Source organism: Actinophytocola sediminis, assembly GCF_054779715.1.
The window spans coordinates 112,616-153,859 of record NZ_BAAGXS010000024.1 but is presented as its reverse complement, the minus strand read 5'-3'; the positions used below and the strand labels follow the sequence as shown (position 1 = coordinate 153,859).

The following is a 41,244-nucleotide window of genomic DNA, read 5'->3' as shown; positions in this document are numbered from 1 at the left end:
GCCGTGGCGCGGGCGAGCCGGTCGGGTGACCGGAACAGCGGCCCGGCCAGCCCGGCCTGCCGGCGGTCGAGCACGGCGGTCGACCCGCCACTGCCGACAAGCACCGGGACGGCGCCGCCAGCGGCGCGCACGGTGGCCGCGAGGTCGAGGGCGTCCGGCTCGTCGAGCGCGTAGACGGCGAGCGCGTCGATCTCCTGGTCGGCCGCGATCGCGGCCGCGACGTCGGCGAAGGTCTCGCCCGGCCTGCCGGTGTCGACCGGGTTGTCCTGGTAGGTCAGCGGGGGCAACAGGGTGCCGACGCGCGCGCGGGTGGCCGCCGACAGCGCCGGCACCCGCACCCCGGCGGCGGCCAGCGTGTCGGCGATGATCAGGCCCGGCCCCGCCTGCCCGGTCAGCACGCCGACCCCGGGCCGCTCGGTGGCGGGCAGGCGGCCGGCGGCGAGCGCGCGCAGCGCGTCGATCAGCTCCGTGGGGTCCTCGACCACGACCGCGCCGGCCTGCGTGAGCGCCGCCCTGGTCAGGGCGTAGGGCCCGGTGATGGCGCCGGTGTGCGAACGGGCGAAGTCGCCGACGTCGGTCCGGCCGACCTTGAGCGCGACCACCGGTTTGCGCGCCGCGGCCCCGGCCACCGCGTCGACCAGCGCCCGCCCGTCGGCGACACCTTCGACGTGCAGGCCGATCACCGAGGTCGCGTCGTCGGCGGCGAGGTGGTCGAGCACGTCGGCGAAGCCGACGTCGACCGCGTTGCCAAGGCCGATCCCGATGCGCACGCCGAGCCCCTCGGCCGCGGCCAGGAAGCACAGCGCGAGGTTGACCCCGCCGCTCTGCGCGACGATCGCGGCCGGTCCCGGCGGCACCTCGGCGACGCCGGGCACGAAGGTCGCGAAGACCCCGTCCGCCGGGTTCAGGTACCCGGAGGTGTTGGGGCCGAGCAGCCGGATGCCGTGTTCCCGCGCGACGGCGGCGACCGCGTCCTGCAGCGCCGCGCCGGCCGCACCCGCCTCGGCGAACCCGCCGGCGCACACAATGACGGCCGGCACCCCGGCCTTGCCACAGTCGGCGAGCACCCCGGGCACGACGTGGGGCGGGACGGCGAGCACGGCGAGGTCGACCGGCGCGCCGATGGCGGTGACCGTCGGGAAGGCCGGTCTGCCCGCGATCGTGCCGCCCGCCGGGTTGACCGGGTACAGGGGGCCGGCGAAGCCGTCGAGGGTGCGCGTCAGCGCGTACCCGGCCTTGCCCGGCGAGTCGCTCGCGCCGACGACGGCGATGCCGCGCGGGTGCAGGAGAGGACCGAGGTTCACCCGATAAGTATTGCTATTACCAGAACACTCGTCAAGACGACTGTCATGCTTTGCGGGAGGCAACGGCCACTGAAATACGAAGATGGTGGCGGTTTGTCCGGACCCTTGCCCACAACCTGAGGATCGCGTCACAGAACATCAGGCGTTCGTATGGTCGGGCGAACGACAAACTGTACTGTAATCCCATGACCGCCGCCCCCCAGGACCCGACTGCGCGGGCCGAGCTCGACCTGCCGAGGATGCAGTCCGGCGGCAGCCCTCAGCACCTGCTGCTGACCCTGCTCGGCGACTACTGGTACGGCCAGCGGGCGCCGCTGCCCTCCGCGGCCCTCGTCGCGCTGCTCGGCGAGTTCGGCATCACCGAGATCAGCGCCAGAGCGGCGTTGAGCAGACTGTCCCGCCGAGGTCTCCTGGAGCTGTCGCGCACCGGGCGGCACACGGCCTACGCGCTGAGCGAGCACGCGGCGACCGTGCTGGCCGAGGGCCTGCGGCACATCACCTCGTTCGGCGCGGCCGAGGAACCGTGGTCGGGACAGTGGACGGTCGCGGTGTTCTCCGTCCCGGAGGACCAGCGCGACCTGCGGCACACGCTGCGCACCCGGTTGAGCTGGCTCGGCTTCGCCTCGCTGTTCGACGGTGTCTGGGTCTCCCCGCACGAGCGGGTCGCCGAGATCACCGCCGTGCTGGCGGAGCTGACCATCGACACCGCGACCGTGCTGCGGTCCGAAGTGGTCGATGGCAGCCCCGACGGCGGCCACCCGATCACCGCGTGGGGCCTGGACGCGTTGGGCGACCGCTACCGCGCGCTGATCGAGGAGTACGAGTCGGTGCGTACGCGGCTGCGGGCCGGACGGATCGGCACGGCCGAGGCGCTGGTGGTGCGCACCGCGCTGATGGACGCCTGGCGCCGCTTCCCCGGCCTGGACCCGGAACTGCCCGCCGCGCTGCTGCCCCGGCCGTGGCCACGGGCCAGGGCGCGGGCGTTGTTCACCGAGCTGTACGACGAGTTGGCCTGGCTCGCCGAGCAGCGGGTGCGGCAGGTGGTCGGCCGGTTCGACGAGGAGCTGGCGGCGCTGGTGAGCGGGCACGGCAGCGACTTCGCCGGCTGACCGCTCAGTCCACGCGGCCGACACCGGGAAACACGATCTCGTCGCCGTCCCAGGCGAACGCGGTGTCCAGGCCCGCGGCCACCCCGATCCTGGCGACGTAGTCGGCGACCGCTTCACCGTCCACTCGCGACAGCGGGGTCGGCCGGCCGGCGTCGTCGATCCAGCACGGCACGAACCCGGCGGAGACGATTCCATTGGCGCCGAACCGGCACACCGCGATGACCGTGTTCCTGCTCTCCGGGTGAAACGGGTAGTACGGCATCGCCGGATCAGGGGCGAAGCCGTACAGCTCGACCCGCTTGCGCGCCCACGCGGCCCGCTCCGCGCTGTCGTTGCCGGTCGGGGTGAGCGCGTGCGTGACGGTGACGAAGTTGCCGAGGCCGTGGAAGATCGGCCGGCCGCGGTAGACCTCGACACCGCGCATGATGTGCGCGTGGTGGCCGAACACCACGTGCGCGCCCGCGTCGACCGCCGCGTGCGCGACCGGCCGCTCGTACATCGCGAGCACCGCGGGCGTGTGCCCGACCCCCTTGTGCATCGACACCGCCACGATGTCCACGCGCTCGGCGAGCGCGGCGATGTCCTCGGCCATCGCGGACAGGCTCGCCGGGTCGGCGAAGGTGTAGACGCTGGGCGGGCCGCCGGGCGTCGCGTGGTCCAGCTCGTAGTGGGTGAGCACGCGGACATACGCGCACCCCGCCTTGCGGGAGGTCGCCCAGGACTCGCGCGGGCCGACGCAGTTGTAGCTCAGCACCCCGATCCGCAGCCCGGCGCGCTCCAGCACGGCCGGTTCCCTGGCGGCGTCGAGGTTCTGGCCCGCGCCCGCCGTCACGAGCCCGGCCGCGCGCGCGTGCGCGATCGTGTCGGCGACGCCGACCTCGCCCACGTCGTAGACGTGGTTCCCGGCGAGGGTCACGGCGTGGAAACCGGCCTGCGCGAGGGCGTGCAGGGCGGCCGGGTCGGCCGGTGGCGCCGGGATGTCGGTGCTGATCTGGATGTCCGCGGTGCTGTGCGGGACCTCGACGTGCCCGAGCACCACGTCACCGCAGGCCAGCGCCGGGCGGGCCGGGGCGAGGAACGACGCCGGGTCCGGCTCGTCGAGCACCAGGTCGCCGACCGCCAGCATGGTCACCGGTTCAGGCATGCTGTTCGGTCCCTCCTGGCGTGGCGGCGAGCTGCTGGGTGTAGCGGGAAAGGAACGCGCGCAGCCGGTCCGATGTGGACTCACCGAGCACCCCGGCGACCGGGCCCTGCTCGACGATCCGGCCGCGGTCCATGAACACGAAGCGGTCGGCGACCTCGCGGGCGAAGGCGATCTCGTGGGTGACGATCACCATCGTCATGCCGGCGGCGGCCAGGTCGCGCACGACGGTGAGCACCTCGTCCACCAGTTCCGGATCCAGCGCGCTGGTCGGCTCGTCGAGCAGCATGATCCGCGGCCGGGTGGCCAGTGCCCGCGCGATCGCGACCCGCTGCTGCTGGCCGCCGGAGAGCTGCCGGGGGTGGGCGTCGGCCTTCTCGGTCAGCCCGACCTTGCCCAGCAGCTCCATCGCCCGGTCCCGCGCCTGTTCGCGGCTGCGGCCGTGCACCCGCACCTGTGCCTCGGTGATGTTGCGCAGCACCGTCCAATGGGGAAAGAGCTGGAACTGCTGGAACACCATGCCCATCCGGCGCCGCTGCGCGGCGACCTGCCGGGGCCGCAGCGGGCGCAGCGCAGCGCCGTCGCGCGCGAACCCGAGCAGCTCGCCGTCGAGGTACATGGCGCCGCTGTCGATCGGCTCCAGCTGGTGCACACATCGGACCAGCGTGGACTTCCCGGACCCGGACGGGCCGATGACCGCGACCACCTCGCCCTCGGCCACATCCAGGCTCACCCCGTCGAGCGCGGCGTGCGCACCGAAGCTGCGCCGGACGTCGCGCATGCTCAGCACCGGGTCATCACTCACAGGAGCCCCCTGCCCACCGCGGTGCCCCGGCCGAAGCGCCGCTCGAGGCGCTGCTGGCCGAAGGACAGCGCGGTGACCACGACGAGATACCAGAAACATGCCACGATCAGCAGCGGCACGATCTGGTAGGTCTGGTTGTACACCGACTGCACCGCGTGCAGCAGGTCGGTCATGGCGATCACGCTCACCAGCGACGTGCCCTTGAGCAGGCTGATGAACTGGCTGCCGCTCGGCGGGATGATCACCCGCATCGCCTGCGGCAGCACGACCCGGAAGAACGCCTGGTCGCCGGTGAAGCCCATCGCCATGGCCGCGTCGCGCTGCCCGCCGTCCACCGACAGGATGCCGGCCCTGATGATCTCGGCCATGTACGCGGACTCGTGCAGCGTCAGCCCGATGAGCGCCGCGGTGAGCGGGGTGATCACGTCGTTGGTCGGCCACGAGCCGAACTCCGGCCCGAACGGGATGCCGACCGACAGCTTGGGCAGCAGGTAGGCGAGGTTGAACCAGAACAGCAGCTGCACCAGCGGCGGGATGCCGCGGAACAGTCCGACGTAGAGCGCGCAGACCCAGCGCACCGGCGCGAAGCCGGCGGACTGCCCCATGGCCAGCAGCACCCCGAGCACCGAGCCGCCGGCCATCGCGACGACCGTCAGCAGCACCGAGGTGCCGAGCCCGGCCAGCACGTTGGCGTCGAACAGGTAGTCGGCCACGACCGACCACTCCAGCTGGTCGTTGTGCGTCAGGAACCACCCGACCTGCGCGGCGAGCAGGACCAGCACGGCGCCGCCCAACCAGCGCAGCGGGCGGGGGCGGTGCCGGGCCGTGGCGACGTCTACCTCGGCCGGGCGGTCGAGGACCGTGGTCACCGCTCACCCGCCGTATTGAGCTTCGGCTCGTCCACCGCGACCTTCTCCAGGCCGTACTTCTTCATGATCTTGTCGTACTCGCCGTTGGCGAAAATCTCCTGGAACGCCTCGAGCATGACCGGGCCGAGGCCGTCCTTCTTCGGCACCAGCATCGCCAGCTGGTCCACCCCCGCGCCCTGCTCGTCGGTCTGGGTCACGTAGGTGAACTCGTCCTTGGCGGCGGCCATCGCGTCGAGGGCGGCGCTCTCGGTCATGCCGACCACGTCCGCGCGGCCGGACTTCGCGGCGAGGATGGTCCCGTTGGTGTCGGCGAGGCCGATGAACTCCACGGCCTCCTTGCCCTGGTCAGCGCACCAGTCCGACAGGCGCACCGCCTGGTCGGCCACGATGCTGCCCTCCACCCCGGCGACCCGCTTGCCACACAGGTCGGCACTGGACTCGATGTCGGCGGACCCCGACTTCGGGATGAGGTAGGCGGTCCTGGTGACCATCCAGACGATCGCGTCGAACTTCTCCTCGCGCTCGGCGGTGTCCTTCACCGGCCCGTTGAACCCGTCGTAGCGGCCGGACAGCATGCCCGAGAGCGCCGCGGGGAGGCCGGGGACGATGGTGATCTCGGTGCGGACGCCGAGGGCGGCCCCGAGTGCCTGCTGCACCTCGTGGTCGATCCCGGTGACGGTCTTGCCGTCCGCGCCGACGATCCGGTAGGGCGGGTGCGAGTCGCCGGCGAACCGGATCACCCCGGAGTCCTTGAACTGCTGGGGAAGCTTGGCGTGCAGCGGACTGCTCGCCGGGTCGGGCGCGGGTGCGGGTGCGTCGGTGCCGGCCGAGCCGCCGCACGCGGTCATCGTCAACGTCACGGCGGCGAGCGACGCGAGGAGGGTTACCCGGGACTTGAGCATCGATGCTCCTGCGGTTGATAGACGGACGTTTTAGTTACGGCCGCGAGGAATAGTGTCTAACGTTAGTCGCGGGGTGTGTCAAGGGCCACTGATCGGCCACGTCAGTCGCTCAGCGGGCCGGGTACGGGCGGTTGAAGCGGGGCGGGACGTAGCCGAGGTAGCGGCCGTCACCGGCGGCCACGTTCATGGCGCGCGGCGAGACGTCGGGCCAGTGCCCGGTCGCCAGCCGGTCGGCCAGCTTCCCGATGGCCGCGACCTGCTCCCCCACGGTGAACGTGCAGTGCCCCGCGGTGCGCACGTAGGTCTGGCGCAACAGCGCGCCGGCACCGGGCAGCCGTCCGTAGGCGGACTGCTGGGCCACCGTGGAGATCTGGTCGCCGATCGCGTTGACCGTGAGCACCGGGACGCGCAGGCGGCCGGTGAACACGATCCCCTCGGCCAGGTAGGACACCGCGGCCGGGTCGGCCGCGACCCGCGGCGCGGCGGCCAGACGGCGCAGGTCCGCGCCCAGGTCGAGCCCGGCGCTCGCGTAGAGCCGCCGGACCGCGGCGCGCTGGTGCGGGTCGGCCTGCGTGAGCTGGCGCGCGTAGTCGACGCCGGTGTTCCACGACGGGTTGCCGCCCGCGAGCTGCTCGATGGCCCGCCTGCTGCTCATCGCCTGCCCGATGTAGGGCAGCGGCCCGCCGGCCAGCGCGTTGAACATGCCGTGCTCGATCCCCTCGGCGTCGTGGTCGGCCGGCGGCGGCGGGGTGGTCCCGTCCCCGGCCACACCCCAGCTCGGCAGCTGGCCGATGGCCGAGGCCAGCGCGATCCGCGCGCGCCCGGCCGGGGTGGCCTGGGCGCCGGACAACGCGTCGATCCACTGCCGCTGGGCACCCGGGACGTCGGCCGGGATCCCGGTGACCGGCAGCGCGGAGTCGGCGAACAGCAGGGTCCTCAGTGTGAAGACCGTGTCGAGCTTCTGGTTCCACTGGCCGACCGAGCCGCCCAGCCCGCCGCACATCGGCGCCGCGGCGTCGAACCGGTCGGGGTACACCTGCGCGGTGCCGGCGGCGACGAACCCGCCCATCGACCGGCCCTGCGCGATCGCCCACCGCGCCCGGCCGTAGGCGGCCTCGAAGCGCGCGAGCGCGGCGGCCTGGTTGTCGATCGCGGCCGTGATGTGCCAGCCGGTGACCGTCCTGGTGGTGCCGCCGACGGCGTAGCCGCGCTCGAGCAGGCTCGCGGTCAGCGGGGAGGTCAGCCCGCCCGCGGCGAAGTCCAGCTCGACCAGCACCGTGCCGTTCCACCGGCTGGGCGTGGCGAACTGGTAGGGCGTGCCGTCCGGCAGCTGGCCCGCCACGCAGGTCGGCCGCGCGGGCGAGCTCTCCAGGCACGGCGTGGTGTCCCGGCCCGCCGCGGCGACCACGGGGGTGGTGACCGTGAGGGTCGCCAGCACCGCCAGCACGACGCCGGCCCATCTTCCCGGTCCACGCTTGCCCATGTCCGCCTCCGAAATCCGTGGCACGGGGACATGATGTGTGTTTCACACAGCGCTCGTCAAGACAAATGTCATATAAGGGGGTGACCGCTACGGGGTGGTGAGGTCGAAGCGGCGCACGGTCACCGCGCCACCGAGGGACTGCGTCGCGTGGTTGAAGATCCCGAAGCGGTAGCCCATGAAGAACTGCCAGGCGTTGTTCAGCGTCAGCGCGTTGCCCAGCGAGGTGAAGGTGGTGCCGTCGGTGCTGTAGGAGAACCTCGCCTGCCGGCCGGAGCCCGGCCGGATGTCGGCGTTGACCCGCAGCCAGATCCGGCTGCCGGTGATCGCCGCGCTGGCCACCTCGGCGCCGGTGCTCGTGGTGTTCCAGTTGCCGTCCATGGTGAGCCCGTTGGTCATGACCACCCGGGTGACCCCGTTGTCCCGTTTGACGCCGACCCACGCCGAGGACTGGCGCAGCATCGCCAGCCCGGACCGGTCGCCGTCACGCATCGCGCCGTGCTCCAGCTCGATGGTCGCGGTGGAGGTGGGGCCCTGGATGCGGTGGGTGAGCGTGTTGCGGGCCGCGTACAGGTCGCCGGTGACCGTCGCCGTCTGCAGGGTCAGGCCGTTGTTCACCGAGAACCTGCTGGTGTCGGGGTCGTGGTTCCACTCGTACTGCGGGCCGAGCGTGGTGCCGGCGAAGGTGTCGGTACCGGTGAGTGGTTTCACCGGCACGGTCGGCAGCGGCGTCGGGTAGTTCACGCCCCACCGGCCGTTGACCGTCTGCAACACCGGCCAGCCGTCGGAGGTCCAGGTGATCGGCGCGAGCGCGGGCACCCGGCCGCCGGGGTAGGCGTCGACGAAGGCCATGTAGTACCAGGAGCCGTTGGGCAGCTGGACGAGCCCACCCTGGTGCGGCACGCCACCGCCGCTGATCGGGCCGGGCAGGTCGAGCAGGACCTGGCGCACGGTGTACGGGCCGAACGGGCCGTTGTCCGACTTGAGCACGTACTGGCCGTTAGCCGGGCGGGTCAGCCAGATGTAGTAGCTGCCGTTGCGCTTGTAGAACCGGGCGCCCTCAAGGGTCCCGATGTTCGACGGGGTCTGGAAGACCTGCTGCGCACGGACCTGGCTGCGGCCGTCCGCGGACAGCTGGGCCACGCTGATCGTGGTGTTGCCGTAGGCGACGTACATGGTGTCGTTGTCGTCGATCAGCATGCCCGCGTCGTAGTAGCAGTTGTCGATCTGGGCGTGCCGGTTCCACGGACCCTCCACACCGGACGCGGTGTAGATGAACGTGTCGTTGAACTCGATGCAGCCCGCCCAGTAGTAGGTGCTGTTGCTCGGCCGGTAGGCGAGCGTCGACGCCCAGATCCCCTTGACGTACGCGCGCTGCCCGTTGCTGAGGTCGTACTTCGTGCCGAAGTCCAGCGACGGCACCGAATGGCCGGCGAACTCCCAGTTGACCAGGTCGTAGGACCGCAGGATCGGCGCGCCAGGCGAGTAGTGCATGGTCGACGCGGTCATGTAGTAGGTCTCCCCGACCCTGATCACCTCGACGTCGGCGAAGTCCTGCCACACCACCGGGTTGGTGAACTGGTCGTCCGGCTGCTGGCCGCCGTCCACCCGGACGAGCTGCCACTGCTGGTTCGTGCCACCCCAGTCGCTGTACTGCACGATGTTCGCACCGTCCGAAGTGGACGCGTTCTGCACCTCGACGACCTTGCCGCTGTTGCGGTTGACCAGCCGGACGTGGTCGCTGTCGGAGTCGGCCAGCCGGAACTGCTGGTTGGTCCCGTTTCCGTCGGCCCACTGCACGATCGCACCGCCGTCGGCGGTGGAGAAGTTGTGCACGTCGAGCACCTTGCCCGAGTGGCGGGACTTCAGCCGGTAGTAGCCGTCGCCGGAGTCGACGAACTGCCACTGTTGGTTCGCGCCGTCGTTGCGGGCCCACTGCGTGATCCGCGCGCCGTCGGTCGTGGCGAGGTCGTAGACGTCCAGCGCCTTGCCACTGTTGCGGTTCACCAGTACGTACCACGCGCTGGTGTCCACGGTGGCCGCCGCGCTCGGCGTCGGGTTCACCGCCATCATCACGGTGCTCACCAGGAGCGCCACCAGCAGCGTCGCCATGCCGGTCAGCCGACCGGACCTGCTTGTCCGCAAGACCATGTCCAGCGCGCTCCTCAGTTCGAATCGACGAGAGGTGTTAGCGCAAACACGAACCACTGGCGCCGCTTGGCGGCGCTGTCAGCCGAGTGAACCGTAGCTCAGACCGCTAACTCGCAGTTCACATGAAAGCACCGAGCGCATCCCCCGGTCAACGGTAGGGAGCAAGAATGTTAACGCTAACTCGGCGCAGGCCTCAGCCGAACAGGCGGCGTTGGATCTCCTGCCGGTAGTCCTCGAGGGTGTTGTCCAGGTGCGTACCGGCGGCCGCGGCCGCCTCGTCGGGGTTCCCGTCGCGGATCGCCCGGTGGATGGCCGCGTGCTCCTCGACCGCCCCCGCCACGTGCCCACCGACCGTGCCGTGCAGGCCGATGGTGCTGGACTGGCGCTGCAGCCGGCGCGCCTCGCGCACCGACGCGACCAGGAACTGGTTGTGCGACGCGATGGCGACCGCGAGGTGGAACTCGTCGTCGCCGCGCTCGAACAACGCCGGTGATCCCGTCTCGTAGCCCTGCCGGCACACCTCGACCGCCGCCTCGACCGCCCGCAGTTCGACCGGGGTCGCGTTGGTCGCGGCGAGCCTGCTCGCGGCGGTTTCCTGGACCCGGCGGAACTCGAACAGCATGTAGACGTGGTCGAGGTCGGCCGGCAGGAAGAACCCGCCCCACCGCGCGGAACCCAGCATCCCGTCGTCGTCGGCGACGTACAGGCCACGGCCCTTGTGCGCCCGGACCCGGCCGATCGCCGACAGGATCTTGACCGCCTCGCGGACCATGCCCCGGCTGGTCTCCAGGCGCGCGGCGAGCTCCTTCTCGGTCGGCATCCGGTCCCCCGGCCGGAGCCCGGACTCGGCGATGAGCTCCAGGATCCGCTCGGCGACCACCTCGTATCCCGGCCGGTACGGCGAATCGGGCGTGACCTCCACGGGAAAAGGTTACCGGAGCACATGATCAACACGGATGAGTCGGACTCATCCCTGGCCGGCCCTTGACGACCAGGGACGCCAGACCGCTATGGTGTGATGCGGGCAACACCCGCTGTCCCCGCTGAGTCCGAAACATCTCGGTCCGTCGGACGGTCACGACCCCTTCCCCGAAAACCGGCCGACGACCTCGCGCAGTGGCCTGGGAGCGCTCCCAATGGAGGTGAGCGAGCAGACCTGAACCGGTTCCCCCGTGACCGTCGCCTCTCCCTCGCCTCCGGAGGCCCATCGTGCGACAAGCACTCGGCAAGCTCCTGGCCGCATTCGCCTGCGCCCTGCTGGTGATCACCCTGACCGCGTCCACCACCCCCGCCGCCCCGGCAGCTGGCGAGAAGGTACTGCTGTTCACCAAGACCGTGGGCTATCGGCACGACTCCATCCCGGCCGGCGTGGCGATGTTCCAGCAACTGGCCGCCGACAACGGCTGGCAGCTCACGCACACCGAGGACTCGGCGGTGTTCAACGACGCCACACTGTCCACTTTCGACGTCGTGGTGATGTTCCAGACCTCCGGCATGGTGTGGACGAGCGCGGCGCAGCGCACGGCCTTCCAGAACTACCTGCGCGGTGGCGGCGGCATCGTCGCGATGCACAACGCGACGGACATGAACATCGAGAACGAGTTCCCGTGGTGGGACCAGGTGCTCGGGATGACCATGACCCAGCACTCGGCCACCGTCGCCGGCACGGCGAAGGTCGCCGACCACACCCACCCGTCCGGACAGGGCCTGCCGGACCGGTGGAACCGCACCGAGGAGTGGTACAACTTCAACCGCAACGCCCGCGGCGACGTACACGTGCTGGTCACCGCAGACGAGACGACCTACGACCCCGGCTCGTCCGGCATGGGGGCCGATCACCCGATCTCCTGGTGCCGCAACGTCGATGGCGGCCGGCTGTGGGCCACCGCGATGGGACACGAGTCCGCCGCGTACTCCGAGTCGCTGTTCCGCACACACGTCCTCGGCGGAGTGCGCTCCGCGGCGGGCACCGCGCCGGCCGACTGCGGCCCGACCGTGTGGACGAGCTACGACCGGATCGAGTTGGACGCCAACACCGTGGCGCCCGGCACGCTGGACATCGCGCCGGACGGCCGGGTCTTCTACACCCAGTACGGCGGCGCGCTGAAGCTGTACAAGCCGAGCACCAGGACCACCGTCACCGCCGGCACGCTCAACGTGTACACCGGCGGCGAGGACGGCCTGGCCGGGGTGGCGCTCGACCCGGACTTCGCCACCAACGGCTGGCTCTACCTGTACTACTCACCCGCCGGATCGCAGGAGGTCAACCGGGTCTCCCGGTTCACGGTCAGCGGCGACTCGCTGGTGTCGAACAGCGAGCAGGTCCTGCTGACCATCCCCGCCGCGCGCCAGTCCGAGCCGGGGCACACCGGCGGCTACCTCACGTTCGGGCCGGGCGGGAACCTCTACGTCGGCGTCGGCGACGACATCAACCCGCACGAGTCCAGCGGCTACGCGCCGATCGACGAGCGGTCCGGGCGCGCCCTGTTCGACGCGCAGAAGACCTCGGCCAACACCAACGACCTGCGCGGCAAGATCCTGCGGATCCACCCGGAGTCCAACGGCACCTACTCGGTGCCCAGCGGCAACATGTTCGCCCCCGGCACCGCGCTGACCCGGCCGGAGATCTACGCGATGGGGTTCCGCAACCCGTTCCGGTTCACTGTGGACACCGACGGCACGATCTACCTCGCCGACTACGGCCCGGACGCCGGCGCGGACAACGCGAGCCGGGGCCCGGGCGGGCTCGTCGAGTGGAACGTGATCAAGTCCCCCGGCTACTACGGCTGGCCATACTGCGTGGCCAACAACATCCCGTTCACCGACTACAACTTCGCCTCCGGCGCGTCCGGCTCCCGGTTCAACTGCTCGGCCCCGGTCAACACCTCCCCCAACAACACCGGGCTCACCACGCTGCCATCGGCGCGACCGGCCACCGTCTGGTACGGCAACGGCAGCAACGGCAACGCGTTCCCGGAGATGGGCGGCGGCGGCGAGGCGCCGATGGCCTTCCCCCTGTACCACTACGACGAGGACAACCCGTCGGCCACCAAGTTCCCCGAGTACTTCGACGGGACGCCGTTCTTCGGCGAGTGGGCCCGCAACACCATGCACGAGTTCCGGCTCGACAGCTCGGGAAACCTGTTGAAAATCAACAGGTTCCTGGCCAACCTGACCTTCAGGTCGCCCATGGACGCCAAGTTCGGGCCGGACGGCTCGCTGTACCTGCTGGAATGGGGCAGCGGGTTCGGCCGGGACAACCCCGACTCCGCGTTGTCCCGCATCGACTACATCTCCGGTGACCGCGCGCCGGTCGCCCGCGCGACGGGCACGCCCTCCTCCGGCCAGGCACCGCTCGCGGTGAGCTTCTCCAGCGCGGGCTCCACCGACCCGGAAGGCGGCGCGCTCACCTACCGGTGGACCTTCGGTGACGGCGCCTCCGCCACGACGGCCAACCCGTCGCACACCTACACCACGCGCGGCCAGTTCAACGCGCAGCTCACCATCACCGACCCGAACGGGCGGACCGGGGTGGCCAACGTGCCGGTCACGGTGGGCAACACCGCGCCGACCGTCCAGTTCACCTCACCCCCGCACGGCGGCATGTTCGACTTCGGCGACGAGGTGCCCTACGCGGTGACGGTCACCGACCCCGAGGACGGCACGATCGACTGCGCCAGGGTGACCACCACACCGGCGCTGGGACACGACGAGCACGCCCACCCGCTCGACCCGATCCCGGGCTGCGCCGGGACGATCCCCACCCACGGCGACGGCGGGCACAGCGCGGACTCCGACCTGTTCTACGTCGCCGACGCGGTCTACACCGACAACGGCGCGTCGGGGGTGCCCGCGCTCACCGGCCGGGCGCAGGTCCTGCTGCAACCCAAGCACCGGCAGGCCGAGCACTTCACCAACTCGTCGGGCATCCGGGTCGTGTCCCAGTCCGGCGCGGAGGCGGGCGGCCGGATCGGGGACATCGACAACGGCGACTGGATCTCGTTCAACCCGATGAACCTGACGGGCATCGACCAGGTCTCGTTCCGGGTGTCCTCCCCCGGGCCTGGCGGCACGATCGAGCTGCGGGCGGGATCCCCGTCCGGGCAACTGGTCGCGACCGCGACCGTCGGCAGCACCGGCGGCTGGGACAACTACGCGAACCTCGCGCCGGTCAGCGTCAGCAGGCCGTCCGGGACCGTCGAGCTGTTCGTGGTGTTCCGGTCCAGCTCCTCGGCGCCCTACGACCTGGACGCGCTGACGTTCGTCGGCGACGGCGTCGGCACCCCGGGCAGCGGCGACGGTGGCGGACCGATCACCGGCGCGAACGGCTCGTGTGTCGACGTCGACGGCGGCGGCACCGCCGACGGCACCAAGGTCCAGCTGTGGAGCTGCACCGGGGCGGACAGCCAGCGATGGACGCGCAGCGGGTCGACGCTGCGGGCGCTCGGCAAGTGCCTCGACGTGAACGGGGCGGGCACCGCGGACGGCACGATCGTGCAGCTGTGGACCTGCACCGGCGGCGTGGCGCAGAACTGGACGCCGCAGTCCAACGGTTCGCTGCTGAACCCGAACTCCGGCAAGTGTCTCGACGCCAACGGCGGGTCGACCGCCAACGGCACCCAACTGATCGTCTGGACCTGTCACGGCGGCACGAACCAGCGCTGGACGGTCCCCGCCGCACGCTCCCACCACTGAAACCGGTGTCCACATGAGACTGAGACTGACCATGGCGGCCGCGCTGGTCGCGGCGAGCGTCGTCCTCCCCGCGGTCACCTCGGCGGCACCCGCGGCCGCGCACCCGGTGAACCCGGACGACTTCAAGCAGATCGAGCTGGCGCGCGGCGTCGGCGAGGTCGGCGAGCCGATGTCGATGGCCGTACTGCCGGACCGCTCGGTGGTGCACACCGCGCGCAACGGCGTGCTGCGCAGGACCACCTCGGCCGGCGTGACCAGCGTGATCGGCACCCTGTCGGTCTACACCCACGACGAGGAGGGGCTGCAGGGCGTCGGGGTGGACCCCGGCTTCGCCAGCAACCGGTTCATCTACCTGTACTACGCGCCACCACTGTCCACTCCGGGCGGTGACGCGCCGGCGTCCGGCTCGGACTTCTCGGCGTGGAACGGGGTGAACCGGTTGTCCCGGTTCACCCTCAACTCCGACTACACGCTGAACACCGCGAGCCAGGTGACCGTGCTCGACGTGCCGACCAGCCGGGGCATGTGCTGCCACGTCGGCGGCGACATCGACTTCGACGCGGCCGGCAACCTGTACCTGTCCACCGGCGACGACACCAACCCGTTCGACTCCGCCGGCTACACCCCGATCGACGAGCGCTCCGGGCGCAACCCGGCCTACGACGCGCAGCGCAGCGCGGGCAACACCAACGACCTGCGCGGCAAGGTGTTGCGGATCAAGGTGAACGCCAACGGCTCTTACTCGATCCCGTCGGGCAACCTGTTCGCGCAGGGCACCTCCGGCACCCGGCCGGAGATCTACGCGATGGGCCTGCGCAACCCGTTCCGGTTCGGCGTCGACAAGGCCACCGGGGTGCTCTACCTCGGCGACTACGGGCCGGACGCGGGCAGCGCGAACAACAGCAGGGGACCAGGCGGGCAGGTGGAGTTCAACCGGATCACCTCGGCCGGCAACTACGGCTGGCCGTACTGCACCGGCAAGAACACCACCGCCGAGACCTATGTGGACTACACGTTCCCGTCCGGGCCGTCCGGCAACCGGTTCAACTGCGCCGCCCCGAACAACAACTCCCCCAACAACAGCGGGCAGAGCACGCTGCCGGCCGCCCGCGCGGCGTGGATCAACTACGACAACTGCTCGTTCTCGGCGTTCGGCTGCGGCTCGGAGTCGCCGATGGGCGGTGTGGTCTACCGCTACGACGCGGCCAACCCCTCGACGGTCAAGTTCCCCGCCGCGCTGGACGGGCACGTCTTCCTGTCCGAGTTCGGCAGGCGCTGGCTGAAGGTCGTCGACGTGAACTCCGACGGCTCGCCGGGGCAGATCAACGACTTCCCGTGGCGCGGCACCCAGGTCATGGACACCGCGTTCGGTCCGGACGGCGCACTGTACGTCTTGGACTACGGTACCGGTTGGGGCAGCGGCAACTCCGAGTCCGCGCTCTATCGCATCGAGTACAACCCGTCGGGCAACCAGGCGCCGACCGCGCGGGCGAGCGCCGACAAGACATCCGGGACCGCGCCGCTGACGGTGAACTTCTCCTCGGCGGGCTCCACCGACCCGGAGAGCGGCACGCTGTCCTACCAGTGGAACTTCGGCGACGGCAGCACGTCGACCTCGGCGAACCCGACGAAGACCTACTCCAGCAACGGCCAGCGCACCGCGTCGCTCACGGTGACCGACCCGCAGGGGCTCACCGCGACCGCGAACGTGACCATCACGGTCGGCAACACCGCGCCGACGGTCACGCTGACCACCCCCGCCGACGGCACCCTGTTCTCCTTCGGCGACACCGTGCCGTACACGATCACCGCGACCGACCCCGAGGACAGCGCGATCGACTGCTCGCGGGTGAAACTGTCCTATCTGCTCGGTCACGACGACCACGGCCACCTGATCACCACGGCCACCGGATGTGCCGGCAGCATAAGGATCCCGGTCGACGGCGAGCACGACACGGCCGCGAACCTGTTCGCGGTGTTCGACGCCGAGTACACCGACGGCGGCGCGAACGGCCAGCCGGCGCTGACCACCCACACCCAGCACACGTTGCAGCTGCGGCACCGCCAGGCCGAGCACCACACCAGCCAGTCGGGCACCGTGCAGTACGACAAGTCGGCCGCCGAGGGCGGCCGGACGGTCGGCGACATCCACAACGGCGACTGGATCGCGTTCCGGCCCTACGCGCTCGGCGGCGAGACCCGGTTCGCCGCCCGGGTCTCCTCCGGCGCCTCCGGCGGCACGCTGTCGGTGCGGACCGGGTCGTCGACCGGCACCGTCCTCGGCTCGGTGACCGTGCCGAGCACCGGCGGCTGGGACAGCTTCACCGAGGTGACCACCACCCTGTCGAACGTGCCGGCCGGCACGTCGACGGTGTACCTCACGTTCACCGGCGGCAGCGGCTTCCTGTTCGATGTGGACGCCTTCACCTTCGGCGCGTCCTCCGGCGGCGCCGCCGGCAGGATCACCGGCCTCGACGGCAAGTGCGTCGACGTCGACGGCGGCAGCACCACCGACGGCGCCCCGGTCCAGCTGTGGACCTGCAACGGTGGCACCAACCAGCAGTGGACCCGGGACGGGAACACCCTGCGAGCGTTGGGAAAGTGCCTGACCACGGCCGGCACCGCGGACGGCGCCGTGGTGCAACTGTCCACCTGCACCGGCGCCACGGCCCAGAACTGGACCGCGCAGTCCGACGGCACCATCCGCACCGCGGGCGGCAAGTGCCTCGACGCGTACGGCGCCACCTCGGCCGACGGCACCCAACTGATCATCTGGACCTGCAACGGCGGCGCCAACCAACGATGGACGTTGTCCTAGATGTCGTCCTTGATGTCGTCCCAGGAGGCGATGAGATGACCCGATCCCGCACCCGGCGCGCGCTCGCCGCGACCGCCGCCGCGCTCGCCGCGCTCACGGTCGGCGTGAGCCCGTCGGCGAGTGCCGCCGACGAACCCTACGACGTGCTGGTGTTCTCCAAGACCGCCGGCTTCCGGCACGACGCGATCCCCACCGGCATCCAGCTGATCCGGGATCTTGGCGCGGCCAACAACTTCACGGTGACCGCGACCGAGGACTCGTCCCGGTTCACCACCTCGACCCTCGCCCAGTTCGAGACGGTGGTGTTCCTCAACACCACCGGCGACGTGCTCAACGACTCCCAGCAGAGCGCGTTCGAGTCCTACATCCGGGGCGGCGGCGGATATGTCGGCATCCACTCGGCCGCCGACACCGAGTACGGCTGGTCGTTCTACGGGCAGCTGGTCGGCGCGTACTTCTCCGCCCACCCCGCCATCCAGCAGGCGACCGTGCGGGTGGAGAACCGGGCACACCAGGCCACCCAGCACCTCGGCACGTCCTGGGTGCGCACCGACGAGTGGTACGACTTCCGCAGCAACGCCCGGTCCAGCGCCAGGGTGCTCGCCACCCTCGACGAGTCCACCTACTCCGGCGGCACGATGGGCGCCGACCACCCGCACACCTGGTGCCAGGTAGTCCAAGGTGGACGGTCGTTCTACACCGGCGGGGGCCACACCCAGGCGAGCTACTCCGAGTCCGCGTTCCGGTCGCTCGTGCTGGGCGGCATCCGCTACGCGGCGAGCAGGACGAACGCGGACTGCCGGCCGGAGACCGGCTACACCACCCTCTACAACGGCGCCACCACCGGCTGGTCCCAGGCCGGGCCAGGCGGGTTCACCAACAGCGACGCCACGCTCAGCTCGTCCGGCGGGCTGGGCACGTTCTGGTACAGCACCAAGGAGTTCGGCGCCTACTCGCTGAAGCTGGACTGGCGGCTGGCCGGCGACGACAACTCCGGTGTGCTGCTCGGCTTCCCGGCCAGCTCCGACCCGAACACGTCCCTGAACGAGGGCCACGAGGTCCAGATCGACGCCACCGACTCGGCGGACCGCACCACCGGCGCGGTCTACGGTTTCCAGGCGCCGGACACCGCCGCCAGGGACGCCGCGCTCAACCCACCCGGCGAGTGGAACACCTTCGAGGCACTGGTGGAGGGCGAGCGCCTGCAGGTGTACCTCAACGGCGTCAAGGTCAACGACTTCACCAACACCGACCCGGCCCGCTCGCTGACCTCCGGGCACATCGGCATCCAGAACCACGGCACCGGCGACGACGTCTCCTTCCGCAACATCCGGATCAAGGAGCTCGGTGGCGGCACGCCGACCGGCGGCCAGATCACCGGTGCGGGCGGCACCTGCGTCGACGTCTCCGGCGGCAGCGCCGCGGACGGCACCCGGGTCCAGCTGTGGAGCTGCAACGGTGGCACCAACCAGCAGTGGACCCGCACCGGGAACACCCTGCGCTCGCTGGGAAAGTGCCTGACCGCCGCCGGCACCGGAGACGGCGCCGCGGTGCAGCTGTCCACCTGCACCGGCGCCGGGAGCCAGAACTGGGCCCAGCAGGCGAACGGCTCGCTGGTCAACAGCGGCTCCGGCAAGTGCCTGGACGCCAACGGCGGGTCGTCGGCCAACGGCACCCAGCTGATCATCTGGAGCTGCCACGGCGGCGCCAACCAGCGCTGGACATTCTCCTGACCCCGAAGGTGAAAGGGACGACATGGCACGTGTGCTGATCCTGACCGGCGACGCCGCCGAGGAACTGGACTCGATGTACCCGGTGTTCCGCCTGCGCGAAGGCGGACACGAGGCGGTCGTCGCCGCGCTGACGACCCGGCCGGTGAAGCTGGTGGTGCACGACTTCGAGCCGGACTGTGACGCCTACACCGAGAAACCCGGTCACCTGCTGCCCGTGGACCTGGCGTTCGCCGACGTGGACCCGAAGGACTACGACGGGCTGGTCATCCCGGGCGGGCGCGCGCCGGAGTACATCCGTACCGATCCCGACGTGGCGCGGATCGTCCGGCACTTCTTCAGCCACGGGCTCCCGGTCGGCACGATCTGCCACGGTCCGCAGGTGCCCGCCGCGCTGGGACTCCTGCGCGGCCGCACCACCGCGGCCTTCCCGCCACTGAGGACCGACGTGGAACAGGCGGGCGCCACCTTCGTCGACGGGCCGGACGTCGTGGACGCCAACATGGTCTCCTGCCGGGGATGGCCGGACCTGCCGGAGTGGTCCCGCGCGTTCATGGCGTTACTGGACAAGGCGGTGCCGGCATGACAGCGGGCACACCGCTGTCGCGCCGGGCGTTCCTCGGCACGCTGGGCGCGGCGGCGGTCGCGCTCACCGCGTGCGGCGGCGACGACGAGGACGGCGATGCCATCAGCTGGTGGCACATCCAGAACGTCAACCCGATGCTGCCCATCTGGCAGGACCTCGCGGACCGGTACCAGCGCGACCACGCCGGTGTCGAGTTCGACATCCAGCCGATCGAGAACGAGGCGTTCAAGGCGCGGCTGACGACGGTGACCCAGTCCGGTGAGGCGCCGGACATCTTCCAGACGTGGGGCGGCGGGGTGCTGCGCCAGCAGATCGAGGCCGGGCTGGTCAGGGACATCACCGCCGACATCGCGCCGTGGCACGACACGCTGGTGCCGACCGCGCTCGAGCCGTACCAACTCGACGGGAAGACCTACGCCGTGCCCTACGACATGGGCATGGTCGGCTTCTGGTACAACGAGTCCCTCTTCGAGCAGGCGGACATCGCCGCCCCGCCGGCCACCTGGGACGAGTTGCTCGACACGGTGCGGACACTCAAGTCGGCGGGCATCACGCCGATCGCGCTCGCCGGCGGCGCCAAGTGGCCCGGCCACTACTACTGGACCTACCTCGCGATGCGCGTCGCGGGCGTCGACGGGCTCAGGCAGGCCGAGGCGGACAAGGACTTCAGCGGCGAGGCGTTCGTCCGCGCCGGGAGTCTGCTCAAGGAACTGGTCGACCTGCAACCGTTCCAGCACGGTTTCCTCGGCGCCGCCTACGACGGACCGGACGGGCAGGCGGCGACCATGGGCAACGGCCAGGCCGCCATGGAGCTCATGGGCCAGTGGGCGCCGACCCAGCAACGTGAGCAGTCGGGCAAGGGCCTCGGGGACGGCGTCGCGTTCTTCCCGTTCCCCTCGGTCGATGGCGGCCGGGGCGCGACGACCGACATCATGGGCGGGGGCGGCGGGTTCGCGGTGGGCCGGGACGCGCCGGACGAGGCGGTCGACTTCCTGAGGTTCCTGCTGTCGGCCGACAACCATCGCGAGACGGTGTCCACGGGCGGGGTCCTGCCTGTGGTCGTGGGCACCGACGACGCGATCAGCGACGCGAACCAGCGCGTGGTCGCGGAGACGGTGGCCGGGGCAACGGGATTCCAGCTGTACCTTGACCAGGCCTACCCCCCGACCGTCGGGCAGACCGTGAACGACAGTGTCGCCGCACTGATCGCCGGGGAGATGACCCCCGCGGACGTCGCCGGTGCAGTCACCGAGTCCGCACGGAATGCCTGACGCCCAACCGGTCCGGCCCGTGCGCCGACGGGTCGGACCGGTTGTGGACAGGCGAGCCACGGCCAGGAGTCGGCTGTGGACGATCGTGCTCTTCCTGCTGCCGGCGGTGGTGCTGTTCGGCCTGCTGGTGCTCGCGCCGATCGTGATCGCCGGGTACACCAGCACGTTCCGCTGGAACGGTCTCGGCGGCCCGCCGAGCGAGTTCATCGGCCTGGACAACTTCACCCGGCTGTTCGACGACCCGGTGTTCCTCGGTGACCTGCGCCGCGGCCTGGTGCTGATCGTGCTGACGCTCGGCCTCCAGCTGCCGCTCGCGCTCGGCATCGCGTTGCTGCTCCACCAGCGCTTCCGCGGCCGGTCGGTGTTCCGGGTCCTGTTCTTCGCGCCGTTCGTGCTGTCCGAGGTGATCGCGGGCGTGCTGTTCACCATGGTCTTCTCGCCCAACCGCGGGCTGGCCAACCACCTGCTCGGCCTGGTCGGGCTCGAGGAGCTCGGCGGCATGTGGCTCGCCGACCCGGACACCGTGCTGTACTCGCTGTTCTTCGTGATGACGTGGAAGTACTTCGGCTTCCACATGATCCTCTACCTGGCCGGCCGGCAGGCCATCCCGGCTGAGCTGCTCGAGGCGGCCACTGTGGACGGTGCGTCGCCGTGGCAGGTCTTCCGGCACGTCACCCTGCCCCTGCTCGGGCCGACCATCCGGATCAGCGTGTTCCTGTCGGTCATCGGCACCATCCAGCTGTTCGACCTGGTGTGGGTGCTCACCAGGGGCGGGCCGGTCCACGGCTCGGAGACGATGGCGGTCACCATGTTCGACTACGGCTACGCCCGTTCCGAGGTCGGCTACGGCACCGCCATCAGCGTCGTGATGTTCCTGATCAGCATGGTCTTCGCGCTGGCCTACCAGCGACTGGTCATGCGCCGTGACATCGAGGGAGCCGTGACCACCATGCGGGAGCGCCGATGAGGCCCAAGCCAGCCACCACCCGCGCGGCGCCCCTGCTCTCGGTGGTGCGCTACCTGCTGGTGACCGTGATCGGGCTGTTCGTGCTGGTGCCGATCGCGTTCGGGGTCATCGGCGGGTTCAAGGACAACGGGCAGCTGTCCACCAGCCCGTTCGGCCTGCCCTCGCCCTGGGTGGTGGAGAACTACACCGGCATCCTCACCTCGCCGGAGTTCTGGCGTCCACTGTGGAACAGCACCTACATCGCGCTCGCCGGCACGGTCGTCGTGGTCGGCGTCGCGGCCATGGCCGCCTACGTGTTCGCCCGCTTCGCCTTCCGCGGCCGGGAGCTGCTGGCGACCATGTTCGCGATCGGCCTGATGTTCCCGTTCGCCGTGGCGATCCTGCCGCTCTACGTGCTGCTGCGCGAGCTGGACCTGCTGGACAACCCGCTCGGCGTGATCCTCCCCCAGGCCGCGTTCGGGCTACCGGTGACGATCATCATCCTGCGAGCGTTCTTCCGCGCGATCCCGGCCGAGCTGGAGGAGTCGGCGACGCTCGACGGCTGCGGCCCCTTCGGCTTCTTCTGGCGCATCCTGCTGCCCATGGCCCGTCCGGCCCTCGCCACCGTGTCCGTGCTCGCGATCGTGGCCAGCTGGAACAACTTCATGCTGCCGCTCATCGTGTTCAACGACCCGGACTCCTGGACCATCCCGGTCGGCGTCACCCAGTTCCACGGACAGTACGGAGTGGACACCGCGCGCGTGCTCGCGTACGTGTCGCTCGCGATGGTGCCCGCGCTGGCGTTCTACGCGGTCGCCGAACGCCAGCTCGTCGGGGGGCTGGCGTCCGGCGCCATCAAGGGCTGACCGTCCTCACGCGACCGCGCAGGACGAGCCGTTCAGCGCGAAGGTGGTCGGCGCGCCGGCGTTGCCGGTGTGACTGGCCTGGAAGCCGATGCTGACCGACGCGCCCGGGGCGATACCCGGGTTGTGGGCCGCGTTCCTGGCCGTCACCTGTCCGGACGTCGGCGAGAAGCTCGCGTTCCACCCGGAGGTGATCGTCTGGCCCGATGGCAGGGTGAAGACCAGCGACCAGCTGGACACCGCGGTGGTGCCGGTGTTGGTGATCGTGATTTCCGCGGTGAGGCCGTTGTTCCAGGCGTTGATCGTGTCAGTGACCCGGCAGGCGCCCGGCTCGGGATCGGGGTCGGGATCAGGATCGGGATCACTGCTCTGGAACTGGGTGACGAACCGCCACACCTCGGCGGAGGTCCAAGTCTGCCAGCCGTCGCCGCCGCCGTCGATCGGGCCCGGGGTGTGGCCGCCGTCGAACGCCGCCCACACGACCGGATACCCGGCCCGGCACCCCGAGTACGCGGTGACCACGTGCCCCCGGCTGCCCGGTGCCGGTTCTGGAGGGTTCTGCGCGGTGCAGCCGTTGTTGCGGACGAACGTGTCCCGCAGGCCCCGGCCGAGGGAGATGTTGAGCACGTTGTCGCTGAGGCCGTGGATGCCAAGGTAGGCGATCGGCTGGCTACCGCCAGCGCATCCGCTCAGCTGCGCTCCCGAGTAGACGGCCACCGCGCGGAAGACGCTGGCCCTGGTGCACGCCAACGCATAGCTCATGCCGCCGCCGTAGCTGAACCCGCCGGCGAAGATCTGCGTCGAGTCGATGCACAGTCCCGCCTGCAACTGCCGCAGGATGTCGTCGACGAGCGTCACGTCCTGGCCGCCGGAGTTGGCCCAGCCGTTGTTGAGTCCCTGTGGCGCCACGAAGATCGTGCCGTTGTTCGTGCTGTCCGCGAGCCGCCGCAGCCCGTAGTAGGACCAGTTGTACCCGTCGGACCCGCCGGAGTCGACGTCGTTCGCGGTGCCGTTGAGCCAGTGGAAGCCGAAGAACAGCCGGTACTGGTGGTTCTGGTCGTAGTTCGCCGGCAGGCGCAGGATGTAGCTGCGGTTCTGCCCGCTGCTCTGGATCGTGTGCGTGCCGCTGGTCAGCGTGGGCGCCGACCCGCACGCGGCGGCACCGACGTCCTCGGCACCAACCTCCCCGGCACCGACGTCCTCGGCTGACGCGGGCGCCGGCACGAACGCCGCCAGGACGAGAAGCGCGGCGACCGCGGCCGACCCGAACCAGGATCTGCGTTCTCCCATCACATACCTCCCTTGCTAGACGCGTTGGAGCTGGAATCTCTGGTTCGCCGCACCGGTGACCGTCCACTGGGCGATGCGGGCGCCGTCGGTGGTCGCCGCCGACCACACGTCCGCCGCGAGACCGCTCAGCCGGTTGACGAGGCTGACCACGCCACCGCCGTGGTCGACCACCCGCCACTGCTGGCCCGTGGCCCCGGTGTCGGACTGTTGGGCGATGTCGGCGCCGCTGCTCGCGCTCACGGCCTGCAGCACGAGGCCGCTGTGCCGCGCCCGGATCCGGTAGAAGCCGTCGCCGGCGTCGAGGAAGTCGAACTGCTGGTTGGTGCCGCCGGTCGCCGCCCACTGGTGCAGCAGCGCACCGGCCGATGTGGACACTCCGCTGATGTCGGCGAGCTTTCCGCTGTGCTGGGCGACGAGCCGGTAGTACACGCCGGGCTCCACCACCGAGTCCGACTCCTCACCTGCCGCGCGGTAGCCGTGTCCGGCCGCGACGGTGAACTCGACCAGGTCGCTCTCCGGCTTCGTCGGCGTGACCACGGTTCCGGTCGTCGTGTCGCGCAGCTCCCAGGTGCCGGTGAACAGCCGGCTGCGGATCCGGACGGTGCCCGCCCGGTCGGGCGTGACGGTCAGCTCGGTGATCCGGCCGGCCGACCACGCCGCGCCGACGGTGTGCCCGCCCCGGCCGCGCAGGCCGGTGACGCTCCCCGTCGGCCAGGCAGACGGCAGCGCTGGCAACACGTGCAGCTCGCCGTTGTGGCTGTGCAGCAGCATCTCCGCGATGCCCGACGTGGCGCCGAAGTTGCCGTCGATCTGGAACGGCGGGTGCAGGTCGAACATGTTGGGCGCGAGCCGGTCGGTGGTGACCAGGTCGCGGACCAGCTGGTGTGCCCGCGCGCCCTCCTCCATCCGCGCCCAGAAGTTGATCTTCCAGGCGAGCGACCAGCCGGTGCCGGCGTCGCCACGCAGTTCCAGCGTGCGGCGGGCGGCCTCGAACAGGGCCGGGGTGCCGCGCCGGGTGATCTGGTTGCTGGGGTGCAGGCCGTACAGGTGCGAGACGTGCCGGTGGTTCGGCTCGGTCTCGACCCAGTCATAGAGCCATTCCTGGAGGTTGCCGCGCGCGCCGACCTTCATCGGCGCCAGCCGTTGCCTGGCCGACCGGACCTGGGTGCGGAAGCTGGAGTCCACGCCGAGCACCTCGCTCGCGTCGGCACAGCCGTCGAACAGGTCACGCAGGATCTGCAGGTCCATCGTGGGGCCCGCGCACACGCTGACCCCCGAGTGGTGGGCCAGTTCCGGCGAGTTCGACGGGTTGGTCACCAGCGTCCCCAGGCTGGGCTCGGTCACCAGCGTGTCGAGGAAGAACTGGGTCGCGCCCTTCACCGCCGGGTAGTTCGCCCGCAGGAACTCGACGTCACCGGTGAACCGGTAGTGGTCCCAGACCAGCGAGGCGAGCCACGCCCCACCGGTCTGCCACATGCCCCAGAACGCGCCGTCCACCACCGACGTGCCCCGCCACGCGTCGGTGTTGTGGTGGGTGACCCAGCCGGACGCGCCGTACTGCGCCTGCGCGGTGCGCGCCCCGGTGACCGCCAGGTCGCCGAGCATGCCGAACACCGGCCGCAGGCACTCGCCGAGGTTGGTCGTGTCGGCCGGCCAGTAGTTCATCGGCAGGTTGGCGTTGATCGTGTACTTCGAGTCCCACGGCGGGCTCAGCTGGTCGTTCCAGATGCCCTGCAGGTTCGCCGGCTGGGTGCCCGGCCGGGACGAGGAGATCAGCAGGTACCGGCCGTACTGGAACAGCAGCGCGGAGAACTGCGGGTCGTCGACCGAGCCGTGCCGGGCGATCCGCACGTCGGTCGGCTGGTCGGCCGCCGACGTGCGCCCGAGGTCGATCGTCACCCGGTCGAACAGCGCCTGGTAGTCGGCGACGTGCCGGGCGCGCAGGGTGTCGTAGGCGCTGGACTGGGCCGCGGTCAGCCGGGACCGCGCGAGGCCCTGGTAGTCGCCGTTCACCGTCCGGTAGTCCACGTAGCTGGTGCCGATGGACACCAGCAGGGTCACCGCGGTGGCGCCGGTGACCCGCAGCGTGCCGCCGGAGCTGCTGACGCTCCCGCCATCGGCGATCGCCCTGGCCAGCGCGAGGAACCGCACCGAACCGGAGATGCCGCGCGCGTCGCCGGAGACGCCGTCCAGGCCGATCGTCGTGCCGTCCTGGCTCGAGGTGGTGGCCCGCTGCGGACTGCTGAACGCGGCCGAGAACGACACCGAGCCGGCGGTCTCCGCCGTCAGCCGCACCACGATGACCTGGTCCGGCGCGCTCGCGAAGACCTCGCGCCGGTGCCGCACCCCGTTCGCGACGTAGGTCACCACCGACGTCGACGTGGTGAGGTCGAGCCAGCGCTCGTACCCGGACACGCCGCTGTTGCCGGGCAGGGTGAGCCGGAGGTCACCGACCGGCTGGTAGGGCAGCTGGGCCGCCGGGCTGCCCAGCATCGTCTGGTCGATCAGGCTCTGCGCCTGGCCCCACTGGTTGGCGAACACCAGCTGCCGGATCTGCCCGAGCGCGCCGGCGCCGCCCGGGTTGGCGTAGTCGTGCGGACCGCCGGCCCAGACCGTGTCCTCGTTGAGCTGCAACCGGTCGGTGTCGGTGTTGCCGAACACCATGGCGCCGAGGCGGCCGTTGCCGACCGGCAACGCGCGCAGCCAGTCCGAGCCGGCCGCCTCGTCGTACCACAGCGCGAGGTCGCCGGCGGCACGCACGTCCGCCGGCGCCACCGAGTCGGCGCGGGCGGTCGCCGTCCACCCGGCGCTCGTCAGCACAGCACCCGCGCCAAGCAGCAGCGCCTGTCTGCGCGTCAGGTCCGGCATCGCGCGGCTCCGTCCACCGGTACCCGGCTCACTGGGTGGCCCAGCGCTGGTTGGCCCCGCCCGTGCAGCTCCACAGCTGGGCCGTGGCGCCGTTGGCGGTGGCGCTGCCGCTGACCTCCAGGCACAGTCCTGATTGGACGTTGGTGATGGTGCCGTCCCCGTTGCGGGTCCACTTCTGGTTGGCGCCGCCGTGGCAGGTCCAGATGATCGCCGGCGTGCCGTTGGCCGTCCCCGCGCCCGACGCGTCGAGGCAGCGCAACGAGTTTCCGGAGTAGACGGTCAGCTCGTTGGCCGAGGTGTAGTTCCACAGCTGGTTGGGCTGACCGTTGCAGTCCCAGATGTTCAGCTGGGTCCCGGTCGCGGTGGTCTGGTTCGGCACGTCCAGGCACCGGTTCGCGGCGACCGCGCGCATCGGCGTGCCCGTTCCCGGGTTCTCGCTGCCGCCGCCGTTGAGCGCGTCCAGCACGGCCTGGTATGCCTGCTTCTTCTGGTAGTTCGAGTCGAACAGCAGTGGGGTGTCGTTGGGACGCCAGGTGTACCGGTCGGTGATCCCCCACGTGGTGATGCCGGTGCAGCGGGCGACCGCCATGCACGCCCGGGTGACCTGCCCGTACACGTTCGCCTGCGCGGAGCCGGAGCCGCCGACGTCCAGCTCGGTGATCTGCAGGTCGACGCCGAGGTCGGCGAAGCGCTGCAGGTTCGCCTGGTAGCTGCTGAGGTTGGAGTTCGAACCGAGGTGGCTCTGGATACCGACGCAGTCGATCGGCACGCCGCGGTTCTTGAAGTCGGCGACCATGTTGTAGATGCCGGTGCTCTTGGCGTTGATGCCGTCGGTGTTGTAGTCGTTGTAGCAGAGCTTGGCGTTCGGGTCGGCGCTGCGGGCGGCGCGGAACGCGGCCTCGATCCAGTCGTTGCCGGTGCGCTGCAGGTTCGAGTCCCGCCGGCCGCCGCTGTTGCCGTCGGCGAACGCCTCGTTGACCACATCCCACGAGTGGATCTGGCCGCGGTAGTGAGCGGCGACCTGGGTGACGTGGTTGATCATCGCCGACCGCAGGTCACTGCCCGACAGGCTCGCCGTCCAGCCGGGCTGCTGTGCGTGCCAGAGCAGGGCGTGGCCACGCACGCTCATGCCACGGGCGCGGGCGTAGTTGACGATCTGGTCGCCGCCGCCGTAGCTGAACTGGTTGCGGTTGGGCTCGGTGGCGTCCCACTTCATCGCGTTCTCGGCCACGACGCTGTTGAACTCACGGCTCAGCGTGCCCGAGTACGAGGAGTCGTTCAGCAGGTTCGGCACGACCGCGGCCCCGAAGTACCGGCCGGTCTGTGCCGCGGCCGCGCCGAGCGTGTCCGCCGCGCTCGCGGGCGTCGCGGACAACACGAGCCCGGCCGCCGCGAGTCCCGCGGTGGCGATGGCGGCGGTGACGGCCCTGATACGGGCGCTCAACGCGCGTGTTCCGGTGGTCATCGCAACTCTCTTTTCGTCGTTGAAGGAAAGTTGAAGAAGAAGGATTCCCGGCTCCGCCGTTCAGGCGCGCACCCACCGCTGGTTGGCCTGACCGTTGCAGGTCCACAGGATGGTCGCGGTGCCGTTCGCGGTGCCCGCCTGGTCGACGTCCAGGCAGAGTCCCGAGTGGACGTTGCGCACGGATCCGTCCGAGGAGAAGGTCCAGCGTTGGTTGGCCTGGCCGTTGCAGGACCAGATGATCACCCGGGTGCCGTTGGCGGTGCCCTGGTTGTCCGCGTCGAGGCACTTGTCGCCGAAGACCCGGAGCTCACCGTTCGCCCAGGAGGTCCAGGACTGGTTCGCCGCCGTGTGGCAGTCCCAGACGAGCGCGGTGGTCCCGGCGGCGGTCGCGGCGCCGTCCACGTCCAGGCACCGGTTCGACCCCGAGCCGCGCAACCGGGAGGTGGTCGCGTCGAGCGGCGAGCCGCCGGCGACCCGGTAGGCCGCCACCCCGTGCGCGGGCACGCTCGCGCTGATCTGCCCCGAGGTCGACGACGTACCGCCGGTCCACAGGTCGGTCAGCGTGAACGACCCGCCGGACAACCCGGCCTGTGCGGCCGTGGTGCTGATCGTGGCGGTGCCGCCGCCCCGGTTGAACAGGCCGACCGCGACCGAGCCGTCCGACAGCGACTTGGCGAACACCTCGACGTCGCCGTCGTCGCGCACCCGCCGTCCGCCGGCGCCGAGCGGGTCCTGGTTCACCGCCAGCAGTCCCGGGTTGCGCAGGACCGAGGAGACGTCGGCGGACATGGTGCGGATGTCGTTGCCCGCCATCAACGGCGCGGCCATCAACGCCCACAACGCGAAGTGCGACCGCGACTCGGTCAACGTCAGCCCCGGCCTGCCGACCACCAGCATGTCCGGGTCGTTCCAGTGCGTCGGCCCGGCCTGTGCGGCCAGCGGCGCGTTCACGTCGACGACGTTGCCGACACCCATCGGGTAGCTGTTGACGTTCCCGTTCTGCCAGATGTCCAGCAGATCCTCGGTGGTCCGCCACAGGTCCGCGACCGCGCCCCAGTTGTACCTGTCGCCGGTGATCGCGTGGAAGCTGTTGGGATTGATGCTGTACACGATCGGCCGGCCGGTCGCCCGCAAGGCGTCCCGCATCAGCGAGAACCGGGCCACCTGCTCATCCCGCGTGCCCTCCGGCGAACACCAGTCGTACTTCAGGTAGTCCACACCCCACGAGGCGAACGTGGTGGCGTCCTGCACCTCGTGACCAGCGCTGCCGGTCGAACCGGGATGGGTGCCGACCCGCTGGGCGCAGGTGCGCTCGGTCGGCACCTGGTAGATCCCGAACTTCAACCCGAGGCTGTGGATGTAGTCCCCCAACGCCTTCATCCCGCTCGGGAACTTCGTGGGATGGGCACGCAGGTTGCCCTGAGCGTCGCGCTGCGGGTCGAACCAGCAGTCGTCGACCACCACGTACCGGTAGCCGGCGTCCCGCATCCCCGAACTGACCATCGCGTCCGCCGCCTGCCGCACCGACGACTCGGTGACGCCGCACCCGAAGCTGTTCCAACTGTTCCAGCCCAACGGCGGGGTGACGGCCGGACTCCCCGGCGCGGCCATGGCCACCGGTCGGTGGGGCGCCGCGGCGAGCGCCAGCCCGGCCGCCGCCACCACGGCGAGCGCGGCGGCGAGGAGCCTCGACCACAGGACATGTCCGCGCGTCGCAACGCTCATGACGAACCCCATCATCTTTGACGGCGGAATGACGGCTCACCAGTGAGCCGCTTCCGAGCAGGTTCCGGCAAATTAGAGGCACTACTGATGTGAACGCTAACACGCCACCGTCAACAGGACAAGACCGCTGTCCCAGCTGGAAGTTCTACTGAAAATTTCAGTGCTCTATGCAATGAGAAGTGATCGTGAACATAGCTAATGAATGTTCTCGCAAGAAACCGGTCGACCGCTATCGGGAGCGCTCCCAAGACACGCCGAACCACCGTTCCGCCACGTATTGGACAGAACGAGACCCGAATAGCCGCCATGCCGCGCCACACCGGCCCGACGGCGACGCCAGGCGGATGAGTCCGACTCATCGACCTCGACTCACACCATACCGCCGCCCAGCGCGCTACCGTCAAGAGACAGTCTCCGCGAGGCCGAGAGCCTCGACCGCCACCCCGGTGCCGCACACGTTCGCCGTCAGCCCGACCCGCGAACGGGTGCCCCGTTCGCCCGAAATCGATTCACCACCCCCTTGGCGAAAATTTCGGAACCACACGGACCACGACCCGAATACGAAACTTTCGGTGTGTTGACCGACGTGTCCACACCGTTTCGGAACACGTCTTTCTTCATCATGAGCGCGCTCACAAAGATCACTCCTACCGACTCGCCACCAAGATTGCCCGCGCACCATCTTCCCAGCTAGCAACGGCGTTGGAGATCAACAACACCGACCGCGGCACCGGCGAGGCCTTCATTAGCGCTCACATGGAAACGCGAAGACACGTTGACTTGGGGTCGAGCGGCTCGCTACCTTCGGCCACGAGGACACCACCTGGCGAGCGCGCGGTACGCGATATCCGCCGCTGTGTTGTCAAACCCTGTGGACAATGGTGCCCGAAGGGAAAGTGCAATGAATCGAACCAATCCGAGAACCCCGATCGCGGCGGTGACATGCCTCGTGGTCGGGTTACTGGTCTCCGGCCTGATGTCGGTGTTCACCGGCACCGCGCAGGCGGCGGAGTCGACGCTGGGAGCCGCGGCCGCGCAGTCGGGCCGCTACTTCGGCACGGCCGTCGCGGCCAACAAGCTGGGCGACAACACGTACTCCACGATCCTCCGGCGTGAGTTCAACAGCATCACGGCGGAGAACGAGATGAAGTGGGACGCCACCGAGCCCAACCGCAACCAGTTCAACTACGGCAACGGGGACCGCATCGCCAGCGCGGCCAGCAGCCAGGGCGCGGACCTACGCGGCCACGCACTGCTCTGGCACCAGCAGCAGCCCGGCTGGGCACAGAGCCTGTCCGGCAGTGACCTGCGGTCGGCGGCGATCAACCACGTCACCCAGGTCGCCACCCACTACCGCGGCCAGATCCACTCGTGGGACGTGGTCAACGAGGCCTACGCCGACGGCAACAGCGGCGGCCGCCGCGACTCGAACCTGCAGCGCACCGGCAACGACTGGATCGAAGCCGCCTTCCGCGCCGCCCGCTCCGCCGACCCGAACGCGAAACTCTGCTACAACGACTACAACACCGACGGCATCAACGCCAAGAGCACCGGCATCTACAACATGGTCGCCGACTTCAAGAACCGCGGCGTGCCGATCGACTGCGTCGGGTTCCAGTCCCACCTGAGCAACTCCGTGCCCGGCGACTACCTGGCCAACCTGCAGCGCTTCGCCGCCCTCGGCGTCGACGTCCAGATCACCGAGCTGGACATCTCCGGGTCCAACCAGGCCGCCGTGTACGCGAGCGTCACCCGCTCCTGCCTCGCCGTGCCCCGCTGCACCGGCATCACCGTGTGGGGCATCCGGGACAGCGACTCGTGGCGGCAGGGCGAGGACCCGCTGCTGTTCGACGACAACGGCAACAAGAAGTCCGCCTACAACGCCGTGCTGGACGCGCTCAACAGCGTCGACCCCGGTGAGCCGCCGGTCGGTTCCGGCGAGCTGCGCTCGGTCGGGGCCGACCGGTGCGTTGACGTGCCGAACGCGACCACCAACAACGGCACCCAGGTACAGCTGTGGGACTGCCACGGTCAGTCCAACCAGCTGTGGTCCTACACGTCGAGCAACGAGCTGACCGTGTACGGCAGCAAGTGTCTCGGCGCGAGCGGCCGCGGCACGACCAACGGCACCGCGGTGGTCATCTGGGACTGCGACGGCGACTCGAACCAGCAGTGGAACCTCAACGCGAACGGCACGATCACCAACGCCCAGTCGGGCCTGTGCCTCGACGCCGTCGGCTCGGGCACGGCCAACGGCACGCGGATCCAGCTGTACTCGTGCACCGCCGGCACGAACCAGCAGTGGACCGGCATCGAACAGGACGCCGGCTGATCACGGGCGCGGGTCCCGGCGGTCCAGGCCACCGGGACCCGCGCTCCCCCCGCCGGCGACGGATGGCGTCACCAGGCCGGATTCGTAGGCGAGGACCACGAGCTGGGCGCGGTCGCGGGCGTGGAGCTTGGTCATGGCGCGATTGACGTGGGTTTTCGCGGTCAGCGGGCTGATCACCATGCGGTGGGCGATCTGGTCGTTGGTCAGGCCATGGGCGACGAGGGTGACGGCCTCGCGTTCGCGGTTGGTGAGTTCCGCCAGCCCCAAGCCGGTGCCGAGCGGTTGGCTGACGTACCGGGTGATCAGCTTGCGGGTGATCGACGGCGCGAGCAGCGCGTCGCCGCGCGCGGCCACGCGGACGGCGTGCAGGAGGTCCGCCGGCTGGATGTCCTTGACGAGGAAGCCGGCCGCGCCGGCGCGCAGCGCGTGGAACACGTACTCGTCCAGGCCGTAGTTGGTCAGGATGACGACGTGCACCGCGGCCAGGGCCGGGTCCTCGGCGATGCGCCGGGTGGCCTCGATGCCGTCGACGACCGGCATCTGGATGTCGATGAGCGCGACGTCGGGCAGATGCTCGGTGGCCAGCGCCACGCCCTCGCGGCCGTCGGCGGCCTCGGCCACCACCTCGATGTCGTCCTCGATGTCGAGCAGCGCGCGGAATCCGCCGCGAATGAGCGGCTGGTCGTCGACCAGCAGGACCCGGATCATGACGTTGAGACCGACGATGAGACCGACGTTGAGACCGATGCTGGCACCACGGGAAGTTCGGCGCGGACGGTGAACCCGCCATCGGCGCGCGGCGCCGCCCGCAGGTGACCGCCAAGCGCCGTGACCCGTTCGCCCATCCCGAGCAGCCCGACACCGGGCACCGGCGCGGTGTCCGAAGTGGCCGTGCCGTCGTCATCCACGCGGATGACCAGGGCGTCGGGCCGGTAGTCGATCCGGACCGACGCGGTCGCGGCGGCGGCGTGCCGGGCGATGTTGGTCAGCGACTCCTGCACGATCCGGTAGGCGGTCCGGTCCACCGCGTTCGGCAGGTCGCCGCGGTTCCCCGTGATCGTCAGCGTCGCGTCCAGGCCGGTCGCCCGTGCCCGGCGCACCAGTTCCTGGACGTGGTCGAGCCCGTGTGGCGCGTCCCGGTCGTCGGAGCGCAGCGCTTCCAGCGTCGCACGCAGTTCTCGTGCCGCCTCGCGCCCGGCCTCCCGGATCACCAACAGGGCGTCGGGCACTCGCTCACCCCGCTTGTCGGCCAGGTGGACGGCGACCTCGGCCTGCACCGTGATGACCGAGATCTGGTGGGTGAGCGAGTCGTGCAACTCCCGCGCGATGTGCAGCCGCTCCTCGTCGGCACGGCGCCGCGCGGTCTCCTCGCGGGTGCGTTCGGCCTCGTCCGCCCGCCGCTCGGCCTGCCGCAGCGCCTCACCCGCCGCCCCGGCGGCGACCAGCCACGCGATCTCGAGCGCGCCTCGCGCCTGCGCGAACGCCGCGCCCGAGTCGTGCACGCCCGAGACGACGGCCGCGAGCGGGAGAGCACCCAGCATGAGCACGCTCGCCGCGACGGGGACGCCCCGGTGTCCCGCCCGCACGGCCGCATACACCGCGAACACGTACGCGACGGCGGGCACGTCGAACCCGATGGCCTGGTAGCCCAGCGCGCACAACCCGGTCGCGGCCAGCACGGTGACCGGCGCCCGGCGACGCGGGACCAACACCAGGCCGCCGGCCACCAGCAGGAGGTGGCCCAGCTGGTCGAGGTTCGTGCTGGGCTGTCCGGACAACCCGGCCACCAGCAGGGTGGCCGCCACACCGACGGCGATCACCCAGTCCACGACAGCGTCCCGGCCCATGTCCGCACAGTAGCCACGTTCCCGCCTTGGCGACTCCCACCCGCGGATGATCGGCCGGCTACCACGACGGCGGTAGTTTCCCCGTTCCTACGGCGTTCGCGGCAGCGTGGAATGTCCGTGTCAGCAGGACGACCGGCGGTGGCTCCGGCGGACATGCTCTGGCGACACCCGTCGTAGGAGGAGCGTTCTCATGTCCGTCCCGTACGTGCTCGCGCACGCCATGGCCCAGTCCGCCGGCGTCGACCCCTACGCCCTGACCGCCGGACGACTCTGGGCCACCTCGGCCGCGCTGCTGGGGCTGGCCGGCGGGGTCGTCGGCGGGGTGGCGCTGGCCCGCGCCGGCCGCCGTGTCGGCAACGGCGGGAAACCGGGTGCCGTCGTGGCCCTGGTGTCGGGACTGGTCGCCATGGTCGGTGGGGCGCTGAACCTGGCCGTCGCCGACGGTGGCCCCGGCACGGGCAACGGAGTGGTCGGCGGCGCGCTGGCGCTGGTACTGGGACTGACCACCGTGATCCTCGGCAGGCTCGCACTCACCCGCGCCCGCCGCGCCGGCGTTCGGTGATCGGCTACGGAGTGGGGCGCTGGGACCAGGTGGACGCGCGCAACGCCGTTGGCGACAGGCCGGTGGCCTCCTTGATCCGGCGCGCGAAATGGAAGCTCGTCTTGAAGCCCGACCCCGTCGCGATCGAGCCGACCGGCAGCCCCGTGCTGGTCAACAGCTCGATTCCGTGGGTGACCCGCCGGTCCCACAGGTAGCGCATGGGCGTGGTGTCCATGTGCTCGCGGAACAGGCGCACCAGGTGCTCGGGGCTCACCCGCGCGGCCGAGGAGACGGCCGCCAGGTCGATGTCGTTCTGGACGTTGCGGTGGATGAACAGCCGGGCGTCCTCGATGGGTGCGGGCAGCGCGGCCGGCAGGTTCTCGAACTCGGCGATGAACCGCCACAGCAGTGCCGTGGCCAACGCGTCGACCAGCGCGCCCTGGGCGGTGAGGCGGGTCTGTTCGGTGATCAGGGCCTCGCGCGCCAGGTAGGTCAGCGCCGAGGACAACGGCCTGGTCGGGCGGACCGCCTCCAGCCACTGGTGCATGGGTGGGGTGAGCTCGTCGAGCGTGCCGCGGACGAGCGTCTGGCGGGTCTCGGCGCCCTCGGCGAAGCCGATCACCTCGGTGTGCCCGGGGAGCAGGACGCACATCTGTCCGGCGGGGACGACATACGGGTCGCGGTCGTCGACGCGCACGACCATTGTTCCGGCATGGATCAACAGCAGCTGGACGTTGCCCTGCGCCCGGGGCCCGATCTGGGAGCCGGGAGGGTGCACGACACCGCGGACCACCGAGTCGACGATCCGCAGGCGGCGGGCCGCGACATCAATTCCAGACACAGGGTCGCTCACTCTGGCCATGTTACCGGCGCATTTCCAGTGGTGAGATCTCCGCATGACCGAGTTTGAGACACAGCTTCTGGTAGTCGGCGGTGGCCTGGGCGGCGTCTCGACCGCGCTGGCCGCGGCGCGTCGCGGCGTGCGCGTCGTGCTGACCGAACCGACCGACTGGCTCGGCGGCGTCCTGACGAGCCAGGGTGTTCCCCCGGACGAGCACCTGTGGATCGAGCGGTTCGGCAGCACGGCCACCTATCGTCAGTTCCGGGATGCCGCTCGCGACTACTACCGCCAGCACTACCCGCTGACGGCGGCGGCCCGCCGCGCGGCGGCCTTCAATCCCGGCTCCGCCAAGGTCTCCGACCTGTGTCTGGAGCCGAGGGTGTCCCTCGCCGTCATCGAGGCCCTGGTCGCGCCGCACCGGGCCGCCGGGCGCATCCAGGTACTGCTGGCGCACGAACCGGTGGCCGTGTCGACCACGAACGACCCCGACACCCTGGAGTCGGTCACGCTACGTGATCGACGTACCGGTGAGCTGACGACGGTGAGCGCCACCTGGTTCGTCGACGCGACGGAGACCGGCGACCTGCTGCCGCTGGCTGGCGTCGAGTACGTCACCGGCGCCGAGTCGCGGGATGTCACCGGCGAACCGCACGCGCCGGCACTGCCGGCGCCGCTCAACATGCAGCCGATCTCGGTGTGCTTCGCCATCGACCACGTCGCGGGTCGGGACTTCACGATCGCGCGCCCCGACAGCTACGACCACTTCCTGACCTCGTCGGCGACCGACTGGCCGGCGGGCAGGCTGTCGTTGACCGCGCCCCATCCCAAGACGCTCGCGCGCTCGCAGCACACGTTCGTCCCGAACCCGGTCGAGGACCACATGCTCATCCGGCCGGACTACGCCGACCAGCGCGTGGGGCGCATGGACCGCAACCTGTGGACCTTTCGCCGGATCGCGGCCGCGCGGAACTTCCTGCCCGGTGCCTACGAATCCGACATCACGTTGGTGAACTGGCCGCAGATGGACTACTGGGACGGTCCCGTGCTCGACGTTCCCGCCGACCAGGCCGAGTTCCATCTCAAGCGAGCCCGTGAGTTGTCGCGCAGCCTGTTGTACTGGCTGCAGACGGCCGCTCCGCGTCCCGACGGCGGCACCGGCTGGCCGGGGCTGCGGCTGCGCGGTGACGTGCTTGGCGACAGTCCCGACGGGCTGGCCAAGGCGCCCTACATCCGCGAGTCACGGCGCATCGTGGCCGAGCACACGATCGTCGAGCAGGAGATCTCCCTTGAGGTGCGCGGCGACCGCGGCGCGGTGGCGCACCGCGACAGCGTCGGGGTCGGCATGTACCGCATCGACCTGCATCCCTCCACCGGCGGCGACTCCTACATCGACATCGGCTGCTGCCCGTTCGAGCTGCCCCTTGGCGCGCTCGTTCCCGTGCGGGTCACCAACCTGCTCGCCGGCGCGAAGAACATCGGCACCACGCACATCACCAACGGCGCCTACCGGATGCCGTTGGTGGAGTGGAACATCGGCGAGGTCGACGGCCACCTCATCGGCTTCTGCGCGGCCAGGGACCTCACCCCCGCCCAGGTACGCGCCGACGACACGCTGCTCGGCGAGTTCCAGTCCGAACTGGACGATGCCGGCGTCGAGCGGCACTGGCCGACGATCGTCGGTTACTGACCGACGAGCCACCCCACGCCATACGACGAAGTGAGGCGAACCATGCGTAGCACCAAGACCGTCCTCGCCGCGACAACCGCCGTTCTGCTGGCGGGCACCCTCGCCTGCTCGAGCGCGGAAGACGGGCCGACCAACGCGGCCGGCGAGATCGAGATCACCTGCGCGACCTGCCAGGAGTCCACAACGGACCCGTTCCTGCAGTACAACTTCGAGGCCGCCCAGCGCTTCAACGCGGCCAACAAGGGCAAATACCACGTCCGGACGCTGCAGAACGCCAACGCCGGCTCCAGCGCCGACCGCCTGCAGTACTTCCAGCGCCTCGCACTGGCCAACGACCTGCCCGACGTGTTCCAGCTGAACAGCGCCGAGATCAAGTCGTTGTCGACCACGGGCAGGCTGCACGACTTCGCGCCCGACCTCGAGGCCGACGCGACCTGGGCTGACTCGTTCCAGCCCCGCTCCTTCGACGCTTTGTCCGGAAAGGACGGACAGCGGTGGGCGATTCCCCAGCAACAGGACCCCATCGGGATCTTCTACAACAAGAAGCTCCTGGCCGCGGTTGGCTACGACTCGTTCCCCACCACCTGGGACGACTTCGAGGCCATGGCCGACAGGCTCAAGGACGCCGGCGTGACCCCGATCGCCCTCGACGGGGACTGGGCGACCCTGTTGATGTGGTCCAACCTCATCGGCACCCAACCGGCGGGCGATGACTTCCTGACCGAGGAGATCGCCACCAGCAGGGACTGGTCGACCAACCCGGCCGTCGTCGAGGCCACCGAACGCCTGCGAAGCTGGCAGACCAGGGGTTACGTGAACGCCGACTCCTTCTCCGGCGACTTCCAGAACGCCGCCTCGAAGTACCTCGCCGGCGAGGCCGCGACCGTCCCCAATGGACCATGGTTCGTCAAGACCAACCTGCTGTCGGCCAACGCCGCACCGGGCCTGCACGACGACACGGAGTACGCCCCGTCCCCCGGCTGGGACGCTGGCCAGGGGCTGATCGTCGTCTCGGGCGCCGGCTGGGTGTCGAGCACGACCGACCAGACCCGGCTCGAGGCGGTGGACGCGTTCGTGAAGTTCATGTCCGCCACCGACGAGGTCGTCAGGCAGGCCAAGGCGACCGGCTCCAACCCACCCGTCAAGGTGCCCGCCGCCACCGTCGAGGCGGCCGGGCTCGAGCCGCTCAGCTCGCGCCTGGTCACCCAGATCCCGCAGGTTGCCAACATCTTCCCGCACGCCAGGGTGCACGCGCCGGGGAGCATCGACGCGGCGTGGAAGAACCTGTGGCCGGCCTACGTCCGGGGCGAGATCGACACGGACGCTTTCCTGTCGCGCCTGGCCGCCGACTCCTCGGCGGGGAGCTAGCCCGGTGGGCACCACGCACAAGCCAGCGTCCACACCGGCGTCCACACCAACGGCCGGGCCACCCATCCCCACCGGCATGCGCGGCCACGTCGTCGTCTCGATGCTGCCCGCTCTCGTCCTGTTCGCCCTGTTCTTCCTGGTGCCGCTCGTCGTGCTGGCCGTGACGGCGTTCTCCCGCTGGGGCGGTGTCGACTTCGCGTTCACTGGACTGGACAACTACCGCCAGCTGTTCGCCGACCCGGTGTTCTGGCAGGCCGCGGGCAACACGCTCTTCTACTGCGGCGCGTCCATGGTCATCCAGGTGCCGCTCGGTGTGGCGGTCGGCATGGCCCTGGCCATGAAGGTGCCGGGCTGGAAGCTCTTCCGCACGATCATCTTCATCCCGTTCGTGATCTCGGGCGCCGCGTACGCGTTGGTGTTCTCGATGTTCTACAACCCGTCCTACGGCCTGCTGAACAACCTGCTCGCACCCGTCACCGGCGGCCAGCACGACTGGCTGTTCGACAGCGGTACCGCCCGATGGGCGGTGGCCGGCACCTTCGTGTTCGTCATCGGATTCGTGGTAGTGGCCGTCATGGCGGAGGTGGCCTCGATCCCCACCGAACTCCTGGAAGCCGCCGAAGTGGACGGTGCGAGCCTGCTCCAGCGCCAGCTGTTCATCGTCCTGCCGTTGCTGCGCAACATCATCGGCACCGTCGTCCTCTTGCGACTCCTGGTCGACATCGGCATGTTCGACCTGGTCTACATCCTGACCGCCGGTGGCCCGAACGACGCCACCACCACCCTCGGCCTGTACGCCTACCGCGCCTACGTCCAGGGGCAGTGGGGCTACGCCAACGCCGCCGGCTCGGTGATCCTGTTGCTGGGTGGCGTGCTCATCGTGACGGTGCGGCGGGTCTTCCGGATCGGCGAGCGAGCCCGGTGACCGCCGTCCTCCGCCGCCGCACCCGGCCGCGTCCGTTGGCGCTGGTGCTCATCTACGGCCTCCTCGCCGTGGTCTCCCTGCTGTCGCTGGTGCCGACCGGGTGGGTGATGCTGTCCTCCTTCAAGACGGGCCCGCAGGTCTACTCGGGCACGGGTTTTCTCCCCTCCCCCGCGACCTTCCAGGGCTACCTCGACGCGTTCACCGAGATCCAGCTGCACATCTACGTGCTCAACACGCTGCTGTATGCCACCGGTGGCACGCTGGGTGCCGTCGCCGTGGCGTTCCTTGCCGCCTATCCGCTCGCCCGCTACGCGTTCCTCGGCAAGAACTTCCTCGTCGCCATGTTCTCCCTGGCGCTGGCCATCCCGTTGGTTGGCCTGGCGACGCCGGTGTTCTTCGTGGTGCGCGAGCTCGACATGTTCGACTCCCGCATCGGGATGATGATCTTCTACGCGGCGCTGGAGTTCCCGTTCTCGTTCATCGTGATGCGGTCCTTCCTGCTGTCGTTGCCCCCGGAGATCGAGGAAGCCGCCCGCATCGACGGGGCCGGGTACTTCACCACGCTGCGGCTGATCATCCTGCCGCTGTCGCGACCGGCCATCGCCACCGTGGGCGTCGTGGCGTTCGTGAAGATCTGGAACGAGTTCTTCTTCGCCAACCTGCTCACGGTCACCCAGTCCAACCACAACGTGCAACTCGCCCTGGCCGGCTTCAAGTCGCAGTTCGGGTACAACGTCACCGGCGCCATGGCCGGGGCGACCATCATCATGCTGGTCCCCATCGCCCTGTTCCTCGTGCTGCAGCGCCAGGTGATCGCCGGCCTGACCACCGGAGCAGTCAAATGAGCGGGACCTGACACCTACTCAATCAACCTCGATCAACGCCTACGGCGAAACTTCTGCGCGGCCTGACGGGCGCGCTCACGGTTGCGCGGATCCTTCGCCACGCTCTGCGCCTTGTCCGTCAGCTGCTGCCCTTTGGGGCTGCGCATGAAGCTCTTGATTCGGTTGAACAGACCTGCCATCACGCTCTCCTCTGCTCGCTTCGACATCAGAGGCATACCCAGCGCAATGGTCCTCAACCTCGTCACCCGGTCCCGATGACTCCGCCGGTGACTCGCTCAGGCGGCGGGACACGTGCGCGTGCGCCAGGCGTCGCAACGCCGCGAGCGCCGCCTCGCCGAGCACGGTGCCGACGACGACCGACTCCAGCGCCTCGTCCACGCTCGCCGACCGGGTGGCCCAGTCCACGTCGGCCTCGGCGACGACTTCGCACGCGGCCGCATAGGTGTCGAAGATCGCCGTGAACTCGTCGTGACCGAGCCGGTCCAGCGTGACCACCAGTCCGGCCAGGGTGTCGACGGCGGGGTGGTCGTGGCCCACCCGCCAACCACGCCGATCGAGCAGACCCTCGATCCGTGCCCTGGCAGCTGCCCAGGCCGGGTCGTCGGCCGCCGGCTCGACCAAGGGGTCGAGGCTGTTGGAGACCGCGCCGAGCACCTTGTGCAGGGACACGTCCGGCTCGTCCACGGCGGCGAGCACGGCGCGCACGGCTGACACGGACATGCCGCCGACCTCGACCAGCGCACGGACTAGGCGCAGCCGACCGACGTGCGCCTCGGTGTAGCTGACCTGGTTGGGGCCGGTGCGTTCGCCGACCGGAAGCAGCCCCTCGCGCACGTAGTA

The 41,244-nt window shown here is 70.3% G+C and carries 30 protein-coding genes (1 of these 30 running past the window's edge); 14 read left to right on the top strand and 16 right to left on the bottom strand.

Going from position 1 to position 41,244, the window contains the following annotated elements; genetic code table 11:
• A partial coding sequence (locus tag ACYVIP_RS16975; RefSeq protein WP_460397251.1) for a CoA-binding protein occupies positions 1–1,304 on the bottom strand: 1,304 nt, incomplete at its 3' end.
• A gap of 185 nt (positions 1,305–1,489) precedes the next feature.
• On the opposite strand from ACYVIP_RS16975, the gene ACYVIP_RS16970 reads away from it, so the two are divergent.
• Positions 1,490–2,413, top strand: a complete 924-nt coding sequence (locus tag ACYVIP_RS16970) for a PaaX family transcriptional regulator (protein WP_460397249.1) — start codon at positions 1,490–1,492, stop codon at positions 2,411–2,413.
• A 4-nt stretch (positions 2,414–2,417) separates the two neighbouring features.
• Here ACYVIP_RS16970 and ACYVIP_RS16965 read toward each other — a convergent pair whose 3' ends face one another.
• From ACYVIP_RS16965 to ACYVIP_RS16935, 7 genes are all read right to left on the bottom strand, one after another.
• Positions 2,418–3,557 carry a CapA family protein gene (locus ACYVIP_RS16965; RefSeq protein ID WP_460397247.1) on the bottom strand — a complete coding sequence of 380 codons (1,140 nt, stop codon included), beginning with the start codon at positions 3,555–3,557 and terminating at the stop codon, positions 2,418–2,420.
• On the bottom strand, positions 3,550–4,335 hold the full coding sequence (locus ACYVIP_RS16960; RefSeq protein ID WP_460397257.1) for an amino acid ABC transporter ATP-binding protein: 786 nt from the start codon (positions 4,333–4,335) through the stop codon (positions 3,550–3,552). The genes ACYVIP_RS16965 and ACYVIP_RS16960 overlap by 8 nt, the downstream gene beginning before the upstream one ends.
• Before the next feature lie 20 nt (positions 4,336–4,355).
• Complete coding sequence (locus ACYVIP_RS16955; protein ID WP_460397245.1) at positions 4,356–5,228, bottom strand: amino acid ABC transporter permease; 873 nt, start codon at positions 5,226–5,228, stop codon at positions 4,356–4,358.
• A complete protein-coding gene (locus tag ACYVIP_RS16950) occupies positions 5,225–6,130 on the bottom strand; it encodes a transporter substrate-binding domain-containing protein (RefSeq protein ID WP_460397243.1) in 906 nt (301 codons plus the stop codon). The genes ACYVIP_RS16955 and ACYVIP_RS16950 overlap by 4 nt, the downstream gene beginning before the upstream one ends.
• Positions 6,131–6,239: 109 nt before the next feature.
• A complete protein-coding gene (locus tag ACYVIP_RS16945; RefSeq protein ID WP_460397241.1) occupies positions 6,240–7,637 on the bottom strand; it encodes a DUF6351 family protein in 1,398 nt (465 codons plus the stop codon).
• Between the two features lie 63 nt (positions 7,638–7,700).
• Positions 7,701–9,761 (bottom strand): family 43 glycosylhydrolase, encoded by a 2,061-nt coding sequence (locus tag ACYVIP_RS16940; RefSeq protein ID WP_460397239.1) that lies wholly within the window; start codon positions 9,759–9,761, stop codon positions 7,701–7,703.
• Positions 9,762–9,954: 193 nt separating this feature from the next.
• Complete coding sequence (locus ACYVIP_RS16935; protein ID WP_460397237.1) at positions 9,955–10,683, bottom strand: FadR/GntR family transcriptional regulator; 729 nt, start codon at positions 10,681–10,683, stop codon at positions 9,955–9,957.
• Between the two features lie 287 nt (positions 10,684–10,970).
• Between ACYVIP_RS16935 and ACYVIP_RS16930 the strand changes: the two genes are divergently transcribed.
• From ACYVIP_RS16930 to ACYVIP_RS16900, 7 genes are read left to right on the top strand one after another with little or no spacing between them, the layout of a single operon-like run.
• Positions 10,971–14,456, top strand: a complete 3,486-nt coding sequence (locus ACYVIP_RS16930; protein WP_460397235.1) for a ThuA domain-containing protein — start codon at positions 10,971–10,973, stop codon at positions 14,454–14,456.
• A 13-nt stretch (positions 14,457–14,469) separates the two neighbouring features.
• On the top strand, positions 14,470–17,274 hold the full coding sequence (locus tag ACYVIP_RS16925; protein ID WP_460397233.1) for a PQQ-dependent sugar dehydrogenase: 2,805 nt from the start codon (positions 14,470–14,472) through the stop codon (positions 17,272–17,274).
• Positions 17,275–17,309: 35 nt separating this feature from the next.
• Positions 17,310–19,007: a ThuA domain-containing protein gene (locus ACYVIP_RS16920; RefSeq protein ID WP_460397231.1), complete on the top strand. Its 1,698-nt coding sequence runs from the start codon at positions 17,310–17,312 to the stop codon at positions 19,005–19,007.
• Positions 19,008–19,029: 22 nt separating this feature from the next.
• Positions 19,030–19,590: a DJ-1/PfpI family protein gene (locus ACYVIP_RS16915; RefSeq protein ID WP_460397229.1), complete on the top strand. Its 561-nt coding sequence runs from the start codon at positions 19,030–19,032 to the stop codon at positions 19,588–19,590.
• On the top strand, positions 19,587–20,861 hold the full coding sequence (locus tag ACYVIP_RS16910) for an extracellular solute-binding protein (protein ID WP_460397227.1): 1,275 nt from the start codon (positions 19,587–19,589) through the stop codon (positions 20,859–20,861). The genes ACYVIP_RS16915 and ACYVIP_RS16910 overlap by 4 nt, the downstream gene beginning before the upstream one ends.
• Before the next feature lie 43 nt (positions 20,862–20,904).
• The gene (locus ACYVIP_RS16905; RefSeq protein ID WP_460397225.1) at positions 20,905–21,828 is read left to right on the top strand and encodes a carbohydrate ABC transporter permease; all 924 of its coding nucleotides are present in this window, start codon (positions 20,905–20,907) and stop codon (positions 21,826–21,828) included.
• Positions 21,825–22,673 carry a carbohydrate ABC transporter permease gene (locus ACYVIP_RS16900; protein WP_460397223.1) on the top strand — a complete coding sequence of 283 codons (849 nt, stop codon included), beginning with the start codon at positions 21,825–21,827 and terminating at the stop codon, positions 22,671–22,673. Before ACYVIP_RS16905 ends, ACYVIP_RS16900 begins: the two co-directional genes overlap by 4 nt.
• Before the next feature lie 6 nt (positions 22,674–22,679).
• Here the strand turns inward: ACYVIP_RS16900 and ACYVIP_RS16895 are convergent, their stop codons facing one another.
• From ACYVIP_RS16895 to ACYVIP_RS16880, 4 genes are read right to left on the bottom strand one after another with little or no spacing between them, the layout of a single operon-like run.
• Positions 22,680–23,960: a CE1 family esterase gene (locus ACYVIP_RS16895; RefSeq protein WP_460397221.1), complete on the bottom strand. Its 1,281-nt coding sequence runs from the start codon at positions 23,958–23,960 to the stop codon at positions 22,680–22,682.
• A gap of 15 nt (positions 23,961–23,975) precedes the next feature.
• The gene (locus ACYVIP_RS16890; RefSeq protein ID WP_460397219.1) at positions 23,976–26,828 is read right to left on the bottom strand and encodes a glycosyl hydrolase family 95 catalytic domain-containing protein; all 2,853 of its coding nucleotides are present in this window, start codon (positions 26,826–26,828) and stop codon (positions 23,976–23,978) included.
• A gap of 28 nt (positions 26,829–26,856) precedes the next feature.
• A complete protein-coding gene (locus ACYVIP_RS16885) occupies positions 26,857–28,293 on the bottom strand; it encodes an endo-1,4-beta-xylanase (RefSeq protein WP_460397217.1) in 1,437 nt (478 codons plus the stop codon).
• Positions 28,294–28,353: 60 nt separating this feature from the next.
• Positions 28,354–30,018, bottom strand: coding sequence for a glycoside hydrolase family 27 protein (locus tag ACYVIP_RS16880; RefSeq protein WP_460397215.1), 1,665 nt, complete (start codon positions 30,016–30,018; stop codon positions 28,354–28,356).
• 901 nt (positions 30,019–30,919) lie between these two features.
• Between ACYVIP_RS16880 and ACYVIP_RS16875 the strand changes: the two genes are divergently transcribed.
• Positions 30,920–32,350, top strand: coding sequence for an endo-1,4-beta-xylanase (locus tag ACYVIP_RS16875; protein ID WP_460397213.1), 1,431 nt, complete (start codon positions 30,920–30,922; stop codon positions 32,348–32,350).
• On the opposite strand, the gene ACYVIP_RS16870 is transcribed toward ACYVIP_RS16875, so the two are convergent.
• Positions 32,351–33,058: a response regulator gene (locus tag ACYVIP_RS16870; protein WP_460397211.1), complete on the bottom strand. Its 708-nt coding sequence runs from the start codon at positions 33,056–33,058 to the stop codon at positions 32,351–32,353. It abuts the gene before it with no gap.
• Positions 33,055–34,197 (bottom strand): sensor histidine kinase, encoded by a 1,143-nt coding sequence (locus ACYVIP_RS16865; RefSeq protein ID WP_460397209.1) that lies wholly within the window; start codon positions 34,195–34,197, stop codon positions 33,055–33,057. Before ACYVIP_RS16865 ends, ACYVIP_RS16870 begins: the two co-directional genes overlap by 4 nt.
• A 190-nt stretch (positions 34,198–34,387) precedes the next feature.
• Between ACYVIP_RS16865 and ACYVIP_RS16860 the strand changes: the two genes are divergently transcribed.
• Positions 34,388–34,759 carry a DUF6223 family protein gene (locus ACYVIP_RS16860; protein ID WP_460397207.1) on the top strand — a complete coding sequence of 124 codons (372 nt, stop codon included), beginning with the start codon at positions 34,388–34,390 and terminating at the stop codon, positions 34,757–34,759.
• Between the two features lie 4 nt (positions 34,760–34,763).
• On the opposite strand, the gene ACYVIP_RS16855 is transcribed toward ACYVIP_RS16860, so the two are convergent.
• On the bottom strand, positions 34,764–35,591 hold the full coding sequence (locus ACYVIP_RS16855) for a helix-turn-helix transcriptional regulator (protein WP_460397205.1): 828 nt from the start codon (positions 35,589–35,591) through the stop codon (positions 34,764–34,766).
• A gap of 43 nt (positions 35,592–35,634) precedes the next feature.
• Here ACYVIP_RS16855 and ACYVIP_RS16850 point away from each other — a divergent pair, with 43 nt between their 5' ends.
• From ACYVIP_RS16850 to ACYVIP_RS16835, 4 genes are read left to right on the top strand one after another with little or no spacing between them, the layout of a single operon-like run.
• Positions 35,635–37,266: an FAD-dependent oxidoreductase gene (locus tag ACYVIP_RS16850; protein ID WP_460397204.1), complete on the top strand. Its 1,632-nt coding sequence runs from the start codon at positions 35,635–35,637 to the stop codon at positions 37,264–37,266.
• Between the two features lie 42 nt (positions 37,267–37,308).
• Entirely contained in the window at positions 37,309–38,634 is a 1,326-nt protein-coding gene (locus ACYVIP_RS16845; protein ID WP_460397202.1) for an ABC transporter substrate-binding protein, read from the top strand.
• A 4-nt stretch (positions 38,635–38,638) separates the two neighbouring features.
• Positions 38,639–39,559 (top strand): carbohydrate ABC transporter permease, encoded by a 921-nt coding sequence (locus ACYVIP_RS16840; RefSeq protein ID WP_460397200.1) that lies wholly within the window; start codon positions 38,639–38,641, stop codon positions 39,557–39,559.
• Entirely contained in the window at positions 39,556–40,404 is an 849-nt protein-coding gene (locus ACYVIP_RS16835) for a carbohydrate ABC transporter permease (protein WP_460397198.1), read from the top strand. The genes ACYVIP_RS16840 and ACYVIP_RS16835 overlap by 4 nt, the downstream gene beginning before the upstream one ends.
• Before the next feature lie 75 nt (positions 40,405–40,479).
• On the opposite strand, the gene ACYVIP_RS16830 is transcribed toward ACYVIP_RS16835, so the two are convergent.
• Positions 40,480–41,244, bottom strand: the 3' portion of a protein-coding gene (locus tag ACYVIP_RS16830; protein WP_460397196.1) for a MerR family transcriptional regulator. Its footprint extends 54 nt past the window's final position; only the last 765 of its 819 coding nucleotides appear in the window; its start codon lies beyond the right edge, outside the window; it ends in the stop codon at positions 40,480–40,482.

What these genes read in the sequence shown, in the direction of transcription:
- ACYVIP_RS16965 (WP_460397247.1), bottom strand. Translation starts at nt 3,557, where the DNA reads ATGCCTGAACCGGTGACCATGCTGGCGGTCGGCGACCTGGTGCTCGAC.
- ACYVIP_RS16870 (WP_460397211.1), bottom strand. Translation starts at nt 33,058, where the DNA reads ATGATCCGGGTCCTGCTGGTCGACGACCAGCCGCTCATTCGCGGCGGA.
- ACYVIP_RS16880 (WP_460397215.1), bottom strand. Translation starts at nt 30,018, where the DNA reads ATGAGCGTTGCGACGCGCGGACATGTCCTGTGGTCGAGGCTCCTCGCC.
- ACYVIP_RS16925 (WP_460397233.1), top strand. Translation starts at nt 14,470, where the DNA reads ATGAGACTGAGACTGACCATGGCGGCCGCGCTGGTCGCGGCGAGCGTC.
- ACYVIP_RS16890 (WP_460397219.1), bottom strand. Translation starts at nt 26,828, where the DNA reads ATGCCGGACCTGACGCGCAGACAGGCGCTGCTGCTTGGCGCGGGTGCT.
- ACYVIP_RS16850 (WP_460397204.1), top strand. Translation starts at nt 35,635, where the DNA reads ATGACCGAGTTTGAGACACAGCTTCTGGTAGTCGGCGGTGGCCTGGGC.
- ACYVIP_RS16970 (WP_460397249.1), top strand. Translation starts at nt 1,490, where the DNA reads ATGACCGCCGCCCCCCAGGACCCGACTGCGCGGGCCGAGCTCGACCTG.
- ACYVIP_RS16845 (WP_460397202.1), top strand. Translation starts at nt 37,309, where the DNA reads ATGCGTAGCACCAAGACCGTCCTCGCCGCGACAACCGCCGTTCTGCTG.
- ACYVIP_RS16875 (WP_460397213.1), top strand. Translation starts at nt 30,920, where the DNA reads ATGAATCGAACCAATCCGAGAACCCCGATCGCGGCGGTGACATGCCTC.
- ACYVIP_RS16865 (WP_460397209.1), bottom strand. Translation starts at nt 34,197, where the DNA reads ATGGGCCGGGACGCTGTCGTGGACTGGGTGATCGCCGTCGGTGTGGCG.
- ACYVIP_RS16885 (WP_460397217.1), bottom strand. Translation starts at nt 28,293, where the DNA reads ATGACCACCGGAACACGCGCGTTGAGCGCCCGTATCAGGGCCGTCACC.
- ACYVIP_RS16940 (WP_460397239.1), bottom strand. Translation starts at nt 9,761, where the DNA reads ATGGTCTTGCGGACAAGCAGGTCCGGTCGGCTGACCGGCATGGCGACG.
- ACYVIP_RS16860 (WP_460397207.1), top strand. Translation starts at nt 34,388, where the DNA reads ATGTCCGTCCCGTACGTGCTCGCGCACGCCATGGCCCAGTCCGCCGGC.
- ACYVIP_RS16895 (WP_460397221.1), bottom strand. Translation starts at nt 23,960, where the DNA reads ATGGGAGAACGCAGATCCTGGTTCGGGTCGGCCGCGGTCGCCGCGCTT.
- ACYVIP_RS16950 (WP_460397243.1), bottom strand. Translation starts at nt 6,130, where the DNA reads ATGCTCAAGTCCCGGGTAACCCTCCTCGCGTCGCTCGCCGCCGTGACG.
- ACYVIP_RS16900 (WP_460397223.1), top strand. Translation starts at nt 21,825, where the DNA reads ATGAGGCCCAAGCCAGCCACCACCCGCGCGGCGCCCCTGCTCTCGGTG.
- ACYVIP_RS16915 (WP_460397229.1), top strand. Translation starts at nt 19,030, where the DNA reads ATGGCACGTGTGCTGATCCTGACCGGCGACGCCGCCGAGGAACTGGAC.
- ACYVIP_RS16960 (WP_460397257.1), bottom strand. Translation starts at nt 4,335, where the DNA reads ATGCGCGACGTCCGGCGCAGCTTCGGTGCGCACGCCGCGCTCGACGGG.
- ACYVIP_RS16910 (WP_460397227.1), top strand. Translation starts at nt 19,587, where the DNA reads ATGACAGCGGGCACACCGCTGTCGCGCCGGGCGTTCCTCGGCACGCTG.
- ACYVIP_RS16920 (WP_460397231.1), top strand. Translation starts at nt 17,310, where the DNA reads ATGACCCGATCCCGCACCCGGCGCGCGCTCGCCGCGACCGCCGCCGCG.